The 57671-nt window shown below is 72.7% G+C and carries 44 protein-coding genes and 1 tRNA gene (1 of these 45 running past the window's edge); 24 read left to right on the top strand and 21 right to left on the bottom strand.

Going from position 1 to position 57671, the window contains the following annotated elements:
• Window positions 1-205, top strand: partial view of a DUF4184 family protein gene (locus ACFWZH_RS29330; protein ID WP_384437733.1) — the 3' end only. Its footprint begins 689 nt before the window's first position; 205 of the gene's 894 nt are visible here — the last part of the coding sequence; its start codon lies off the left edge, out of view; its stop codon occupies window positions 203-205.
• 65 nt (window positions 206-270) lie between these two features.
• On the opposite strand, the gene polA is transcribed toward ACFWZH_RS29330, so the two are convergent.
• The gene (polA, locus tag ACFWZH_RS29325; protein ID WP_384437730.1) at window positions 271-3009 is read right to left on the bottom strand and encodes a DNA polymerase I; all 2739 of its coding nucleotides are present in this window, start codon (window positions 3007-3009) and stop codon (window positions 271-273) included.
• A 215-nt stretch (window positions 3010-3224) separates the two neighbouring features.
• Here polA and ACFWZH_RS29320 point away from each other — a divergent pair, with 215 nt between their 5' ends.
• The 7 genes from ACFWZH_RS29320 (at window position 3225) to ACFWZH_RS29290 (ending at window position 12244) form a co-directional block, all read left to right on the top strand.
• Window positions 3225-5510 carry an FdhF/YdeP family oxidoreductase gene (locus ACFWZH_RS29320; protein WP_384437728.1) on the top strand — a complete coding sequence of 762 codons (2286 nt, stop codon included), beginning with the start codon at window positions 3225-3227 and terminating at the stop codon, window positions 5508-5510.
• Between the two features lie 116 nt (window positions 5511-5626).
• Complete coding sequence (locus ACFWZH_RS29315; protein ID WP_384437725.1) at window positions 5627-6100, top strand: PaaI family thioesterase; 474 nt, start codon at window positions 5627-5629, stop codon at window positions 6098-6100.
• 481 nt (window positions 6101-6581) lie between these two features.
• On the top strand, window positions 6582-7802 hold the full coding sequence (locus tag ACFWZH_RS29310) for a branched-chain amino acid ABC transporter substrate-binding protein (RefSeq protein WP_384437796.1): 1221 nt from the start codon (window positions 6582-6584) through the stop codon (window positions 7800-7802).
• 120 nt (window positions 7803-7922) lie between these two features.
• Entirely contained in the window at window positions 7923-8852 is a 930-nt protein-coding gene (locus ACFWZH_RS29305) for a branched-chain amino acid ABC transporter permease (protein WP_384437722.1), read from the top strand.
• Window positions 8853-8857: 5 nt separating this feature from the next.
• Window positions 8858-10666, top strand: a complete 1809-nt coding sequence (locus ACFWZH_RS29300; protein WP_384437719.1) for a branched-chain amino acid ABC transporter permease — start codon at window positions 8858-8860, stop codon at window positions 10664-10666.
• A 7-nt stretch (window positions 10667-10673) separates the two neighbouring features.
• Entirely contained in the window at window positions 10674-11531 is an 858-nt protein-coding gene (locus tag ACFWZH_RS29295; protein ID WP_384437716.1) for an ABC transporter ATP-binding protein, read from the top strand.
• A complete protein-coding gene (locus tag ACFWZH_RS29290; RefSeq protein ID WP_384437713.1) occupies window positions 11528-12244 on the top strand; it encodes an ABC transporter ATP-binding protein in 717 nt (238 codons plus the stop codon). Before ACFWZH_RS29295 ends, ACFWZH_RS29290 begins: the two co-directional genes overlap by 4 nt.
• Window positions 12245-12321: 77 nt before the next feature.
• On the opposite strand, the gene ACFWZH_RS29285 is transcribed toward ACFWZH_RS29290, so the two are convergent.
• Window positions 12322-12975, bottom strand: a complete 654-nt coding sequence (locus tag ACFWZH_RS29285; RefSeq protein WP_384437711.1) for an ANTAR domain-containing response regulator — start codon at window positions 12973-12975, stop codon at window positions 12322-12324.
• A 94-nt stretch (window positions 12976-13069) separates the two neighbouring features.
• On the opposite strand from ACFWZH_RS29285, the gene ACFWZH_RS29280 reads away from it, so the two are divergent.
• Both ACFWZH_RS29280 and ACFWZH_RS29275 read left to right on the top strand, forming a co-directional pair.
• Window positions 13070-13144 (top strand) — tRNA-Leu (locus ACFWZH_RS29280).
• Between the two features lie 108 nt (window positions 13145-13252).
• Window positions 13253-14026 carry a transcriptional regulator gene (locus tag ACFWZH_RS29275; protein WP_384437708.1) on the top strand — a complete coding sequence of 258 codons (774 nt, stop codon included), beginning with the start codon at window positions 13253-13255 and terminating at the stop codon, window positions 14024-14026.
• Window positions 14027-14081: 55 nt separating this feature from the next.
• On the opposite strand, the gene pyk is transcribed toward ACFWZH_RS29275, so the two are convergent.
• The 6 genes from pyk to ACFWZH_RS29245 form a co-directional block, all read right to left on the bottom strand.
• Window positions 14082-15518: a pyruvate kinase gene (pyk, locus tag ACFWZH_RS29270; RefSeq protein ID WP_384437705.1), complete on the bottom strand. Its 1437-nt coding sequence runs from the start codon at window positions 15516-15518 to the stop codon at window positions 14082-14084.
• Window positions 15519-15674: 156 nt separating this feature from the next.
• The gene (locus ACFWZH_RS29265) at window positions 15675-16421 is read right to left on the bottom strand and encodes an SIMPL domain-containing protein (protein WP_384437702.1); all 747 of its coding nucleotides are present in this window, start codon (window positions 16419-16421) and stop codon (window positions 15675-15677) included.
• A gap of 180 nt (window positions 16422-16601) precedes the next feature.
• A complete protein-coding gene (locus ACFWZH_RS29260; protein WP_384437699.1) occupies window positions 16602-18032 on the bottom strand; it encodes a lysine N(6)-hydroxylase/L-ornithine N(5)-oxygenase family protein in 1431 nt (476 codons plus the stop codon).
• On the bottom strand, window positions 18029-19432 hold the full coding sequence (locus ACFWZH_RS29255; RefSeq protein ID WP_384437697.1) for a pyridoxal phosphate-dependent decarboxylase family protein: 1404 nt from the start codon (window positions 19430-19432) through the stop codon (window positions 18029-18031). The genes ACFWZH_RS29260 and ACFWZH_RS29255 overlap by 4 nt, the downstream gene beginning before the upstream one ends.
• 205 nt (window positions 19433-19637) lie before the next feature.
• Window positions 19638-22187, bottom strand: a complete 2550-nt coding sequence (gene pepN / locus ACFWZH_RS29250) for an aminopeptidase N (RefSeq protein WP_384437694.1) — start codon at window positions 22185-22187, stop codon at window positions 19638-19640.
• Between the two features lie 511 nt (window positions 22188-22698).
• A complete protein-coding gene (locus ACFWZH_RS29245; RefSeq protein ID WP_384437691.1) occupies window positions 22699-23574 on the bottom strand; it encodes a helix-turn-helix domain-containing protein in 876 nt (291 codons plus the stop codon).
• Window positions 23575-23735: 161 nt separating this feature from the next.
• Here ACFWZH_RS29245 and ACFWZH_RS29240 point away from each other — a divergent pair, with 161 nt between their 5' ends.
• Window positions 23736-25547, top strand: coding sequence for a beta-galactosidase (locus ACFWZH_RS29240; protein WP_384437688.1), 1812 nt, complete (start codon window positions 23736-23738; stop codon window positions 25545-25547).
• Window positions 25548-25583: 36 nt separating this feature from the next.
• Here the strand turns inward: ACFWZH_RS29240 and ACFWZH_RS29235 are convergent, their stop codons facing one another.
• The 5 genes from ACFWZH_RS29235 to ACFWZH_RS29215 all read right to left on the bottom strand — a co-directional run bounded on the left by ACFWZH_RS29235 (window position 25584) and on the right by ACFWZH_RS29215 (window position 32089).
• The gene (locus ACFWZH_RS29235; protein WP_384437685.1) at window positions 25584-28664 is read right to left on the bottom strand and encodes an endo-alpha-N-acetylgalactosaminidase family protein; all 3081 of its coding nucleotides are present in this window, start codon (window positions 28662-28664) and stop codon (window positions 25584-25586) included.
• Window positions 28665-28783: 119 nt separating this feature from the next.
• A complete protein-coding gene (locus ACFWZH_RS29230) occupies window positions 28784-29932 on the bottom strand; it encodes a sensor histidine kinase (RefSeq protein WP_384437793.1) in 1149 nt (382 codons plus the stop codon).
• A 31-nt stretch (window positions 29933-29963) separates the two neighbouring features.
• Window positions 29964-30644, bottom strand: coding sequence for a response regulator (locus ACFWZH_RS29225; protein ID WP_384437682.1), 681 nt, complete (start codon window positions 30642-30644; stop codon window positions 29964-29966).
• Between the two features lie 195 nt (window positions 30645-30839).
• On the bottom strand, window positions 30840-31061 hold the full coding sequence (locus ACFWZH_RS29220) for a hypothetical protein (RefSeq protein ID WP_384437679.1): 222 nt from the start codon (window positions 31059-31061) through the stop codon (window positions 30840-30842).
• 221 nt (window positions 31062-31282) lie between these two features.
• Window positions 31283-32089 carry a S1 family peptidase gene (locus ACFWZH_RS29215; protein WP_384437676.1) on the bottom strand — a complete coding sequence of 269 codons (807 nt, stop codon included), beginning with the start codon at window positions 32087-32089 and terminating at the stop codon, window positions 31283-31285.
• A gap of 266 nt (window positions 32090-32355) precedes the next feature.
• Between ACFWZH_RS29215 and ACFWZH_RS29210 the strand changes: the two genes are divergently transcribed.
• On the top strand, window positions 32356-33255 hold the full coding sequence (locus ACFWZH_RS29210) for a hypothetical protein (protein WP_384437673.1): 900 nt from the start codon (window positions 32356-32358) through the stop codon (window positions 33253-33255).
• A gap of 31 nt (window positions 33256-33286) precedes the next feature.
• Here ACFWZH_RS29210 and ACFWZH_RS29205 read toward each other — a convergent pair whose 3' ends face one another.
• Window positions 33287-34540, bottom strand: a complete 1254-nt coding sequence (locus ACFWZH_RS29205; RefSeq protein WP_384437670.1) for an alpha/beta hydrolase family protein — start codon at window positions 34538-34540, stop codon at window positions 33287-33289.
• A gap of 85 nt (window positions 34541-34625) precedes the next feature.
• Between ACFWZH_RS29205 and ACFWZH_RS29200 the strand changes: the two genes are divergently transcribed.
• Window positions 34626-35597 carry an ArsR/SmtB family transcription factor gene (locus ACFWZH_RS29200; RefSeq protein ID WP_384437667.1) on the top strand — a complete coding sequence of 324 codons (972 nt, stop codon included), beginning with the start codon at window positions 34626-34628 and terminating at the stop codon, window positions 35595-35597.
• Between the two features lie 49 nt (window positions 35598-35646).
• On the opposite strand, the gene ACFWZH_RS29195 is transcribed toward ACFWZH_RS29200, so the two are convergent.
• A complete protein-coding gene (locus ACFWZH_RS29195) occupies window positions 35647-36348 on the bottom strand; it encodes an alpha/beta fold hydrolase (protein WP_384437664.1) in 702 nt (233 codons plus the stop codon).
• 169 nt (window positions 36349-36517) lie between these two features.
• Here ACFWZH_RS29195 and ACFWZH_RS29190 point away from each other — a divergent pair, with 169 nt between their 5' ends.
• A complete protein-coding gene (locus ACFWZH_RS29190; protein ID WP_384437662.1) occupies window positions 36518-37564 on the top strand; it encodes a LacI family DNA-binding transcriptional regulator in 1047 nt (348 codons plus the stop codon).
• Between the two features lie 47 nt (window positions 37565-37611).
• Here the strand turns inward: ACFWZH_RS29190 and ACFWZH_RS29185 are convergent, their stop codons facing one another.
• On the bottom strand, window positions 37612-38376 hold the full coding sequence (locus tag ACFWZH_RS29185) for an MBL fold metallo-hydrolase (protein WP_384437659.1): 765 nt from the start codon (window positions 38374-38376) through the stop codon (window positions 37612-37614).
• Window positions 38377-38517: 141 nt separating this feature from the next.
• On the opposite strand from ACFWZH_RS29185, the gene ACFWZH_RS29180 reads away from it, so the two are divergent.
• Together ACFWZH_RS29180 and ACFWZH_RS29175 are read left to right on the top strand one after the other, a co-directional pair.
• Entirely contained in the window at window positions 38518-39015 is a 498-nt protein-coding gene (locus tag ACFWZH_RS29180) for a hypothetical protein (RefSeq protein ID WP_384437656.1), read from the top strand.
• A gap of 82 nt (window positions 39016-39097) precedes the next feature.
• The gene (locus ACFWZH_RS29175) at window positions 39098-39577 is read left to right on the top strand and encodes a PPOX class F420-dependent oxidoreductase (RefSeq protein ID WP_384437653.1); all 480 of its coding nucleotides are present in this window, start codon (window positions 39098-39100) and stop codon (window positions 39575-39577) included.
• A 4-nt stretch (window positions 39578-39581) separates the two neighbouring features.
• Here the strand turns inward: ACFWZH_RS29175 and ACFWZH_RS29170 are convergent, their stop codons facing one another.
• Window positions 39582-40310, bottom strand: coding sequence for an SDR family NAD(P)-dependent oxidoreductase (locus ACFWZH_RS29170; protein ID WP_384437650.1), 729 nt, complete (start codon window positions 40308-40310; stop codon window positions 39582-39584).
• A gap of 115 nt (window positions 40311-40425) precedes the next feature.
• Here ACFWZH_RS29170 and ACFWZH_RS29165 point away from each other — a divergent pair, with 115 nt between their 5' ends.
• Entirely contained in the window at window positions 40426-41007 is a 582-nt protein-coding gene (locus ACFWZH_RS29165; RefSeq protein WP_384437646.1) for a MarR family winged helix-turn-helix transcriptional regulator, read from the top strand.
• Window positions 41008-41032: 25 nt separating this feature from the next.
• Here the strand turns inward: ACFWZH_RS29165 and ACFWZH_RS29160 are convergent, their stop codons facing one another.
• Window positions 41033-41794, bottom strand: a complete 762-nt coding sequence (locus ACFWZH_RS29160) for an ArsR/SmtB family transcription factor (protein WP_384437643.1) — start codon at window positions 41792-41794, stop codon at window positions 41033-41035.
• Between the two features lie 67 nt (window positions 41795-41861).
• Between ACFWZH_RS29160 and ACFWZH_RS29155 the strand changes: the two genes are divergently transcribed.
• On the top strand, window positions 41862-42434 hold the full coding sequence (locus ACFWZH_RS29155) for a hypothetical protein (RefSeq protein WP_384437640.1): 573 nt from the start codon (window positions 41862-41864) through the stop codon (window positions 42432-42434).
• A 217-nt stretch (window positions 42435-42651) separates the two neighbouring features.
• Here the strand turns inward: ACFWZH_RS29155 and ACFWZH_RS29150 are convergent, their stop codons facing one another.
• The 3 genes from ACFWZH_RS29150 to ACFWZH_RS29140 all read right to left on the bottom strand — a co-directional run bounded on the left by ACFWZH_RS29150 (window position 42652) and on the right by ACFWZH_RS29140 (window position 49770).
• Entirely contained in the window at window positions 42652-44112 is a 1461-nt protein-coding gene (locus ACFWZH_RS29150) for a glutamate synthase subunit beta (protein WP_384437637.1), read from the bottom strand.
• The gene (gene gltB / locus ACFWZH_RS29145; protein WP_384437634.1) at window positions 44105-48736 is read right to left on the bottom strand and encodes a glutamate synthase large subunit; all 4632 of its coding nucleotides are present in this window, start codon (window positions 48734-48736) and stop codon (window positions 44105-44107) included. Before gltB ends, ACFWZH_RS29150 begins: the two co-directional genes overlap by 8 nt.
• A gap of 302 nt (window positions 48737-49038) precedes the next feature.
• Window positions 49039-49770, bottom strand: a complete 732-nt coding sequence (locus ACFWZH_RS29140) for a VIT1/CCC1 transporter family protein (RefSeq protein ID WP_384437790.1) — start codon at window positions 49768-49770, stop codon at window positions 49039-49041.
• Window positions 49771-50165: 395 nt separating this feature from the next.
• Between ACFWZH_RS29140 and ACFWZH_RS29135 the strand changes: the two genes are divergently transcribed.
• The 6 genes from ACFWZH_RS29135 to ACFWZH_RS29110 are packed head-to-tail and all read left to right on the top strand — an operon-like array spanning window position 50166 to window position 57613.
• On the top strand, window positions 50166-51311 hold the full coding sequence (locus ACFWZH_RS29135; RefSeq protein WP_384437787.1) for an ADP-ribosylglycohydrolase family protein: 1146 nt from the start codon (window positions 50166-50168) through the stop codon (window positions 51309-51311).
• Window positions 51308-52612: an ADP-ribosylglycohydrolase family protein gene (locus ACFWZH_RS29130; protein WP_384437631.1), complete on the top strand. Its 1305-nt coding sequence runs from the start codon at window positions 51308-51310 to the stop codon at window positions 52610-52612. Before ACFWZH_RS29135 ends, ACFWZH_RS29130 begins: the two co-directional genes overlap by 4 nt.
• Window positions 52609-53877, top strand: a complete 1269-nt coding sequence (locus ACFWZH_RS29125; RefSeq protein ID WP_384437628.1) for an ADP-ribosylglycohydrolase family protein — start codon at window positions 52609-52611, stop codon at window positions 53875-53877. Before ACFWZH_RS29130 ends, ACFWZH_RS29125 begins: the two co-directional genes overlap by 4 nt.
• A complete protein-coding gene (locus tag ACFWZH_RS29120) occupies window positions 53874-55328 on the top strand; it encodes an ADP-ribosylglycohydrolase family protein (RefSeq protein WP_384437625.1) in 1455 nt (484 codons plus the stop codon). The genes ACFWZH_RS29125 and ACFWZH_RS29120 overlap by 4 nt, the downstream gene beginning before the upstream one ends.
• Before the next feature lie 6 nt (window positions 55329-55334).
• The gene (locus tag ACFWZH_RS29115; RefSeq protein ID WP_384437622.1) at window positions 55335-56591 is read left to right on the top strand and encodes a CaiB/BaiF CoA transferase family protein; all 1257 of its coding nucleotides are present in this window, start codon (window positions 55335-55337) and stop codon (window positions 56589-56591) included.
• The gene (locus tag ACFWZH_RS29110; RefSeq protein ID WP_384437619.1) at window positions 56588-57613 is read left to right on the top strand and encodes an HpcH/HpaI aldolase/citrate lyase family protein; all 1026 of its coding nucleotides are present in this window, start codon (window positions 56588-56590) and stop codon (window positions 57611-57613) included. Before ACFWZH_RS29115 ends, ACFWZH_RS29110 begins: the two co-directional genes overlap by 4 nt.
• Window positions 57614-57671 lie beyond the last annotated feature (58 nt).

Here is a 57671-nt window from a genome sequence, read left to right as displayed (position 1 = left end):
GACCCTACGGGCGCACGCCGTCTACGACGACGCCGTGAGCTGGCCGAACTACATTCCGACGGTGCTCTTCGGCGCAGGCGCGGGCCTCGTTGTGGGGCTGGCGCTGTACGCCGTGGCCGTACGGCTGCTGCAGCGGCGGGCACGCCGGGCACGGCCGACCGGGGGCGAGGGTGTGTCCGGCCGGTCCGTGCAGGTCCGCGGCTGAGCCGTGGGCCCGGACCGGGGGCGGACCGGAACGGGGGCCGGAGCCGGCCCGGCCCCCGCGGTCGGTCAGTGCGCCGCCGATTCCCAGTCCTTGCCCGAGCCGACCGAGACGTCCAGCGGGGCGCGCAGCTCGACGGCCGCGGCCATCTCCCGGCGGAGGAGCTCCTCGACCTTCTCGCGTTCGCCGGGGGCCACCTCGACGACGATTTCGTCATGGACCTGGAGCAGCATCCGGGACCGCAGCTGCGCTGCCCGCAGCGCCGCGTCGACCCGCAGCATCGCGATCTTGACGATGTCCGCGGCGGTGCCCTGGATCGGGGCGTTCAGCGCCATCCGCTCGGCCATTTCGCGGCGCTGGCGGTTGTCGCTGTTGAGGTCGGGCAGATAGCGGCGGCGGCCCAGCATCGTCTCCGTGTAGCCGGTGGCGCGGGCCTCCTCCACGACGCGCCGGAGGTAGTCGCGCACTCCGCCGAACCGCTCGAAGTAGTTGTCCATCAGCTTGCGGGCCTCATCGGGCTGGATGCCCAGCTGCTGGGCGAGGCCGAAGGCCGACAGGCCGTACGCCAGGCCGTAGGACATCGCCTTGATCTTGCGGCGCATCTCCGCGTCGACCTGCTCCGTGGCGACCGAGAAGACATGGGAGGCGACCGTGGTGTGCAGGTCCTCGCCGGAGGTGAACGCCTCGATCAGGCCCTCGTCCTCGGAGAGGTGGGCCATCACCCGCAGCTCGATCTGGCTGTAGTCGGCCGTCAGCAGGGACTCGAAGCCCTCGCCGACGACGAAGCCGCGGCGGATCGCCCGGCCCTCGTCCGTACGCACCGGGATGTTCTGCAGATTGGGGTCCGTGGACGACAGCCGGCCGGTCGCGGCCACGGTCTGGTTGAAGGTGGTGTGGATCCGGCCGTCCGCGGCGATGGTCTTGATCAGCCCCTCGACCGTCGTGCGCAGCTTGGCCTGCTCACGGTGGCGGAGCATGATCACCGGGAGGTCGTTCTCGGTCTGCGCGGCCAGCCAGGCCAGGGCGTCGGCGTCGGTGGTGTAGCCGGTCTTGGTCTTCTTGGTCTTGGGCAGGCCCAGCTCGCCGAAGAGGACCTCCTGCAGCTGCTTGGGCGAGCCGAGGTTGAACTCGTGGCCCGCGGCGTCGTGCGCCTCCTTCACGGCCTGCTGCACGGCACCGGCGAACTGCTGCTCCATGCGCTCCAGCCAGCCCCGGTCCGCGGCGATACCGGCCCGCTCCAACCGGGCCAGCAGTTCGCTGGTCGGCAGCTCCACGTCACGCAGCAGCTCGGCCGCACCGACCTCCGCCAGCTTCGTCTCGAACGCCACGCCAAGGTCGAGGACCGTACGGGCCTGGCCCATCAGGGCGTCCGCCTCTGCCTCCTCGTCCGCGCCGAACGCCAGCTGCCCGTCGCCGGCGGCCGCCGGGGCGAGATCGCGTCCCAGATACTCGATGGACAGCGCGTCCAGGGCGAAGGAGCGACGGCCGGGCTTGACCAGATAGGCGGCCAGCGCGGTGTCCATCGTGACGCCGTCGATGCGCCAGCCGTGCTCGCCGAAGACCCGCATCAGGCCCTTGGCGTTGTGCATCACCTTGGGGCGGGCCGCGTCCGCGCTCCAGGCGGCGAAGGCCCGCTCGTCGGCCTCGTCCAGCTGGGCGGGGTCGAACCACGCGGCCGGGCCGTCGGGGGTGGCCAGCGCCACCTCGGCGACGCTGCCGCTGCCGAGGCTCCAGACGTCGACGGTGGCCACGCCCAGCGGGCCGGCGGCGTGCTCGGCCAGCCACGGAGCGAGTTCGCCGGTGCCCAGGACCGTGCCGTCCACCTCGACGCCCGCGGCCGGGGCGACCTCTTCGGCGGCCTCGGCGGCACCGGGGTCGACGGCGTGCAGCCGGTCGCGCAGGCCCTGGTTGCGGATCTCCAGGGCGTTGAGGAAGACCGTGAGCGCCTCGCGGTCGTAGGCCTCGCGGACCAGCGCCTGCGGACCGCAGGGCAGCTCGACGTCGCGCACCATCTCGGTCAGCCGGCGGTTGAGCTTGACCGCCTCCAGATGCTCACGGAGGTTGGCGCCCGCCTTGCCCTTGACCTCCTCGGCGCGCTCCACCAGCTCCGCGAACGAACCGAACTGGTTGATCCACTTCGTGGCGGTCTTCTCGCCGACGCCCGGGATGCCGGGGAGGTTGTCGGACGGGTCTCCGCGCAGCGCGGCGAAGTCCGGGTACTGGGCGGGGGTCAGGCCGTACTTCTCGAAGACCTTCTCCGGGGTGAAGCGGGTCAGCTCCGAGACGCCCTTGGTGGGGTAGAGGACCGTGACGTCATCGGAGACCAGCTGGAAGGCGTCGCGGTCGCCGGTGACGATCGAGACCTCGAAGCCCTGCGCGGTGGCCTGCTCCGTGAGCGTGGCGATCACGTCGTCGGCCTCGAAGCCCTCCACGGCGAAGCGCTTGACGTGCATCGCGTCGAGCAGCTCGCCGATCAGCTCGACCTGGCCCTTGAACTCGTCGGGGGTCTTGGAACGGTTCGCCTTGTAGTCCGCGAACTCCGCCGACCGCCAGGTCTTGCGCGAGACGTCGAACGCCACCGCGAAGTGCGTGGGCGCCTCGTCGCGCAGAGTGTTCGCGAGCATCGACGCGAAGCCGTAGATCGCATTGGTCGGTTGTCCGGTGACGGTCGTGAAATTCTCCACGGGCAGGGCGAAGAACGCCCGATATGCCATGGAATGCCCGTCCATCAGAAGCAGGCGGGGACGACCGCCCGCCGCCGCCTCGGTGCCGGTCGCTTCGCTCTTCTTCGCTGCCTTTGCTGCCACGCCCCCGATCCTGCCACGCCCCACTGACAATCCCCGCCGCCACGGCCCGGCCCCCGCCGCACCCCGCCCGGCCCGCACCGCGAAAACGCCGCCCCGCACCGCCCGCGACCGCCCCTACAACGCCCGGCCCGGTCCGTGACAGGATCTGATGCGCACCGCAACGATCCGCCGCCAGGGCGGAGCGAGCACCAGCTCACGGCTCAAGGGAGAGCGCCATGGCAGGCAAGCCGCCCGCGTCGGACCCCGTCCAGGACGCACCCCAGGTCAGCGAACCCCAGCACTCCGCCGTCGGCCTGCCCGCCATCACCCACGCCCTGCGGATCTCCCAGCAGCAGATGGGCGTGCGCCGTACCGCCCTGACCCTCCTGCGCGTCAACCAGCCCGACGGCTTCGACTGCCCCGGCTGCGCCTGGCCCGAGCCCGACAAGACCCACACCGCCGAGTTCTGCGAGAACGGCGCCAAGGCCGTCGCCGAAGAGGCCACCCTGCGCCGCGTGACCCCGGACTTCTTCGCCGCGCACCCCGTCACCGACCTCGCCACCCGCAGCGGCTACTGGCTCGGCCAGCAGGGCCGCCTCACCCACCCCATGTACCTGGCCGAGGGCGCCGACCACTACGTCCCCGTCCCCTGGGAGCAGGCCTTCGACCTCATCGGCGAGGAACTGACCGCCCTGGACTCCCCCGACGAGGCCGTCTTCTACACCTCCGGGCGCACCAGCAACGAAGCCGCCTTCCTCTACCAGCTCTTCGCCCGCGAATTCGGCACCAACAACCTCCCGGACTGCTCCAACATGTGCCACGAGTCGTCCGGCTCCGCCCTGACGGAGACCATCGGCATCGGCAAGGGCAGCGTCCTGCTGGAGGACCTCTACAAGGCCGACCTGATCATCGTCGCCGGCCAGAACCCGGGCACCAACCACCCCCGGATGCTCACCGCCCTGGAGAAGGCCAAGGCCGGCGGCACAAAGATCATCTCGATCAACCCGCTGCCCGAAGCCGGACTGGAGCGCTTCAAGAACCCCCAGACCCCCCGCGGCCTGGCCGGCGGCGGCACCGCCCTGACCGACCTGTTCCTCCAGGTGCGCCTCGGCGGCGACCAGGCGCTGTTCCGCGCCCTGAACCGCCTGGTCCTCGCCACCGACGGCGCCGTCGACGAGGACTTCGTCCGCGAACACACCCACGGCTTCGAGGAGTTCGCGCGGCTGGCACGGGCCGACGACGACTGGGACGAGACGCTGCGGGCCACCGGCCTGACCCGCGAGGAGATCGACCGCGCCCTGGCCATGGTCCTGGCCTCCCAGCGCACGATCGTGTGCTGGGCGATGGGCCTGACCCAGCACAAGCACTCCGTCCCCACCATCCAGGAGGTCGTCAACTTCCTTCTGCTGCGCGGCAACATCGGCCGCCCCGGAGCGGGCGTGTGCCCCGTACGCGGGCACAGCAACGTCCAGGGCGACCGCACCATGGGCATCTTCGAGCGGCCCGCACCCGCCTTCCTCGACGCCCTGGAGAAGGAGTTCGGCTTCGCGCCGCCCCGGGAGCACGGCCTCGACGTCGTCCGCGCCATCCGCGCCCTGCGCGACGGCCGGGCCAAGGTGTTCTTCGCGATGGGCGGCAACTTCGTCGCCGCGACGCCCGACACCGACGTCACCGAGGCCGCGATGCGCCGCGCCCGGCTGACCGTCCACGTCTCCACCAAGCTCAACCGCTCGCACGTGGTCACCGGCGCCCGCGCACTGATCCTGCCGACCCTGGGCCGCACCGAACGCGATCTGCAGGAGAGCGGCGAGCAGTTCGTGACCGTCGAGGACTCCATGGGCATGGTGCACGCCTCGCGCGGCCGCCTCGCGCCCGCGAGCCCCCACCTGCTGTCCGAGCCGGCCATCGTCGCCCGCCTGGCCCGCCGCGTCCTCGGCGAGACCAGCCGCACCCCGTGGGAGGAGTTCGAGAAGGACTACGCGGCGATCCGCGACCGGATCGCCCATGTCATCCCCGGCTTCGAGGACTTCAACACCAAGGTCGCCCGCCCCGGGGGCTTCGCCCTCCCGCACGCCCCCAGGGACAGCCGCAGCTTCCCCACCGCCACCGGCAAGGCCAACTTCACCGCCGCGCCCGTCACCTACCCCACCGTCCCCGAAGGACGGCTGCTGCTGCAGACGCTGCGCTCCCACGACCAGTACAACACCACCGTCTACGGCCTGAGCGACCGCTACCGCGGCATCAAGAACGGCCGCCGCGTGGTGCTGCTGCACCCCGACGACGCCCGCGAACGCGGCCTGGCCGACGGGGACTACACCGACCTCGTCAGCGAATGGACCGACGGCAGCGAGCGGCGGGCACCCGGCTTCCGCGTCGTGCACTACCCCACCGCCCGTGGCTGCGCGGCCGCCTACTACCCCGAGACCAACGTCCTCATCCCGCTCGACCACACCGCCGACACCAGCAACACCCCCGCCGCCAAGTCCGTGGTGATCCGCCTGGAGTCCCCCCACCGGCACTGACCGCCGCCGGACCGCCGACCGCAGCGGACAACCCCCGCGCTGAGCGCCCGCTCAGCGGCCTGATAGGAACAGGCACGGATCGACGACGATCAGGGCGAGCGAACGGAGCCGTAAGCATGGGCGAGCAGAACACCACGAAGTTTCCGCAGCAGATCCTCGACCAGTGGGCGGGCCTCGGCCTCGACCTGCCCGCCCTCTTCTCCGCCGGACACCTCGGCGAGCGGATGAGCGTGCAGGTCACCGAGGCGGCGCCGGAGCGCGTCGTGGGCACCATGCCCGTCGAGGGCAACACCCAGCCCTACGGCCTGCTGCACGGCGGCGCCTCCGCCGTCCTGGCCGAGACCCTCGGCTCCGTCGGCTCGATGCTGCACGGCGGCCCCACCAAACTCGCCGTCGGCGTCGACCTCAACTGCACCCACCACCGCGGAGCCCGCTCCGGACTGGTCACCGGCGTCGCCACCCCCGTACACCGCGGCCGCTCCACCGCCACCTACGAGATCGTGATCACCGACGAACACGACAAGCGGGTCTGCACCGCCCGTCTGACCTGCATGCTGCGCGACGTCGACACCGACGCCTACCGCGGCTGACCAAAATCGGACGGCACCCCGCCGCCGGCGACCACGGCCCCGCCCCCACTTCGGGAGCGGGGCCGTCCGCATATCCGTAACGCTGCGTAACATCCGCGCGCTGTCGCCCCAAGCCGCGCACCGGGCGACGCGCCGGCCGGGGCACCGCCGCGCCCACCACGTCCGATAGCCGGACGCGATACCGACACCCCGGTTCAGATTCACCCACGGAAGTGCAAGTTCATCCTCCGCGCCGCGTCCGTCCCACCTGTAAGGAGCATGACGGGGAAACGCTCGTAGCCGGTCATAACAAGAGCGTCACATCCTGGTCAGCGCCTCTGCCGACGCGACGAACACCGCTCTAGAGTCACCGCCAGTCACCGCGCCGCCGGGCTCCCTGTGAGGACGGACATCCCTGTACCACGTACAGCCCGGCGGGCGAATCGGCCACGCGACAGCCATGGCCGCGCCAGGGAAAGGACTGATCGTGCGTCACCGTTCCTTGCTCATCCTCACCACCGCAGTCACCGCAGGCGCCCTCACGCTCTCCGCGTGCGGCTCCCGCGGCGACAACAAGAGCGGCGACGGCTCCAAGACAACCGTCGTCATCGGCCTCGATGCCCCCACCACGGGCGAGCTCTCCGCGCTCGGCCTGGGCATACGCAACTCCGCCCAGCTCGCCGTCGACAACGCCAACAAGGCGGGCGAGGTCAAGGGCGTCACCTTCAAACTCGAAGCCCTCGACGACAAGGCCCTGCCCAACGTCGGCCAGCAGAACACCACCAAGCTCGCCGGCGACAAGGACGTCCTCGGCATCGTCGGCCCGCTCAATTCCGGCGTCGCCCAGTCCATGCAGCAGGTCTCCAAGCAGAACGACCTCACCCTGATATCCCCGGCGAACACCACGCCCGACCTCACCCAGGGCCCCGACTGGCGCAAGGACAAGCGCGCCCGCCAGTTCCCCACGTACTTCCGCACCGCCACCACCGACGAGGTGCAGGGCGCCTTCGACGGCCAGTACGCCTACGAGAAGATGAAGGTCAAGAAGGCCTACATCATCGACGACCAGAAGACCTACGGCGTCGGCCTGGCCTCCTCCTTCAAGGACCAGTTCACCAAGCTCGGCGGCAAGATCGTCGGCACCGAGCACGTCAGCCCCGAGGACCGCGACTTCAAGGCCGTCGTCTCCAAGGTCAAGTCCGCCAAGCCCGACCTGGTCTTCTACGGCGGCGAATACCCCGCCTCCGGCCCCCTCAGCCAGCAGCTCAAGGACGGCGGCGTCACCGTCCCCCTCATGGGCGGCGACGGCATGTACAGCGCCGACTACATCAAGCTCAACAAGAAGGCGCAGGGCGACTACGCCTCCTCCGTCGGCAAGCCCGTCGAAGAACTCCCCTCCGCCAAGAAGTTCATCGCCGACTACAAGGCAGCCGGCTTCAAGGAGGCCTACGAGGCCTACGGCGGCTCCACCTACGACGCCACCTGGGCCCTCATCCAGGCCGTCAAGGCCGTCGTCGACGGCAACGACGGCAAGCTGCCCGACGACGCCCGCAAGAAGGTGTCCGAAGCCATGAACAAGGTCAGCTTCGACGGCGTCACCGGCCCCGTCGCCTTCGACAAGTACGGCGACACCACCAACACCATGATCACCGCCTACCAGGTCGACAAGGGCAAGTGGGCCTCCCGCTTCAGCGCCGAATTCAAGAAGTTCGACAAGAGCTGACCGACCTGACACACCGCTCCACCCCGGGCCGCGCCAGGACGCCACGAACGACCCTGGCGCGGCCCGTGGCACACCGGGACACCCCGGAATCCCCTCACTCCCACACAACGGAGGCCTGCGGTGAGCGAACTGCCGCAACAGCTGGCCAACGGACTCATCCTCGGCGCGATGTACGGACTCATCGCGATCGGCTACACGATGGTCTACGGAATCGTCCAGCTCATCAACTTCGCCCACGGCGAGATCTTCATGGTCGGCGGCTTCGGCGCACTCAGCGTCTACCTCGCACTGCCCGCCGGCACCTCACTCGCCCTCGCCCTGCCGATCATGCTCCTCGGCGGCATCGCCGTGTCCGTCCTCGTCGGCATCGCGGCCGAACGGTTCGCCTACCGACCACTGCGCGGCGCACCCCGCCTCGCACCCCTCATCACCGCCATCGGCCTTTCCATAGCCCTCCAGCAAGCCATCTGGAAGTGGTACCCCGACGGCAAGCAGGCCCGCGTCTTCCCCCAGTTCAAGGGCCACTCCTTCGAGATCCTGGGCGCCACCGTCCAACGCGGCGACCTCTTCGTCCTCACCGCCGCCCCCGCCTGCATGATCGCCCTCGGCTTCTTCGTCGCCAAAACCCGCAGCGGCCGCGCCATGCAGGCCACCGCCCAGGACCCCGACACCGCCAAGCTCATGGGCATCAACACCGACCGGATCATCGTCCTCGCCTTCGCCATCGGCGCCGCCTTCGCCGGCGTCGCCGCCGTCGCCTACGGGCTGCGCACCGGCGAGGTCCAGTTCCGCATGGGCTTCATCATGGGCCTCAAGGCCTTCACCGCCGCCGTCCTCGGCGGCATCGGCAACATCTACGGAGCCATGCTCGGCGGCGTCGTCCTCGGCATCGCCGAAGCCCTCGCCACCGCCTACATCGAAGAGATCCCCGGCATGCAGCAATTCGGCGGCGGAGCCTGGAAGGACGTCTGGGCCTTCGTCCTCCTCATCCTCGTACTCCTCCTGAGACCACAAGGTCTTCTGGGCGAACGCGTCGCGGATCGGGCGTGATAGCGATGACCACGGACCTCACCAAGACCACCGCACCCGGCACCCCGGGCGTACTCCCGCTCCCCGAGCGCCCCGCCCGCATCGCCACCGCGGCGGCCGCCCTGGCCACCGCCGTCACCACCGGTCTCGCCTGGACCTGGAGCAACGACTTCCCGGGCGAACTCACCTACTACGGATCCCCCGCCGGACTGCAGCTCCTCACCCTCGTCGGCGGCGTCCTCACCCTCCTCCTCGCGGCGGCGGGACTCGGCATCCGCGGCCTGCAATGGCTCATCCCCGGCGGCCGCAACGCCCCCGTGCTCCTCGCCGCCCTCGCCACCTTCGCCGCCACCTGGTTCACCCTCATCGCCATCGCCGTCCAACTCGGCGGCCTGGTCAACCTCGAACCAGGCGGCTTCCTCGCCGGCGTCACCTCCCTGGTCACCCTCCTCGCCGCGCTCGGCCTCCCCGCCGACCGCAGCCCGGAGACACCGCCCAAGGACGCCTGGCAGCGGTTCACCGCGGCCCTGGCCGCCTCCCCCGTCACACGCCGCACCCGCGAGCTGCCCGGCTGGGGCGAAATCCTCATCATCGCCGCCGCCTTCGCCGCCGGACTCCTCGCCTTCACCTACGGCATCGACACCGACGACGGCGCGCCCTTCGTCGGATACCTCCTCTTCATGGTGATCGCCATCCCCGCCCTCAACCGGGCAGGACTGATCAAACGACTCACCGAACTCACCCACGCACACCGCGGCCCCGCCCTGTGCGCCGCCTTCCTCGCCGCCGCCAGCTTCCCCTTCACCCAGGACACCGACCAGTACACGATCATCGGGGCCAACATCCTGATCTTCGCCACCGTCGCCCTGGGCCTCAACGTCGTCGTCGGCCTCGCCGGCCTCCTCGACCTCGGATACGTCGCCTTCCTCGGCGTCGGCGCCTACGCCGCGGCCCTGGTCTCCGGCTCCGCCGAATCCGCCCTCGGCATCCGCTTCCCCTTCTGGGCGGCCCTGCTGACCGGCGCCGCCGCCTCCCTGATCTTCGGCGTCCTCATCGGTGCCCCCACCCTCCGCCTACGCGGCGACTACCTCGCCATCGTCACCCTCGGCTTCGGTGAGATCTTCCGCATCGCCATGCTCAACCTCAACGGCACCACGGGCCCCGACGTCACCAACGGCGCCATGGGCATCCCCAACATCCCCAACCTCGAAATCTTCGGCTTCAACTTCGGCGAACCCCACGACATCCTCGGCATCCCCATCGCCACCTACGGCAACTACTACCTGCTGATGATCCTCGTGACCGCCTTCGTCGTCATGGTCTTCCGACGCGCCGCGGCCTCCCGCATCGGCCGCGCCTGGATCGCCATCCGCGAAGACGAGACCGCCGCCATCGCCATGGGCATCAACAGCTTCCGGCTCCGGCTCCTCGCCTTCGCCCTCGGCGCCGCCCTCGCCGGACTCGCCGGCACCGTCCACGCACACGTGGTCACCACGGCGACGCCCGAACAGTTCCAGTTCGCCGGCCCCCAACCGCCCAACTCCGCCTTCCTCCTCGCCGCCGTCATCCTCGGCGGCATGGGAACCCTCAGCGGACCCCTCGTCGGCGCCGCCCTGCTCTTCCTCATCCCGGCCAAGCTCGACTTCCTCCAGGACTACCAGCTGCTGCTCTTCGGCATCGCGCTCGTCCTGCTGATGCGCTTCCGCCCCGAAGGCCTCATCGCCGACCGCAGGAAGCAGCTCGAATTCCACGAGACCGGCCAGCTCGACGTGCCCGATCAACAGCGCCTGCCCGACGCGGACGCGACCATCGGCGTCACCAAGGCAAAGGCGTGACGACACCATGACCACACCCACCATCACCGCCACCGACACCATCCTCGAAGCCTCCGGTGTCACCATGCGCTTCGGCGGACTCACCGCCGTACGAGGCGTCGACCTCACCGTCAACAGCGGCGAGATCGTCGGCCTCATCGGCCCCAACGGCGCCGGCAAGACCACCTTCTTCAACTGCCTCACCGGCCTCTACACCCCCACCGAGGGCGCGGTCAGCTACCGAGGCACCCGCCTCTCCCGCAAACCCCACCTCGTCACCCAGGCCGGCATAGCCCGCACCTTCCAGAACATCCGCCTCTTCGCCAACATGACCGTCCTGGAGAACGTCCTCGTAGGCCGGCATACGCGCACAAAAGAAGGCCTCTGGTCGGCACTGCTCCGAGGCCCCGGCTTCAAGAAGGCCGAACTCGGCAGCGAAGAACGCGCCATGGAACTCCTGGAATTCACCGGCCTCGCCCACAAACGCGACCACCTCGCGCGCAACCTCCCCTACGGCGAACAACGCAAGCTCGAAATCGCCCGCGCCCTCGCCAGCGAGCCCGGACTCCTCCTGCTCGACGAGCCCACCGCGGGCATGAACCCGCAAGAGACCCGCGCCACCCAGGAGCTCGTCTTCGCCATCCGCGACCAGGGCACCGCCGTACTCGTCATCGAGCACGACATGCGGTTCATCTTCAACCTCTGCGACCGCGTCGCCGTGCTCGTCCAAGGCCAGAAACTCATCGAAGGAACCGCGGACGTCGTCCAGGCCGACGAACGCGTCATCGCCGCATACCTCGGGGAACCCGTGGCACCGGACACCACCAGCGACACCGCGGAGCCGGCCCACCAGCCGGCCGAGGAGCAGACCGGAGACACCCCATGACCGCACTTCTCGAGGTCGAGGACCTCCGCGTCGCCTACGGCAAGATCGAAGCCGTCAAGGGCATCTCGTTCTCCGTCGAAGCAGGTCAGGCGGTCACCCTCATCGGCACCAACGGCGCCGGGAAGACCACCACCCTGCGCACCCTCTCCGGCCTCCTCAAGCCGCTCGCCGGAAAGATCACCTTCGACGGACAACCGCTCAACGGCGTGCCCGCCCACAAGATCGTCGAACTCGGCCTCGCCCATTCCCCCGAAGGCCGCCGACTCTTCCCCCGCCTGACCATCGCCGAGAACCTCCAGCTCGGCGCCTTCCTCCGCAAAGACGCCGACGGCATCGAATCCGACATCCAGCGGATCTACGACCTCTTCCCCATCCTCGGGGAACGCCGCAGACAGGCCTCCGGAACCCTCTCCGGCGGCGAACAGCAGATGCTCGCCATGGGCCGCGCCCTCATGTCCCGCCCCAAACTCCTCATGCTCGACGAACCCTCCATGGGCCTCTCGCCGATCATGATGCAGAAAATCATGGAGACCATCCGCGAACTCCGCTCCCAAGGCACCACCATCCTCCTGGTGGAACAGAACGCCCAGGCCGCCCTCTCCCTCGCCGACCACGCCCACGTCATGGAAATCGGCCGCATCGCCCTCTCCGGCACCGGCGAATCGCTCCTCCACGACGAATCCGTGCGCAAGGCGTACCTGGGCGAGGACTGACCACCCCACTCCCCCAACCAAGCGGCCCCGTACCGGTATCCACCGGTACGGGGCCGCCCACGCGCAACGCGCGCCTCCTACTGGTCCTTCTTCTGCTTCTTCTCCTCGGCGTCCTCGATGACCGCCTCGGCGACCTGCTGCATCGACAGCCGGCGATCCATCGACGTCTTCTGGATCCACCGGAAGGCGGCCGGCTCCGTCAGCCCGTACTGCGTCTGCAGAATGCTCTTCGCCCGGTCCACCAGCTTGCGCGTCTCCAGCCGCTGCGTGAGGTCGGCGACCTCCTTCTCCAGCGTCTTCAGCTCGGTGAACCGGCTCACCGCCATCTCGATCGCCGGCACCACGTCGCTCTTGGAGAACGGCTTCACCAGATACGCCATCGCACCGGCGTCCCGCGCCCGCTCCACCAGCTCACGCTGCGAGAACGCGGTCAGCATCAGCACCGGCGCGATGCTCTCCTCGGCGATCTTCTCGGCCGCCGAGATACCGTCCAGAACCGGCATCTTCACGTCCAGGATCACCAGGTCGGGGCGGTGCTCCCGGGCCAGGTCCACGGCGGTCTGACCGTCCCCGGCCTCGCCGACGACGGTGTAGCCCTCCTCTTCCAGCATCTCTTTGAGATCGAGACGGATGAGGGCCTCGTCCTCGGCGATCACGACGCGCGTGGTCAGCGGCGGGACATGCGACTGATCGTCATCGGCGACGGGCTGCTCGGGCTCGGCGGCGCTCACGGGACTCCTCTTGCTGGCAGGTGGTGCCCCATGAGCCTACCTAGCTCCTGTAGGGTAGGAGCACGCAGGGCCGCAGGTGCCCTCCCTTTCTAAGGCCCCAGTACTCCAACTGGTTAGAGAGGCGGCTCTCAAACAGCCGAAAGTGTGGGTTCGAATCCCACCTGGGGCACTTTACCTTCGTTTCGAAGGTCGCGATTTTCGCGATACCCGTCACCCTTTCCGGTGACGCCCTCCCGAACTTCCACAAGTCGACACCCCGGACGCCAGTCTCGTATGCGTGTACGACATCGCAACGCGACAGCGGGCTCTCGCCCTTGTAGTCCAGGGCCGCAGCCTCAACGCCGTAAGCAAGCAGACCGGCATTTCCCGGTACGCGATCCGCTCCTGGCAGACCCGGATCGAGCCGATCTCCCGTAAGACGGAATGCCCGAGGTGCGATCCGGTACCACGACCGCCCGAAGCGGCCGAGGCATACGCGTACTTACTCGGCCTCTACCTCGGCGACGGCTGCATCAGCAGACAGCCACGACGGCGGGGGTATGCGCTCCGCATCGCGTGCGCCGACGCCTGGCCGGGGCTCATCGCGGCGTGCCGCGAGGCGATCAAGACGGTCCGCCCCATGAACAGCGTGTGCATCATCCAGCGCGAGGGCTGCGTCATGGTGACGAGCTACAGCCACCACTGGCCGTGCCTCTTCCCTCAGCACGGCCCCGGCAAGAAGCACGATCGGTCGATCGTTCTCGAGCCCTGGCAACAGCAGATCGTGGACGAGCACCCCTGGGAGTTCATCCGCGGACTGATCCACTCCGACGGATGCCGGATCACCAACTGGACGACCCGCATCGTCGGCGGCGAGCGCAAGCGCTACGAGTACCCGCGGTACTTCTTCACGAACATGTCCGCCGACATCCTGCGGCTCTACACGGACACCCTCGACAAGGTCGGCGTCGAATGGAAGCCCGCGCGGCAATCCCGTAAGGCGGAGAACATCTCCGTCGCCCGGCGCGCCTCCGTCGCCCTCATGGACCAACACATCGGGCCGAAGTACTGACAGGGACGGCAGTCAGTTCCTCGGCCCAGCGGGTTCAAGTGTGGTGCGGGTGGGGCTACTTCGGGGCGTCGTCCTCGCCGATGTGGTGGACGCGGACGAGGTTGGTGGAGCCGGGGACGCCGGGCGGGGAGCCGGCGGTGATGATGACGACGTCGCCCTTCTGGCAGCGGCCGATCTTCAGCAGCTGCTCGTCGACCTGGGCGACCATCTCGTCGGTGGAGTTGACGGTCGGGCCGAGGAAGGTCTCCACGCCCCAGCTGACGTTGAGCTGGGAGCGGGTGGCCGGGTCGGGGGTGAAGGCCAGGAGCGGGATCGGCGAGCGGTAGCGGGAGAGGCGGCGGACGGTGTCGCCGGACTGGGTGAAGGCGACGAGGAACTTGGCGCCGAGGAAGTCGCCCATGTCGGCGGCGGCGCGGGCGACGGCGCCGCCCTGGGTGCGGGGCTTGTTGGCCTCGGTGAGCGGCGGGAGGCCCTTGGCGAGGAGGTCTTCCTCGGCGGCCTCGACGATGCGGCTCATCGTCTTGACCGTTTCGGTGGGGTATTTGCCGACGCTGGTTTCGCCGGAGAGCATGACCGCGTCGGTGCCGTCGATCACGGCGTTGGCGACGTCGGAGGCTTCGGCGCGGGTGGGGCGGGAGTTGTCGATCATCGAGTCGAGCATCTGGGTGGCGACGATGACCGGCTTGGCGTTGCGCTTGGCGAGTTTGATGGCGCGCTTCTGGACGATCGGCACGGTTTCGAGGGGCATTTCGACGCCGAGGTCGCCGCGGGCGACCATGATGCCGTCGAAGGCGGCGACGATGTCGTCGATGTTGTCGACGGCCTGGGGCTTTTCGACCTTGGCGATGACGGGGAGGAAGCGCTCTTCTTCGCGCATGATGCGGTGGACGTCTTCGATGTCGCGGCCGCTGCGGACGAAGGAGAGGGCGATGATGTCGGCGCCGTAGCGCAGGGCCCAGCGGAGGTCGTCCTCGTCCTTTTCGGACAGGGCGGGGACGGAGACGGCGACGCCGGGGAGGTTGAGGCCCTTGTGGTCGGAGACCATGCCGCCTTCGATGACCTTGGTGTGGACGCGGGGGCCGGTGACTCCCGTGACCTCCAGGGTCACCTTGCCGTCGTCGACGAGGATGCGTTCGCCGGTGGTGACGTCGGCGGCGAGGCCGGGGTAGGTGGTCCCGCAGATGTGGCGGTCGCCTTCGGTGGACGGTTCGACGGTGATGACGAACTCGTCGTCGCGTTCGAGAAGTACGGGGCCTTCACGGAATCGGCCCAGGCGAATCTTCGGACCTTGAAGGTCGGCGAGGATGCCGACGCTGCGGCGGGTTTCTTCGGACGCTTTGCGGACCCGGTCGAATCGCGCCTCGTGGTCGGCGTAGGTGCCGTGGCTGAGGTTGAAGCGGGCGATGTCCATTCCGGCCTCGACGAGGGCTTTGATCTGCTCGTACGAGTCGGTGGCGGGTCCCAGTGTGCAGACGATCTTTGCTCGGCGCATGTTTCGACTCTATGACTTACCGGGCGGTAGGGAACTGTGAAGAAGTGACTGCTCAACGAGCGCTGAGTGAAAGGCTGTTGACAAGTATTGGAATGCGCGCGATGGCGCTCCGATGAGCAGATTTCCGCCCTCGCGCGGGGGCGTCTCACAGTGTGGTCACAGCGCGGGGCGGGTCATCGTGAAGCGCGCGTTGACATGGGCGTAGACGGTTTGGCGCTGGGGTTCGAGGTCGAGGGCGGGGGCGGATTCCTGGACGGGGGCGCCGCCGTAGCCGGCGAAGGCGCGCATGGCGGGGGCGGCGGGTGTGGAGTTCTCGGCGCCGAGGTCGGCGAGTTCGACGATGGCGTCGAGGCGGGCGCCGAGGGCTTCGGCGTATTCGCGGGCGCGCTGGACGGCTTCGCGTACGGCTTGGGTGCGGGCGTCGCGGTGGGCGGGTGAGTCGTGGCGCAGGGCCCACCAGGGGCCGTCGACGCGGGTGAGGTCGAGGTCGGCGAGGCGGGTGGTGAGTTCGCCGAGGGTGGTGAAGTCGTTGAGGGTGGCGGTGTGGGTGACGCGTCCGTGGTAGGCGCGGATGCGTTCGTGGCGGCCCTTTTCGGTGAGTTGGGGGGTGAGGCTGAAGGCGCCGGTTTCCAGCCTCTCGATGGCGTCGCCGTAGCTCTTGATGAGGGTGAGGGCCTGTTCGTTGCGGCGGGTGAGGTCGGCGAGGGCGGCGGTGCGGTCAGTGCCGCGGGCACTGACGGTGACGGTGATGCGGGCGATCTCGGGGTCGACTTCGAGGCGGGCTTCGCCGCGTACGGCGAGGCGGGGGGTGTCGGGGGTGCCGTAGGGCAGGGCGGTGGGGGTGGCGGGGGTGGTGTCGATGGGGGTGTCTTCGATGGGGGCGTCGTGCGTGGGGTCGGTCATGGGGGCTCCTTGGGGTGCGGGTGGGCGAAGGGTTGCATATCGCGGAGGGGTGGGGTGGGAGTTTGGGCCGGTGGGGGTACGGCGGCCGGGCGACGCGGACCACCATCCAAAGCCATGGGCATGACAATCCCTGCGGCTGAAGGGCGGCGGCGGTGCCGGGGAGGCACCCGCCGCCGTGGGTCAGTGGCGTGGGACGAGGGTGGAGCCCTGACGGGGGACGGTGCCGGCCCGGCCCGTGGCGGGCTGGGGAAGGCCGAAGGTGGTGAAGGCGGTGCGGGTGGGGAGGGGGTAGGGGGTGGCCTGAGTGAGGGAGTTGAGGATGGTGGCGCTGCGCCAGGCGGCGAGGCCCAGGTCGGGGGCGCCGACGCCGTGCGTGTGGGTTTCGGCGTTCTGGACGTAGAGGGAGCCGGTGACGCCGGGGTCGAGGACCAGGCGGTGGTCGGCGTCGATGCGGGGGCGCTCGCCGGCGTCGCGGCGTACGTAGGGGTCGAGGGCGGCGAGGAGGGTGTCCATGCGGCGTTCGCGGTAGCCGGTGGCGAGGACGACGGCGTCGGTGGTGAGGCGGGAGCGGGTGCCCTGCTGGGTGTGGTCGAGGTGGAGTTCGACCTTGGTGGTGCCGACGCGGCCGGCGGTGCGTACGGAGACGCCGGGGGTGAGGGTGGCGTCGGGCCATCCGCCGTCGAGGGTGCGGCGGTAGAGCTCGTCATGGATGGCGGCGAGGGTGTCGTGGTCGATGCCCTTGTGGAGCTGCCACTGGCGCGGGACGAGGTCGTCGCGGACGCGTTCGGGGAGGGCGTGGAAGTAGCGGGTGTAGTCGGGGGTGAAGTGTTCGAGGCCGAGTTTGCTGTATTCCATGGGGGCGAAGGCGGCGGTGCGGGCGAGCCAGTGGATGCCTTCGCGGCCGGTGGGGCGGGCGCGGAGCTGGTCGAGGAAGATTTCGGCGCCTGACTGGCCGGCGCCGATGACGGTGATGTGGTCGGCGGCGAGCAGTTGCTCGCGGTGGTCGAGGTAGTCGGCGGAGTGGATGACGGGGACGGCGGGGGCGTCGGCGAGCGGGCGGAGCGGGACGGGGATGTGGGGGGTGGTGCCGATGCCGAGGACGAGGTTGCGGGCGTAGGTGCGGCCGAGTGCTTCGGCTTCGCCTTCGGTGCCGAGTTGGGTGAAGTCGACCTCGAAGGCCTCGTGTTCGGGGTTCCAGCGCACGGCGTCGATCTGGTGGCCGAAGTGGAGGCTGGGGAGGTTCTCGCTGACCCAGCGGCAGTAGGCGTCGTATTCGGCGCGGTGGATGTGGAAGCGCTCGGCGAAGTAGAAGGGGAAGAGGCGTTGGCGGGTCTTGAGGTAGTTGAGGAAGCTCCAGGGGCTGGCGGGGTCGGCGAGGGTGACGAGGTCGGCGAGGAAGGGGACTTGGAGGGTGGCTCCGTCGATGAGCAGGCCGGGGTGCCAGCGGAAGGTGGGGCGCTGGTCGTAGAAGGCGGTGCGCAGTTGGGTGAGGGGGTGGGCGAGGGCGGCGAGCGAGAGGTTGAAGGGGCCGATGCCGATGCCGGCGAGGTCGAGGGGTTCCTCGGGGCTCGCGGTGTGGGTGGTGATGGGGGTTTCGGGAGCGGTGCTCATCGGGGGATGTGGCCTTCCACGAGTTTGAGGAGGGTGGTGAGGTCTCCGGTTTGGGTGTGGGGGTTGAGGAGGGTGGCCTTGAGCCAGAGGCCGGTGGGGGTGGTGGCTCGGCCCAGGACGGCTTGTCCGTCGGTGAGGAGGGTGCGGCGGATGGTGGCGAGGGTGGTGTCGTCGGCGTTGGTGGGGCGGAAGAGGACGGTGCTGAGGGTGGGGCGGGAGTGGAGTTCGTAGTGGGGGTGGGCCTCGATGAGGTCGGCGAGGGCCTGGGCGGCGGCGAGGGTGCGGTCGACGAGTTCGCCGAGGCCGTGGCGGCCGAGGGCTTTGAGGGTGACGGCGATTTTGAGGATGTCGGGGCGGCGGGTGGTGCGCAGTGAGCGGCTGAGGAGGTCGGGGAGGCCGGCTTCGGTGTCGTCGTCGGCGTTGAGGTAGTCGGCCTGGTGGGTGAGGGGGGCGAGGGTGGCGGGGTCGGGGACGGCCAGGAGACCGGCCGCGACGGGTTGCCAGCCGAGTTTGTGCAGGTCGAGGGCGACGGTGTGGGCGCGGGTGAGGCCTTCGAGGGCGGTGTGGTGGGTGTCGCTGAAGAGGAGGGGGCCGCCGTAGGCGGCGTCGATGTGGAAGCGGGCGCCGTGGTGTTCGGCGAGGTCGGCGAGGGCGGGGAGGGGGTCGATGGCGCCGGAGTCGGTGGTGCCCGCGGTGGCGGTGAGGAGGACCGGGCCGGTGTGTCCGGTGAGGTTGGCCAGGCAGGTGTGGACGGTGTCGGGGGCGAGGGTGCCGTCGGGGGTGGGGAGCGTGAGGGGCTGCGGCAGGCCGAGGAGCCAGGCGGAGCGGTGGATGGAGTGGTGGGCGTTGGCGCCGCAGACGATCTGGAGGGGGGCGTGGCCGGCGGCGGTCTCCCGGGCGAGGAGGATGCCGAGCTGGTTGGATTCGGTGCCGCCGGTGGTGACCAGGGCGTCGGGGGCGGTGGCCTGGGGGTAGACGAGCCGGGCGAGGGCGCGGCTGGTGAGGGCTTCGAGTGCGGAGGCGGCGGGGGCCTGGTCCCAGGAGTCCATCGAGGGGTTGAGGGCGCCGGCGGCGAGGTCCGCCGCGGTGGCGAGGGCCAGTGGCGGGCAGTGCAGATGGGCGGCGCAGTGGGGGTCGGCGGGGTCGGCGGCGCCGGCGGCGAGGGTGTGGACGAGGGTGCGCAGGGCGGCGTGCGGTCCGGTGCCGTGCTCGGGCAGCAGGGGGTGGCAGGCGTCGTGTACGGCGCGGGCGACGGCGTCGGGGCCGCCGGCCGGGAGGGGGCCGGCGCGGTCCTCGGCGCCGGTGGTGAGGGCGTCGAGGACGGTGTCGAGGAGGGGGCGCAGTGCGCGGGGGCCGTTGGTGCCGCCTGCGAGGGCGGTGCCGGCAGGGGGCACGGACATGGAGGCGCTCTTCCGTGAGGGGCGTTCGGGCTGCGCCGCGAAGGCCATCCGTTCGGACAGTCGTGAGGCGGCCCTAAGTTACTGCTCCGGTACGCTGCGCATCCAGCGCTTGCGGTCATACCACCCGAAAGTGGTACGGGTGTACCGCAGTGTTCGGGTGCCGCCGGCTGCCGGTCCGGCGGCACCCGCTGTGCGGGGGTGTGCGCTATGCGCCGCTGCCCGTCGCGGCGGCCCGTACCGCCAATGCGCGCCGCAGGTCGTCGAGTTGGTCGATGAGCTTGCGGCGGAGGGCGGGGGTCGGGTCGCCGTCGGCGAGGCAGCTCGAGCCGAGGCGGAGGGTGTCCTCCTCGACGACGACGGCGGGGAAGGCGTCGCGGCCGGCGGCGGCGGCGAGGGCCGGGCCGCGGGCGGCGGCGAGGGCGGGTACGTCGGCGAAGTAGCGGGCGACGTAGGGGCGGAGCAGGTCGTGGTGCTCGGGTGCCCAGAAGCCGGTGGCGGTGGCGGTGAAGAGGTAGTTGGACAGAACTGGTTTCCCGCCGGTCTCGTCGGTGGTGAACAGGGCGTCCCAGGCGGCCTGTTTGGCGGCGGGGTCGGGGAGGGCGGCGTGGCAGCGGGCGGCGCCCTCGCGGCCGGTGGCGCTGGGGTCGCGGGTGAGTTCGGCGTCGATGAGCGCGGGGGTGGTGGCGCCGAGGGTGGCGAGCCGGCCGAGGATGCGCCAGCGCAGTTCGGGGTCGAGGTGCGGGCCGCCGGGGACGCTGCCGTCGTCGAGCCAGTCCTGTATGCCTTCGGGGGTGGTGGCGCTGGAGATCAGGGCGCGGACGGCGACCAGCCGCAGTCCGGTGGCGGCGCCGTTCTCGGGGCCTTCGGTGCGGCGGAGTATGTCGCGGCTGAGGGCGGTGAGGGTGGTCAGGGCGGTGTGGCGCTCCTGGGCGGTCAGGTAGCGGTCGGCGATCTGGGTGCGGGCGAAGGCCAGGACGCCCTGGACGATGGCGAGGTCGGTCTCGTGCGGGAGGTGGGCGCGGGCGGCGTCGAGGTAGGCGGTGGGCGGCAGTTCGCCGTCGCGGACCATGTCGCGGGCGGCGTTCCACACGACGGCGCGGGTCAGCGGGTCGGGGAGGCCGGACAGGGCGGCGAGGGCGGTGTCCCAGGAGCGGGGGTCGAGCCGGACCTTGGCGTAGGTGAGGTCCTGGTCGTTGAGCAGGAGCAGGGCGGGGCGGCCGCCGGTGGCGCTGTGGTCGCCGGCGTGGGGCAGGTCCCAGGAGAGCGGGGCGCGCGGGAGGAGGCGGCCGGGGGTGTGCGGGTCGTGGTCGTAGAGGCCGACGGTGAGGTGGTGGGGGCGGGTGCCGTCGGCGCTTCCGGCTTGGTGGACGGTCAGGCTCCAGTGGCCGTCGGCGCCTTCGCGGACCTCGGGGGTGAGGGTGTCGACTCCGGTCGTGCGCAGCCAGCGCGCGGCCCAGGCGTGGACGTCGCGGTCGGTGGCACGGGCGAGGGAGTCGATGAAGTCGGCGAGGGTGGCGTTGCCGAAGCGGTGCCGGGCGAAGTGGTCGTTGATGCCGGTGAGGAAGTCCTTGTTGCCCATCCAGGCGACGAGCTGGCGCAGGGCGGAGGCGCCCTTGGCGTAGGAGATGCCGTCGAAGTTGAGGAGGGCGGAGGCGGTGTCGGGGACGTCCTCGGGGGTGGGGGCGACGGGGTGGGTGGAGGGGCGCTGGTCGGCGTCGTAGCCCCAGCCCTTGCGGGCGACGGCGAAGTCGGTCCAGGTGTCGGTGAAACGGGTCGCTTCGGCCAGGACCTGGTAGCCCATGTACTCGGCGAAGGACTCGTTGAGCCAGATGTCGTCCCACCACTGGAGGGTGACCAGGTCGCCGAACCACATGTGGGCCATCTCGTGGGAGATGACCATGCCGCGGGTCTGGCGCTCGGTGTCGGTGACGGCGGAGCGGAAGACGAACTCGTCGCGGAAGGTGACCAGGCCCGGGTTCTCCATGGCGCCGGCGTTGAATTCGGGGACGAAGGCCTGGTCGTAGGAGTCGAAGGGGTAGGGCTCCTCGAAGATCTCGTGGTAGCGGTCGAAGCAACGGCGGGTGAGGTCGAGGAGTTCCTCGGCGTCGGCGTCCAGGTGGGGCGCGAGGGAGCGGCGGCAGTGGATGCCGAAGGGCAGTCCGGCGTGTTCGGTGCGGACGGAGTGCCAGGGGCCGGCGGCGACGGCGACGAGGTAGGTGGAGATCAGCGGGGTGGGGGCGGCCTTCCAGCGGCCCTGGCCGAGGTGCTCGGTGATGCCGTTGGCCAGGACGCTCCAGCCTTCGGGTGCGGTGACGGTCAGCTCGAAGACGGCTTTGAGGTCGGGCTGGTCGAAGGCGGCGAAGACGCGCTGGACGTCGTCCATGAACAGCTGGGTGTAGACGTAGGCCTCGCCGTCGGCGGGGTCGGTGAAGCGGTGCATGCCCTCGCCGGTGCGGGAGTAGCGCATGGTGGCGTCCAGGCGCAGTTCGTGGTCCCCGGGGGTCAGGCCGGTGAGCGGGAGGCGGTTGTCGTCGAGGGCCTCGGGGTCGAGCGGGTGGCCGTCGAGGGTGGCGGAGCGCAGCTCGACGGGCTTGAGCTCGACGAAGGTGTCGCCGGCCGCTCGCGCGGTGAACTGGATCACCGTACGGGAGCCGAACCGCTCCTCACCGTGGGTGAGGTCGAGTTCGACGGCGTAGCGGTGGACGTCGATGAGTCGGGCTCGGGTCTGCGCCTCGTCGCGCTGCAGTGCGGGCATGGGGACATGCTGCCGTACGGCCGGTGGGCGGTGCACGGGGGTTTGGCGGGCTCTGGGCGGGGCTGAAGTGGTCGTGTCGCGCTGCGCTCGGTGGGGTCGCGTCGGGCGGGGTGTGTCGGTGTCGCGGGGGCCGGAGGGGCCGCACGGGGGTCCGTCCTCGGCGCGGGCGCATCTGGTACGCGGTGAAGTCACCCCGGCGTTCGCTCCGGTCCTGCGGGCGGACCCCCGTACGTCCCCTCCGGCCTACGTGTGTCCCGTCTGCGGCCCGGTGGCACGGTCCGACACCACACGCACCTGGCCGCAATCGTCACGTCGTCGCCGTGGTGAGCATCATCGGTACGGTCGGTCAGCCGCCCACGTGGACGGTCGGAGGGGATGCCCCGTGCCCCGCCCGCAGGACCGGAGCGGACGCCGGGGCGGGTTCTGCACGTACCAGAGGCGCCCGCGCCGAGGACGGGGTACGGGGTGTCCCCTCCGGCCCCCGCACAGCCATGCGAGCGCGCACCCGGGTTCAGCGCACCAGCGGCGGATCGTCGGGGTCGGGGATCTGCGTGGACCAGCCGCCGGGGACGGAGCGGACCTGGCGGTCGCGGAAGCGGACCGGGGCGGTGCCCACGCGGCGGGTGAACAGGCGGCTGAAGTAGGCGGGGTCGTCGTAGCCGATCCGGCGGGCCACCGCGGCGACGGGGAGGTCGGTGCCGATGAGGAGTTCCTTGGCCCGGCCGAGCCGGATGCCGAGGAGGTAGTCCTTGGGGCTGCAGCCGGCGCCGCGCCGTACGGCGGTGCGCAGTTCGGCGGGGGTCATACCGTGCCGGGCGGCGTGCTCGGCGACGGTGAGCGGCAGGAAGGCGTCCCGGGCCAGGGCGCCCAGGACGGGGTCGCCGTCGGCGTCGGTGTCGGCGCGGGCGCGGCGCAGGGCGACCAGGAGTTCGTGGACGGCGGCGGCGGTCTCCACCTCCAGCAGGGGGTTGCCGCGTCGCGCCGCGCGGGCGATGCGGCCGACCGCGGTCCGGGCCGGGCCGGTGTCGGCGAGTGGTACGAGGGGCCGGTCCGGCTCGATGTAGCCGAGTTCGGTGTAGGTCGCGGCGGCCGGTCCGGTGAAGTCGACGAAGCTCTCGTCCCAGCCGGTTTCGGCGTCGGCCCCGTAGTGGTGCGGTACGCCGGGGATGAGCCACAGCAGGGCGGGGGCGGTGACCGGCCGGCGGCGGCCGTCGGGGGCGGTGTACCAGCCGCGGCCGGCGCTGATGACGAGGGCGACGTGGTGGTCGAGGGTGCGCGGGCCGACCGTGGGCAGCGTGCCGTGCTGCAGGCCGACGCCCAGGCACACCAGGCCGAGCCGGTGGTGGACCGGGCTCGGGGTGAAGTACCGCATCCAGGTGTGGTACATGCCCGGACCTCCCGTCGTCTGGCACCTCTGCCGTGGTGGCGGAGTCCGCCGCCGCTCCGTCGAACCGTCCAACGAGGGCCGATCTTTGTCCATGGACCGCCGCGCCGCCAGAGGGTGAGGCTGACCGATGACGCGGCAGGACGACACAGGGGCGGGGTGGCGTGGCGCAATTCGCGGTGGGTGAGCGGGACTTCACGCTGGACGGGCGGCCGGTGCGGCTGCTGTCCGGGGCGTTGCACTACTTCCGGGTGCACGAGGGGCAGTGGGGCCATCGGCTGGCGATGCTGAGGGCGATGGGTCTGAACTGCGTGGAGACGTATGTGCCGTGGAACCTGCACGAGCCGCGGCCCGGTGAGTTCGCCGACCCCGAGGCGCTGGGCCGGTTCCTGGACGCGGCGCGGGCGGCGGGGCTGTGGGCGATCGTCCGCCCGGGGCCGTACATTTGCGCGGAGTGGGAGAACGGCGGGCTGCCGCACTGGCTGACCGGGTCGCTGGGCCGGCGGGTGCGGACGCGGGACGCGGCGTTTCTGCGGGCCGTGGACGCCTGGTTCGCGCGGCTGCTGCCGCAGGTCGTGGCGCGGCAGTGCACGGCGGCCCCGGGGGACGGCGGGCCGGGCGGCGGTCCGGTGGTCATGGTGCAGGTGGAGAACGAGTACGGCTCGTACGGCAGCGACGCCCGCTATCTGGCGCACCTTGTGGGGCGGCTGCGTGCGCTGGGGGTGCGGGTGCCGCTGTTCACCTCGGACGGGCCCGAGGAGCACATGCTCAGCGGCGGGTCGGTGCCCGGGGTGCTCGCCACCGTCAACTTCGGTTCGGGGGCGCGGGAGGCGTTCGCGGCGCTGCGGCGCCGTCAGCCGGACGGGCCGCTGATGTGCATGGAGTTCTGGTGCGGATGGTTCGCGCACTGGGGGCGGGCGGAGGTCCCGCGCGCTCCCAAGGACGCGGCGGCGGCGCTGCGCGAGGTCCTGGAGTGCGGTGCCTCGGTCAACATCTACATGGCGCACGGCGGCACCAGCTTCGGCGGGTGGGCGGGGGCCAACCGCGCGGGTGAGCTGCACGACGGGGAGCTGCGGGCGACCGTCACGTCGTACGACTACGGGGCGCCGGTCGATGAACGGGGGCGTCCGACGGAGAAGTTCTGGCGCTTTCGGGAGGTGCTCGCCCAGTGGGCGGACGGGCCGCTGCCCGAGGTGCCCCAGCCGCCGCCGGGGCTGGCGGCTCCGGCGGAGGTGGTGGTGGAGCGGTGGGCGCCGGCCGAGGAGGTGATGGCGGCGCTGGGCGGCGACGAGGTCGAGGGGGCCGTCCCGGCGACGTTCGAGGAGCTGGGTGTGGACCGGGGGCTGGTCCGCTACCGGGTGGCGGTGCCGGGGCCGCGGGGCCGCTGGCCGCTGCGGGTGAGCGGGCTGCGGGACCGGGCGGTGGTGTACGTCGACGGTGAGCGCCGGGCGGTGGTGGACACCGAGGACGCGGTGGTCGGGGAGGTGGCGGGGCCGGCGTCGGTGGAGTTGTGGGTGGCGTCGCTGGGGCGGGTCAATTACGGGCCGCGGCTGGCCGAGTCCAAGGGGATCGTGGGCGGGGTGCTGCACGAGCGGCAGTATCTGCACGGCGTACGGTCGCGGGGGCTGCGGCTGGACGCGCTGGAGGAGGCCGGGGCGCTGGCGAGGGTCCCGTTCCGGGGGGTGGCGGGGGCCGGCGGGGATCCGGGGCTGTACCGGGGGACGGTGACGGTGGCCGGGCGGGCCGGGGACGCCGATCTGGTGCTGCCGGGCTGGAGCCACGGGATCGCCTGGATCAACGGGTTCTGCCTGGGCCGCTACCGTTCCGTGGGGCCGCAGCGCGCCCTGTTCGTGCCGGGCCCGGTGCTGCGCGAGGGCCGCAACGAGCTGCTGCTGTGGGAGTGGGAGGGCGCCCCGGCCCTCGTGGGGGAAGGGGCGGGGGCGCCCGGTCTGGGGCCCTGCGCGGCGCAGGGCTGAGGGGGCCGTGGGGGCGCACCGACCCGCCCCCACGGCCTACACCTCGCGCACCTCGAACGCGTCGAGGACGAACTCCGCCGTGCCGTCGTCGCCGGTCTTGCGCAGTCCGACCCAGGCCTCGCCGCGGTCGGGTGCGGTGAACTCGTAGGTGTGGGTGGTGGGTCGGGTGGCGACGGGCAGGGGGCTGCGGGTCAGTTCGCGGGGTGCGGGCTCGTCGACGGCGGTGATCCAGGCGTACTGGCCGGCGGTCTCGTTCGCGTAGCGGAAGGTGACCCGGTAGCGGCGGCCGGCGGTGAAGCGGACGGTGTGCGGGACGGTCCGGTAGACCAGGCCGGTGTTCTCGCCGCGCGACTTGAGCGACTGGTGGCCGTCGACGACGTCGTCGACCGCCTTGCCGTTCCAGCCGCGCTGGGTGAACGGGGCGTGCCGCTGGGCGATATGGGTGCGGGGGTCGGTGCTGCCGCCCGCGTCGCCCTTGACGAAGACTCCCCAGCCCTGGGGGACGTGCTCGAAGTCCTCGTGGACCAGGGCGTCTGTCTGGGCGGTGGGTTCGGCGGGGACGACGCGGACGTTGTCGAACCGGACCCGGGCCCGGCCCGCCGCGGCGGTGAGGGCGAGGGTGACCGGGCCGCCGCCCTCGGGGACGGTGAAGCGGGTGAAGAGGCGCTGGAAGCGGGTGCCGGACTTGCGGTCGGCCGCCACGTGGTTGCCGGCGGTGGAGGTGTCGGTCCAGTTGGTGGCGGTGACGCCGTCGGCGGTGCGGACCTCCAGGGCGGCCCGCCGCCGCTCCCCCGGCTTCGCGCCGACCTCGATCTGCACGGAGGCGGCGTAGGTGCCGGGGGCGAGCCGGGTGAGTTTCTGGGCGACGGTGGCGGCGCCGCCCGCGTCGACGACCAGCTCGTAGTCGCCCAGGTCGGTGCGCCGCACCGAGGCCGGGCCGGTGGTCTGCCAGGCGTCGAGGTTTCCGGAGTGGAAGCCGGGGTCGGTCAGCGCGGTGCCCTCGCCCCAGTCGGGGCCGCCCTGGGCGGGGGCCCGGTCGCGGTGGACGACGTAGGCGACGCCGGGCTGCGCGGTGAGGGTGATCCGGCCGCCGGTGACGGGGATCGGGGTCTCCTGGGTGCGGCCCTGGTCGGTGAGCCGGTAGGCGTACACGGTGGTGGCCGACGACCAGCCGCGGGGCAGGGCCCAACTGGTGGTGCCGCCGCGGGGGTTGTAGTGGTAGAGCTTGCCGGGGTCGGTGGCGCGGCGGGGCTCCCAGGGCAGCAGGTAGGTGCCGCCGTCGTAGACCAGGCGGCCGTCGGTGGTGATCTTGCGGGTGCCTGCGGCGTCGCTGACCGAGGTCCGGGTGGGGCCCTCGAAGGTGATCTCGTGGGCTCCCCAGGTCTTGATGGGGTACGCCTGGAGGTACTTGGCGGGCAGCGCCTCGGTCCAGATGATCGTGTGGAAGGCGTGCCAGTCGGTCTTGCCGACCCAGCCCTCGAAGTTGCCCATCCGGCCGATGCCCAGCAGTGTGGGCCACTTGTCGGCGAAGACGTCCTTGTGGTGGTTGCGCAGGAAGCGGATCAGCTGGGAGTTGATGCCGCGGGAGGTGTCGGGGCCGTAGTCGGTCTCGGTGGCCCAGTGCGACCACAGGGCGGAGCGTTCCAGGCCGTGGCCCCATTCGGTGGTGACGTGCCATCCCTGGTCGCGCAGATGGCGCTGGAGGCGGTCGGAGTTCCAGCCGGATTCGCGGAAGACGTCGAGGTAGAGGGTGTTGAGCGCCGGGTCGGTCTCCTGGCGCAGTTGCGCGAAGCGCCGGGCGATGTCGCCGGAGACCAGGTCGCGGCGGGCGTCGATGCGGTAGGACTGGTCGAGCCAGTCCCACTGTTTGTCGTCCTTGTCCACCAGCGTCTCGGAGAAGGCGTGCGCGACGGGGTAGGACTCGGTGGCGTTGACGTGCACCGCGAAGTCGCTGTTCCACTTCTTGCCGGCGCGGACCAGGGCGTTGAGGTCGGCGAGGCCGCCGGCCCGCTCGTTGTAGTTGCCGCCGTAGTCGGGGTGCGCGGAGTCGTGGCCTTCGGACTGGTAGCCCTTGAGGAGGGTGAACTGCCGCAGTCCGTCGGTGGCCAGCGCGATCCGTTTGACGTTGTCGAGGGTGGCGAGGAACGGGTTGGTGGCCTGGCTGGCGAAGTTGAACGGGATGTGCGCGACCACCCGCAGGTGCTGTTCGTCGGCGCCCAGCGGCACGACCATGATGTCGCGCAGCGCGATGGCGGCGTCCTGCCAGTCGGTGCGGCCGTCGCCGTTGCGGTCGCGGGTGACGATGACGGTGGCCTGCGGCAGCGGATCGGTGGCGGCCACGGCCTGCCCGGCCGCCCGGTGGGTCCACTGGCCGGGGACCAGTTGCGCCTTGACGAAGCCGTCGCCCTTGAGGGTCTGCCGCGTCAGCCGGCCGTTCTCCCAGGCGGTGGCGCCGGTGGGGGTGTCGTGGACGGTGTTGGTCTCGACGGCGGCGGCCAGCTGGTCGGTGGCGACGACGGCGTAGGCGCAGCCGGTGGGTGCGGCCTCGGCGGGGGTGGTGTCGGAGACCTGGATCAGGGTGTCGCCGCTCTTGGCCTTGTCCAGTTCGATGCGGGCGGCCAGCAGGGCGGCTCCGGGCTGGTCGCTGCGGACGCTGAGCAGGGCGAGGCCAGGGATCTCCAGGGTGCCGACGCGCAGCGCGGGGGTGTCGGTGACCTCGGTGACGCGCCAGGTGGTCCGCCATCCCTGGACGGCGATCTCGACGGTGATCTCGGTGCCGCCGTCGAAGGTGAGGGTGTAGGTGGCGCGGTCGGCGCGGGCCTGGTGGGTGACGTGGGGGGTGCGGGCGGTGCCGTCGACGAGGACCTGGGTGAGGGCGGTCTCCTGGCCGTGCAGCACGGCGCCGGTGCCGCGGTCGGTGTAGGAGACGATGCGCGGGAAGGCGGTGTCGACCCGGACCTCCAGTGCGTCGGACCGCAGCACCCGCTCGCCCGCGCGGGGTGCGGCCGCGGCGGGGGACGCGCCGAGCGGCAGGGCGCCGGCGACCGAGGCGAGCGCGGTGGCGGCGACGAGCTTTCTGCGGCTGGGCCCGCGCGGGGCACCTGTCTGTGGGTTCACGCGCGCTGTCCTCCCCTTCGGGCGTGCACTGGCTGTCGGCGGACAGCGTGCTGCCGGGGCGGGGGGTGCGCCTATGGACAAAGGAGGGGCAGGTGTTGGACAGATGTCGCCGCCGGGGGTCAGGCGGGCCGGTCGCCGTCCAGGGGCAGTGCGGCGATCAGCTCCCAGCCGCCCTCCGCGGCGGGGCCCGCGGCGAGCCGGCCGCCCATCGCCTCGGCCCGTTCGGTCAGTCCGGCCAGCCCGAAGCCTCCGCCGCGGGCCTGTTCGCAGAGCCGGGCCGGGGTGCCGCCGTCGTTGGCGACGCGCAGTTCCACGCCGCCGGCGACCGGCCGCAGCCCGATCCGTACCGCCGTGGCGTCCGCCGCGTGCTTGCGGACGTTGGTCAGTGCCTCGCGCACGATGCGGTGGACCGCCGCGGCCACGTCGGCGGGCAGGGCGTCGGCGGCGCGCCGGTCCACGCAGAGCACGACCGGCGGGCCGGTGCGGGCGAAGGCGTCGGTCAGCGCGCGGACCTCGGCGAGCCCGGCGACGGGCCGGGTCTGCGCGCCGGGCTCGCGCAGCACCCGCACCAGCCGGCGCATCGCGCCCAGCGCCTCGCCGCCGGAGGTCTCGATCCGTTCGAAGGCGGCGCCCGCCGGCGTCCCGTCGAGGGCGGTGAAGCGGGCGGCGCGGGCCTGGACGACGATGCCGGTGACGTGGTGGGCGACCAGGTCGTGCAGTTCCCGGGCCAGTTCCAGGCGCTCGGCGGCCCGTACGGCCGCCAGGTCGCGCAGCCGCTGGGCGTCCTGGAGGCGCAGGATCATCGAGTAGGCGGCGACGACCACGGTGAGCACGCCGTAGACGACGGTGAAGACGCCCAGCCGGATGTCGCGCATCGGGGCGAGGACGCAGGACAGGCCGAGCATCGGGCCGAGGAGGGCGGCGGTGCGGCCGGGGGCGCGGTGGACCACGGCGGTCAGCAGGACCAGCAGCGCGATCCCCTCCCCCAGGCCCCACGCCTTCAGGGCGTGCTGCCCGGCGATCAGCACCGCCGAGGCGGTCAGCGAGACGGCGGCCGCCGTCCAGGCCCGTACTGTCGGCGGGATCCGGGCGAACGGCACCGCGCACAGGCAGACGACGACGGCGGTGGCCACGACGATGGCGTGCGGGCGGGTGGGCTGGCGGGCCAGCACCACGGTCTCCACACCGACCAGGAACAGCAGTACCGCCGCCAGGACGGCCTTGGCGGCGACGGCGCGCCCGGGGTGGCTGCGGGCCCAGCCCGACATCGGGCTCATCTGCGTCTCCCGCGGTGCTCGCTCATGTGCTCCCCGCGGTCAGCCCGCTCTCCCAGGCCCACGCGGCGATCTCCACGCGGTTGCGGGCGGCCAGCTTCGTCTGTACGTGCGCCAGGTGGGATTTGACCGTGGACAGCGAGACGTACAGCCGGTCGGCGATCTCGGCGTTGGTCCGGCCGCGTGCCAGTTCCCGTACGACGTCCACTTCGCGCTCGGTGAGTGGTTCGGCGGGGGTGCGGGCCGGCGCGCCGCGGCCGGTGGCGGGGGCCAGTTCGCGCAGCAGCCGGACGGTGATCGCGGGCGAGACGAGACAGTCGCCGACGGCGGTGGCCCGTACGGCCTCCACGAGCAGGGCGGGGCTGGCGTCCTTGAGCAGGAAGCCGGAGGCGCCGCCGTGCAGCGCGGTGTGCACGTAGGCGTCCAGGTCGAAGGTGGTGACGATGACGATCCGGGGCCGCCCGCCGTACTCGGGGTGGGCGGCGGCGCGCTCGGTGAGCCGGCGGGTGACCTCCAGGCCGTCGGTCCCGGGCATCCGGATGTCCAGCAGCAGTACGTCGGGGCGCAGCCGGTCGACGGCTTCGAGGGCGGCCTCGCCGTCGACGACGTCGTCGAGGACCTCGATGTCGTCCCGGCTCTCCAGGATCATCCGGAACCCGGTGCGGACCATCTCCTGGTCGTCCGCGACGACCACGCTGATCGGCATCGCTCGCCTCCTCCTTCCCTCCTCGGCGGCCTAGGGTCTGTCCGGTGGGTCAGGGTCGGATGGGCCGCGGCGTCTGGTGCGGTGCATCGCAAGGCGCCGGAGCGTCTCGATAGCGGAGCTCTCGGGACGTTTCGGCAACGCCGCGAGGTGCCGTGCCAGACGCCGCGGACCCGGCCATGACCCACCGGACAGACCCTAGGGGGCGTCCGCCCCTGATCCGTCGGACGGGCCCTGGTCCAGGACGGTGCGGGCGGGGCCGTCGGCGGTCGACTCCGATGCGACGGGGCCGTGGCGGTGGCCGCCCAGCAGGACGTAGGCCAGGGCCGCGGCGCAGGCGGCGAGGAGCAGGACGGCGGCGACCGTCACGCGGTGGTCGCGGTCGCGCGCCGGGGGCCGGGTGCGGGGCTCGGTGGACATGCCGTCCACGCTAGGGAGGGGCACGCGGGTGCGGCCATGGGCCCTAGGACCGTCGCCGGCGCCACAGGGCCCGGCCGGAGGGGTGAGTTTGGTCCCCGGCGCGGGCGGACCAAGGTCCCGCGGGCGCGGGACCAAAGTCCCGGACCGGGGTCGGGCACGCGGACACACCACGGCCCGGGGAGCCGCTGCTCCCCGGGCCGTGGTGTGCGTGGGTGGTGCGGTCAGCCGCCGAGCTCGCCCGCGGCCTTCTTGATGTCCGCGGCGAAGGTGCTCACCTCGCTGTAGACACCGGGCTTGCCGGGCCGTGCGCAGCCCTCGCCCCAGGAGACGATGCCGACCTGGAGCCACTCGCCGGCGTCGTCCTTGCGGAACATCGGGCCGCCGGAGTCGCCCTGGCAGGTGTCGATGCCGCCGGTGTCCAGCTTGCCGGCACAGATCTCGTCGCCGGGCGTGAGCTGGTCGCCGTAGGCCTTCTGGCAGGTGGCGTCGTCCACGAACGGCACGGTCGCCTTGAGGAGGTAGCGCTGCTGGTCGCCGCCCTCCTTGTCGGCGCCCCAGCCGGCGATCTCGAAGTCGCCGTTGTTGAGCTTGTCGTTCTCGGCGATCTTCAGGGTCGGCAGGTCGATCGGCTTGGCGAGCTTGATCAGTGCCCAGTCCTTGCCCTTGCCGTTGTAGCCGGGGGCCTGGAGGACCTTGGTGGAGTTCACCTTGACGGCGCTGGAGTCCTCCAGGTCGACCACACCCGCGGTGGCGGTGATGGAGGTGTTGTCGCCGCTGCCGTCGACGCAGTGCGCCGCGGTGAGCACGATGTCCTTGGCGTAGAGGGCGCCGCCGCAGCCCATCGACAGCCGGACCATGAAGGGGTATTCACCCTGTTCGGCCTTGGTGCCGCCGACGACCTTGGTGTGGGACCCGGACGGGTCGGGGGCGGGGGCCGCGGAGGCCGAGCCGGGCTGGAGGCTGAAGGCGGCCAGGGCGATCGCGCCGACGGCGGTGGTTCTCTTGAGGAGCTTCCGGTAGCTGCGCAACGGGCTTCCTTTCGTGGGGGGTTGCACGTCGCTGACGAGCCCATGCCAACACCGGAGCCGGAACGTACCCGCCGAAAAGGTGCGTGGAGGACGGCGGCACGCCGTAAGGCGTCCGGACCCAGTGGGGGATGAGTCCGTGAAGCGCCCTTGGATTATGTGGAGTGGGCGATCAGGGTGACAAGGGTGCGCATCCAGCCAACTCCCTTACTACCCACGCCCCGTACGGTCCATACCGGACGAACCAGGACAGTCGTAGAGTGGGCCGGGTGACCACGGGTGGCAGCGGTATCGAGCACGGATTCCCTCATCTCGACACGGTGCGTGCGGCCGTCCACGCCGTGTTCAAACGCCTGTCGTACGACACGGTGAGCACCTTCGCCACCAGCGTGCTTCCGGTCGACGTCGCCTTCGACGACACCGAGGACCTGTACCTGGGCGCACAGCGCGTCGCGCACGCCCTGGTGCGGCAGCTGCGGCTGCCGGACGCGCGGATGGTGGTCGGCTTCCGCGAGATGGAACACGCCGCGAACGTCGAACTCACCGCGGGACCCGAGTACTTCATCGAGCTGAACGACCGCTTCAAGAAGCACCGCCGGGACATCGGCGCCGCGCTGGCCCATGAGGTGATGCATGTCTACCTGCACCGCCTGGACCTGTCGTTCCCCGGCACCCGCGACAACGAGATCCTCACCGACACCGCGGCCGCCTACCTCGGCACCGGCTGGCTGCTGCTGGACGCCTACCGCGAGCACGGCCCGTTCTCCCAGAAGCTCGGCTATCTGACGCCGGAGGAGTTCGGCTATGTCCTCGCCAAGCGGGCGGAGTTCTTCGGTGAGGACCCGGCACCGTGGTTCACCAGCCCGCAGGCCTGCGACGCGTACGCGGCGGGCGCGGCGCGGGCCCGCCAGGACGCGCGCCGGCCGCCGCTCGCCGGCGCCGGATGGGCCGCCCGGCTCCGCTACGCCAAGGACCGCCGGGCGGCGCGGGATCCGCGGCGCGCCGACCGCCCGCCGGGCCCGGACGACGGCTACGCCTTCGAGGGGCCGACGCCGCTGCGGGTGTCGTTCCGCTGCCCGGTGTGCGATCAACGGATCCGGGTCCCGGTGCGCGGACGGCTCCAGGCGCGCTGCGGACTGTGCAAGTCCCTGCTGGACTGCGACACATGAGCGGGCGCCGGCCCGTGGCGGGGCCGGCGGGTCAGTGTCCGGGCAGGTGCCGGGCGAAGAACGACCGTATGTGGTGGCGCACCAGGGGCACCGAGACGGCCGGATCGATCGCGCCGACCAGCGCGACCCGGTCCTCGGGCGGCATCAGTCCGGCGGCCTGCAACTGGGGCGCCAGCGCGGCGTAGTCGGTGAACACCGCGTGCGCGGCGTGGTCGATCTGCCGCCGGCGGGTGTGTCCGCGCGGGTGGGCGAGCATCGCCGACCAGGACCGCGCCATCTCCGCGCGGCCGGGGAAGCCGTCGGTTCCCAGCAGGAGCAGCGGACGGTCCACCCCGTGGCGGGCGACCGGAAACAGCTCCCCCTCCCGGCCGGGGCCGGGCGCCGGGTGGTCGAGATGGCCCTCCAGGTTGACCGCCGCGCCGATGCGGCGGTCCTCGTACATCGCCTCGGTCACGGCGGTGCCGCCGGCCGAGTGCCCGTAGGCGCCCACCCGCCGCAGATCCAGCGCCCGGCCGAGGTCCGGCGGCAGCGGGCGGCCGGCCGCGTCGGGGTTGCCGCCGGCCGCCAGGACCTCCAACTGGTCCAGCACGAAGCGGAGGTCCGCGATCCGGGTGTCGATCGCGGTGCGGAAGATCTCCGGGGAGGTCCGGGGATCGCCCCGGAAGACGGTCGGGCGGACCCGCTCGCGGCCCGCCCGCGCGGTGGGGAAGGCGACCTCGCCGGCGTCGCCGGGGTGGTCGACGGCCACCACCACCCAGCCGTGGCCGGCCAGTTCCTCGGCGACCCCGGTGCCCATGGTGCGCGGGTCACCGCCTCCCGGGCTGTAGAGCAGCACCGGGCGCCGTACGGGCTGGGCGGGGGCGCCCCTGTGCGCGTGCGTCATGGTGGCCGCCCAGTCCACACCGGACGTGGGGAGGTGGTGGATCTCGGCGTCGATCCGCGCGAACAGCGCCGCGGCGTCCGCGGTCATCTGCGGCGCGACCGGGTGGCCGTGCACGGCGCGGGCCGGATACCAGACCGTGGCCATCACCTCCCGTACGGCGAGGGCCGGTTCCCACGGATCGCGCCGGGTGGGGTCGGCCAGATACAGCGTGGTGTGGCCGATGCGGTGCGGACCGGTCGGCGCGGGCAGCCGCAGGGTGCGGCCGCCGGCGGGCGCCGCCGCCGCGGGCCGGGCCGGTGCGCGGCCGCCACCGGTGAGCAGCAGCGCGGCGGCCAGTGCGGCCGAGGTGGTGACGGTCCGCCGGGTCAGCGCGCCGGCGCCATGAGTGAATGAGGAGGACATGACTTGAATGCTGGCGTCCGGCCGCGGCACGGGCGAACGTTGAGGGCCAGGCCGAAACGATGGCGCGGTGCCGCTGAGGAGAGTATTGATCCGGATCCGTTTCACGGCCGCCGACTTCGCCCGGGTCCGCCTCGCGCCCCGGCCGGCACCGCTGCAGGAGCTGAACGTGGCACTGCTGCGGATGTGCCGACCCGACGACGCGGTGCTCTTCGGCCGCTGGCGGCAACGACTGCTCCGGTCGCTGCCGGCCGCCGCCGAGCCGCTGGCAGACCTGGTCCCCGCCGGCCAGGCTCCCCGATTCCTCGATGTGTTCAGCGACAGCCTGACCGAGGGGCTGGAGGCGGTGCGGGCCGGCCGCCCGGAAGGGGTCCGCGCCGAGATCGAGCGGGTCTACGCCCGGCATCCGGCCCCGGTTCCGCCGTGGGTCCGCGCTCTGCACCGGGGCGACGCCGAGGCCTTCCAGCTCCTGCGCCGCGCACAGCTCGCGGCCTTCGAAACGGCCGTGCGCCCCGTGTGGCCGGTGGTGCAGGACCTGCACCGGGCGGAGTTCACCCGTTACGCGCTGACGGTGGCCGAGGACGGTGTCGGCGCCGCGCTCGACCGGCTCGTGCCCGGCGGCCGACTCCGCGGGGACGTCTGGGAGTTCACAGCGCCCGGGGAGTCGGACCGCGCGCTGCGCGGCCGCGGCCTGGTGCTCCAGCCCACGTTCCACTGGAGTGGCCCGCCCCTGATCGCCGACCTGCCCGGCCGCCCCCTGTACCTGACCTACCCGGCCGGTCCGGGCCTGCCGCTCACCCCGGCCGGGGCGGACGGCACGGCCGAGGCGCTGGCGGAGGTGCTGGGACGCACCCGCCTGGAGATCCTGCTGCTGCTCGCGGCGGAGCACTCCACCACCGGGCTCGCCCGGCGACTGGGCGTCAGCAACGCCACGGCCTCCGCCCACACCGCCGCGCTGCGCGGCGCGGGCCTGATCACCACGGTCCGCGCGGGCCGGTCCGTACTGCACCGGCGCACCGCGCTGGGAACGCTGCTGGTCCGGCGGCACGGCGCGGAATGAAGCAGGACCGGTGGCCATGGCCCATCGGACGGGCCCTGAGTGCTGCCCCCTACACCCACCCCTCCAGCCCCGCCAGGAAGCCGTCGAAGTCGTCGCGGTGGATGGTGTGGCCCGCGCCGGGCACCGTGCGGACCTCGAAGCCCCGGTCGGTCAGGTCGGCGGCGGCCGCCGCCGCGTCCGGGAAGAGGAAGCCCTCCCCCGCGATCTGGACCAGCGAGGGGACGACCGGCTTCTCGGGTGTCCGGTCCTGGAGCCGCTCGGCGGACAGCGCCAGCGCGGTCCCGGTGTCCCAGTCCGCGACCGTGGCGAGTTCGAGGTCGACGTCGCTGTCGTCCCAGCGCGGGTTGAAGCTGCGCACCATCGTGCGGTCAGCGGTCTTGAAAGTGGCGAACACTGCCGGGTCCACGGGCTGTTCGAGCCTGCCGAGCGACCACGCCGGTTCGCTGTAGACCGCGCGCCGCGGCTGCAGCCGCTCCACCGCCAGGGAGAGCGCCAGACCGCCCAGGGAGTGCCCGAGGGCGACTTCGGGGGCGGCCGGCAGGGTCTCGACCAGGTCGTCGGCGTACGACTCGGCGCCGTAGTCGCCGCGCGGGCTGCGGCCGTGGCCGCGCAGATCGACGGCGATGACCCGGTAGCCCCGCTCGGCGAGCGCCGGACCGACCCGGCGCCAGGTGCGGTGGTCGGACATCATTCCGTGGACCAGCACCGCGATCCGTTCGCCCGCGCCCCATTCATGGGTGTGCAGCTGCATGCCCGTGCCCTCTCTCCCGCCAGGTCCGCTCCGGTCTCCCGGTGGTCCCGGACCCGGAGTTGCCCGGGGCCGGACCGCACCCGCCGACGTTACACGTGTCATTAGCCGTACGGAATGTGCCGCGCCCCGGCCCTCCGGGCAAAACCCCTGTGCGAGGATGCGCAGCAGCATGACTGACCCAGCCGGCCCACGGGCCATCCCAACGCCCCCGACCAGCGCGGCCGTTGCCCGGCGCGCCGGGGTTTCCCGCGCGACGGTCTCGTACGTGCTGAACGGGCAGGCCGCCGGTCGGGTCGGCGAGCGCACCCAGGCGAGGGTGCGGGCGGCCGCCGAGGAGCTGGGGTATGTGCCGCACGCCGCGGCCCGGAGTCTGCGGGCCGGCCGGGGCAGCATCGTGCTGCTGGCCGCGCACGCCGACACGGTGCCGGTCTTCGGCCCCCTCTTCACCCGGTTCCTCGCCGGCTTCCAGACCGCGCTGCACGGCCTCGGCTACACCGGCGTGCTGCACGGCGCGCCCGCCGCCTCCCCGGTGGCGGCGGCCCGTGCCTGGGCCGAGCTGCGGCCGGCCGCCGTGCTGACGCTGCACGGCCCGCCGCTGGACGCGGCCGCCGTCGAGCTGCTGCACCGCTCCGGTACGGCCGCGGTCCTCACCCACGGGCCGTCGGCGCCTCCCGGCGCCCACACTCTGCTGCTCGACCAGCGGGAGGCCGGCCTGCGGGCCGGTGAGCATCTGCTGGCCGGCGGCCGGCGCCGGATCGGGGTGGTGCGGCCCGCCGAGCCGGAGCTCGCCGCCTTCGCGGAGCCCCGGCTGGCCGGCGTACGGGCCGCGGCCGCCGCCCTCCCCGGCACCCAGGTGCGGCCGCTGGACCTCGCGCTCACCGAGGAGTCCGCGGCGCGGCTCGCCGCCGACTGGCCGCGGTGGGGCCTGGACGCGGTGTTCGCCTACAACGACGAGTACGCGATGCTGCTGATGCGCGCCCTCCAGGACGCCGGCCACACGATCGGCGCCGGCTCCCCCGACCACATCGCGGTGGTCGGCGCGGACGATCTGCTGCTGGCCCGGCTGCTGCGCCCCCGGCTGACCAGCGTCCGCGCCGAGATCACCGCACCGGACCGGATCGCGGAGCTGGTCGACGCCCTCATCCGCGCGCCCGGCACCGCGCCCACGACCCACCGGCTGGGCACCTTCCACGTCCAGGCCCGCGACTCCGGCTGAGCCGCCCGGCTGCCCGGCCGTCCGGCCCGCCGGGCCGGGCGCGCGGGTCAGAGCCAGTCCGCCTCCGGGCGCGCCGCCGCGAGCACCTCCCGGGCGCCGGTGCGGAGCGGCGCGCCGTGCGCCACGCACACCGTGTCGACGTCGTCGAGGGCGGCCAGCCGCCGGAAGGACGCGACGGCCGCCTCACGCGCGACGTTGAACGGGCCGAGGACCGCACGGCCGCCGTCGGGGTCGGTGCCGATGACGTCGCCGGGGAACAGCAGCCTGCTCCCGGGCAGGTGCAGCGCGATCCCGCCCGGCGTGTGGCCGGGGACATGGAGTACCCGGACCGGTTCCGGCCAGCCGTCGAGAGTGTCGCCGTCGTGCAGTTCGACATCGACCGCGGTGTGGCGCAGCGGCGGGACCTCGGCGGCCGCGAGGCCCGCCATGACCCCTTCGTGCAGCGCGAGTTCGGCGGCGGTGAGGGCGGGCACGGGCTCCGGGGCGGTCCCGCGGATGTACGGGGCGTCCAGCGCGCCGGCCAGGACGCGGGCGCCGGTGGCGGCGACGAGGTCGGCGGCGGAGCCCATGTGGTCCAGGTGGGAGTGGGTGAGCACGATCTGCCGCAGCTGCTCGGGCCGGCCGCCGATCCGGGCCAGCGCGTCGAGGATGGCGGGGGCCGAGCCCGGAACACCGGTGTCGACCAGCGCGTATCCGTCGCCGGGGAGGGCGACGGCGTACACGTGCCCCACGGGGAAGGGGAGTTGCCAGACGGTGGCGGTGATCCGGGTAGGGGTGATCGGGGTGGGGGTGATCGGGGTGAGTGCGTCCATGGTGCGGACGCTAACGGGCGGCGGGGCCGCTGCGGACGGCTTGCGCCGTGGGCGGATTGAGCGCACCGCGAACACGCCCGGATCCGGCCGGAACCCGTCTTGCCTCCGGCACGTCACACAGCCGAACCAAGGAGGCATGTCATGCGAGGATCCCACCTCTCCCGCACCCGTTCGCTCGCCGCCGTGCTCGTGCTGGCAGCGTCCGGCGCCGTCGCCCTGTCCGGCTGCGGCCAGAAGCAGCAGACCGTGGGCAGCGCGCCCCCGCCGAAGAAGCCGGACGCCTTCGAGCGCCGGGCGGATCAGATAGTCCGGGACTGGCCGAAGGTCTCGCCGGTGCCGGGGCGGCAGGAGGCGCTGCTGCCGCTGGTCGACGCGCGGGGCCCCAAGGGCTCCGGGGGCAAGGACATACGGGAGATCACGGTGACCGTCGGGCACAGCGCCTGCGACGCCCGCTTCGGTGCGCGCAGCCACGAGTCCAAGGGACTGGTGGTGGTGACCGGCTGGGGCAAGAAGAAGAGCGCCAAGGGGATGTGCACCGAGATGCTGGCCACCGACAAGGTGAAGATCAAGCTCAAGGGCGCGCTGGGCGACCGCAAGGTCGTGGACGCGGCCACCGGCAAGGAGCTGCTCAAGGGCTGACGCCGCCGGCCGGGCGCGACGCGGCGGGACCGGCGCCCGCGGGTTCGCCTGCGAGCGCGGTCCACGCCCTACGCTCGGCCGTATGAGCCCTTCCATCGCCACCACGCACCGCGTCGAGCTGCCCGAGCTGCTGGAGTTCGTCCGCCCCCGTCACCGTGCGATCCTGCTCACCCGCCGCAGCGACGGCACCCCGCAGGGCTCGCCGCTGACCTGCGGGGTGGACGACTCCGGGCGGCTGGTGATGTCGACGTATCCGGAGCGGGCCAAGGTCCGCAACGCCCGGCGGGTCTCGTCGGTCAGCGTCATCGTGCTGTCCGACGAGTGGAACGGACCGTGGGTGCAGATCGACGGCGAGGCCGAGGTGATCGACGCTCCGGATTCGATCGAGCCGCTCGTCGAGTACTACCGCAACATCGCCGGTGAGCACCCGGACTGGGACGAGTACCGGGCGGCGATGCGCAAGCAGGGCAAGTCGCTGATCCGGGTGGTTCCGCGGCGCTGGGGCCCGGTCGCGACCGGCGGCTTCCCGGCCCGTCTGGTGGAGGGCGGAGGCACCCCCTAGGTGATCAACGGGTCGTGCGGGTACCGCCGTTGACGTTGAGCACCTGGCCGGTGAGGTGCCGGGCCGCCGGTGAGGCCAGGAAGGCGACGGTCCCCGCGATGTCGTCCGGGGAGCCCGCGCGGCCCACGGCCGAGGCGGTCACCAGGCTCTCGCGGCGCTCGGCGGTGAGCCGGTCGCGGAAGAAGTCGGTGTCGGCGATATAGCCGGGCGCGACGACGTTCGCGGTGATACCGCGGGGACCGAGCGTCCGCGACAGCTCGACGTTCCAGGAGGCGAGTCCGGCCTTGGCCGCTCCGTAGGAGCCCGACCCCTGGTCGGCGGCGATCGACCCGATGTGGACGACGGCGCCGCCGGCCGCCAGCCGGTCCTGCACCGCCCTGGTCGTCAGCGCGGCGCTGAGCAGGTTCGCGTCGAGGTTGGCGCGGAAGTCGCGGGCGTAGGCGGCGAGGTCGCCGGCGCCGTCGTGCGCGGTGTCGAAGTCGGTGTTGCCGCCGGCGTTGTTGACCAGGACGTCGATCCGGTCGGGGAGTCGGTCCAGCAGCGCGAGGAGCGCCTGGGGGTCGGTGTGGTCGCAGACCTGGGGGCGGATGCCCGGGTGGCCGGCGGCCGTCTCCTGGAGGGGGCCGGGACGGCGGCCGGTGACGACGACCTCGTCGCCCTGGGCCGCGAAGTGGCGGGCGACGGCGCGGCCGATGCCGGTTCCGCCGCCGGTGACCAGGATGGTGCGTGACATACGCTGAGCTCCGTCCTCATGTGCAGCCCTCGGTCCGGATCACGGACCGGATCACGGACCAGGACTTCGTTTAGGTCTATATTTAGAGCTGAACATAACATCACCGGGAGGGTCAGTGACAAGGGATTTTGAGGCGAGGGGCGGCGACGACCGCCCCGCGGCGCACGCCGCCCCGTACCCCGTCGAGGAGATCGCCGCCGCCTGGCAGCGCGAACGCCCGGGCACCCCGGTGTCCTCCATCGGGATCGTGACGCCCATCTGGCAGCTGGCCAAGCTCCTGGGCGACGACCGGCGGCGGGTGCTGGCCGCCGCCGGGGTGGACACCGCCACCCTCGACCTGCTCAGCGTGCTGCGCCGCAGCGGCGAGCCGTACACCCTGACGACCCGTGAGCTGAGCCGGCGCTCGATGGTCACCGCGGGGGCGATCTCCCAGCGGGTGGCGCGCGCCGAGCGCGAGGGGCTGGTGACCCGGCGGCCGGGCGAGGGCCGGACGCGTACGGTCCTGGTCGCACTCACCCCGGCCGGCCATGAGCTGGTCGAGGCCACCGTCGACCGAGTGCTGTGCCGCGAGGCCGAGTTGGTCGGCGGGCTGACGCCCGACCAGCAGGAGCAGCTCGCCGGGCTGCTGCGGATCCTGCTCCAGGACACCCAGCACAAGCTCGGCGACGACCGGATCCGCCACGTCGGCGAGGACTGAAGGGCCCGCCGCCTTCCCGCGGCGGTCAGGTGCGGGGGGACGTGAGCGGGAGGGACGGCAGGAGCGCCTCGTCGGGCAGGCCGAGCAGTTCGCGGAAGGCCGTACGGCCCGTTTCGGTGACGCCGAGGATGCGGGTGGTGGGCGACTTGACGATCCACGTCCGGTCCACGGCGTGGCGGTAGAGGGCGGCGCCGACCGCGCCGGAGAGGTGCTGGCGGCGCACCGTCCAGTCGAAGCAGGTGCGCACATGGGCGCGGTGGGCGGCGGAGGGGCCGGTGTCGGGGATGCCCAGGGCGGTCAGCCACTGGGCGCCGGCGGCGGTTAACACCAGGCCGTACTCCCGGGCGAGCAGGCCGCGTTCGGTCATCGCCTCGGCGAGGGCGACGCCGAGGGCGCCGGCGATGTGGTCGTAGCACGTACGGGCGTGGTGCAGGGCTCTGCGCTGGTTGGCCTCGGCCAGGGAGCGGATGGGGACATGGCGGTAGGGGGCCAGGCCGGCGAGGTTCTCCAGGATCTCCGCGGTGCCCGGTCCGGCCAGGCGCACATAGCGCCGCCGGCCCCGGCGCTCCTCGGCGAGGAGGCCGCCGGAGACCAGGAGGTTGAGGTGTTCGGTGGTCGTGGAGGGCGCCACACCGGCGTATTCGGCGAGTTCACCGGCGGTCCAGGTGCCGCCGTCGAGCAGGGCCATGCAGATGGCGGCGCGGGTGCGGTCCGCGAGCAGCGCCGCGAGAGCGGCGAGGTCGGGCGTCTCCGCGAGGCTTTCCTGATCGGCGTCCCATCGGTTCATGTACACAGAGTAACCTCTGATAACATTTCGGTGAGTACCGAATCATCTGGCTTCTATCCTCAACGGCATGAAAGGCGCGCTGGAGAAGAGCAGTTCGGTCACCCCGGCGCTGCTGTCCACGGAGAACGACGACGGAACATTCGTGCTGGTCGAGCTGCGGATCCGGTGGGAGCTCGGCCCGGTCGTGAGCCTCTGGCTGCCGACCCGCGGGCGCACCGCCAGGAACCTCGCGGTACGCCCGGACGTGGTGTTCAATCTGCCGCCGGACGCGACGGGGACCGAGGAAGGCACGGGCGCCGCGGCGCCGTCGACGGACGCACCCTGGACGGAGCCGTCCGAGCTGGTACGGCCGCCCCGACTGGTGCACTGTCCGGTGCAGTTGGAGGCGCGCCGGGTCGGTGAGCGCACGGTGACCGACGGGGCGTGGACGCAGATCGAGGCGCAGGTGCTGCGGGTGCACGCCGACCCGCGGTGGGTGCTGCCGCTGAGCGACCGCCGGATCGACCTGGGGGCGTGGCATCCGCCGGTGCACGACTTCCGGCCGCCGGCCGCTCCCCCCGCACAGGCCGTACCCGCCCCGGCCCAGGAGCTGGCGCGGCAGTTGGGGCGGCGTTTCCCCGCGGAGCGCAGCGGCTCGTAGGGGGCGGGCGAACGGATTCCCTAGGGGGTGCGAGCGCCCCCTGCGGGGCCACAACAGGGGCGGGGCGGGGGGTATTCCCGGAGAAAAGACCCGCGGCGCCTGCCCTCCGGTCGGGGAAGGAGACAGGCGCCGCGGTCGGGATCGGGGTCTCCCCCGGTCCCCATGCCTCCGTACGACGTTGTACGGGACACTCAGGGACGGTCGCTCACACTGCCGGTCACACGGTCAGTGCGCGGTCCGTCGGCTTGATGGGAGCCGGCAGGGCGCTGGCTCCGGTCAGGAAGCGGTCCACACCGCGGGCGGCGGAGCGGCCCTCGGCGATGGCCCACACGATCAGCGACTGGCCGCGGCCGGCGTCACCGGCGACGAACACACCGGGGACGTTGGTGGCGAAGTCACCGTCACGGGCGACGTTGCCGCGCTGGTCGAGCTCCAGGCCGAACTGCTCGACCAGGCCGTTGTCCTGGTCGGTGCCGGTGAAGCCCATCGCGAGGGTGACCAGCTGGGCCGGGATCTTCCGCTCGGTGCCCGGCTTCTGCTCCAGCTTGCCGTCCTTGAACTCCACCTCGACCAGGTGCAGCCACTGGACGTTGCCGTCCTCGTCGCCCTCGAAGTGGGTGGTGGAGACGGAGTAGACCCGCTCACCGCCCTCCTCGTGCGCGGAGGTGACCTTGTAGAGCATCGGGAAGGTCGGCCAGGGCTGGCCGGCGCTGCGCTCCTCGCCCGGCTTGGGCATGATCTCCAGCTGGGTAACGGAGGCCGCGCCCTGGCGGTGGGCGGTGCCGACGCAGTCCGCGCCGGTGTCGCCGCCGCCGATGACCACGACGTGCTTGCCCTCGGCGGTGATCGGGGCGACCGTCAGATCGCCCTCCTGCACCTTGTTGGCGAGCGGGAGGTACTCCATCGCGAAGTGGACGCCGTTCAGCTCGCGGCCGGGCACCGGCAGATCGCGGGAGGTGGTGGCGCCGGCGGCGATGACGACGGCGTCGTAGCGCTTGCGCAGCTTCTTGGCGTCGATGTCGCGGCCGATCTCCACCTCCGTACGGAACTTGGTGCCCTCCGCGCGCATCTGCTCGATGCGGCGGTTGATGTGGCGCTTCTCCATCTTGAACTCGGGGATGCCGTAGCGGAGGAGACCACCGATACGGTCCGCGCGCTCGTAGACGGCGACGGTGTGGCCGGCCCGGGTCAGCTGCTGGGCGGCGGCCAGACCGGCCGGGCCGGAGCCGATGACGGCGACGGTCTTGCCGGAGAGGCGCTCGGGCGGCTGCGGGGTGACGTCGCCGCTGTCCCACGCCTTGTCGATGATGGAGACCTCGACGTTCTTGATGGTCACCGGCGGCTGGTTGATGCCCAGCACACAGGCGGCCTCACAGGGGGCGGGACAGAGGCGACCGGTGAACTCCGGGAAGTTGTTGGTCGCGTGCAGCCGCTCGCTGGCCTCGGTCCAGTCCTCGCGGTAGGCGTAGTCGTTCCACTCGGGGATGAGGTTTCCGAGCGGGCAGCCGTTGTGGCAGAAGGGGATGCCACAGTCCATGCAGCGCGAGGCCTGCTTGCTGATGATCGGCAGCAGGGATCCGGGCTGGTAGACCTCGTTCCAGTCCTTGACACGCTCCTCGACGGGGCGGGTCTTGGCGATCTCGCGCTCGTGGGTCAGGAAGCCCTTGGGGTCAGCCATTGGTCGCCGCCTCCATCATCTTCTCGTGGGTCTCGGACTCGGAGAGTCCGGCCTGCTCAGCGGCGTCCTTGGCGGCGAGCACTGCCTTGTACGTGGGCGGGATGACCTTGCTGAAGCGGGCAGCGGCGGCATCCCAGTCGGCGAGGAGCTTGGCGGCCACGGTGGAGCCGGTCTCCTCCTGGTGGCGGCGCACGACCTCGTGCAGCCACTGCTTGTCGGTGTCGTCCAGCGCGTGGACCGCCTCGACAAGCTCCTTGTTGACGTTGTCCTTGTCCAGGTCGATGACGTACGCGAAACCGCCGGACATACCGGCCGCGAAGTTACGGCCGGTCTCCCCGAGCACGACCGCGTTGCCGCCGGTCATGTACTCGCAGCCGTGGTCGCCGACGCCCTCGGAGACCACCGTGGCACCGGAGTTGCGGACGCAGAAGCGCTCGCCGACCCGGCCCCGCAGGAACAGCTCGCCGCCGGTGGCGCCGTAGGCGAGGGTGTTGCCCGCGATGGTGGAGTACTCCGCGAGGTGGTCGGCGCCGCGGTCCGGGCGGACGACGACCCGGCCGCCGGAGAGGCCCTTGCCGACGTAGTCGTTGGCGTCGCCCTCCAGGCGCAGCGTGATGCCGCGCGGCAGGAACGCGCCGAAGGACTGGCCGGCCGAGCCGGTGAAGGTGATGTCGATGGTGTCGTCGGGCAGGCCCGCGCCACCGAACTTCTTGGTCACCTCGTGACCGAGCATGGTGCCGACCGTGCGGTTGATGTTGCGGACGGCGACCTGGGCGCGCACGGGCTGCGCGGCCTCGGCGGTGTCGGCGGCCAGCGCGTCGGCGGCGAGCTTGATCAGCTCGTTGTCGAGCGCCTTCTCCAGACCGTGGTCCTGGACGGTGACCTGGTGGCGGACCGCGCCTTCGGGCAGCTCGGGGACGTGCAGCAGCGGGGCCAGGTCCAGGCCCTGCGCCTTCCAGTGGTCCACGGCCTTGGTGGTGTCCAGCAGCTCGGCGTGGCCGACGGCCTCTTCGAGGGTCCTGAAGCCCAGCTCGGCGAGGAGCTCGCGGACCTCTTCGGCGATGAACTCGAAGAAGTTGACGACGTACTCGGCCTTGCCGCTGAACCGCTCGCGCAGCGTCGGGTTCTGGGTGGCGATGCCGACCGGGCAGGTGTCCAGGTGGCAGACGCGCATCATGACGCAGCCGGAGACGACCAGCGGGGCGGTCGCGAAGCCGTACTCCTCGGCGCCCAGCAGGGCGGCGATGACGACGTCGCGGCCGGTCTTGAGCTGGCCGTCGGTCTGCACGACGATCCGGTCGCGCAGCCCGTTGAGCAGCAGGGTCTGCTGGGTCTCGGCCAGGCCCAGCTCCCAGGGGCCGCCCGCGTGCTTGAGCGAGGTGAGCGGGGAGGCGCCCGTGCCGCCGTCGTGGCCGGAGATCAGGACCACGTCCGCGTGCGCCTTGGAGACACCCGCGGCGACGGTGCCGACGCCGACCTCCGACACCAGCTTCACGTGGATACGTGCCGCCGGGTTGGCGTTCTTGAGGTCGTGGATCAGCTGGGCCAGGTCCTCGATGGAGTAGATGTCGTGGTGCGGCGGCGGGGAGATCAGGCCCACGCCCGGCGTCGAGTGACGCGTCTTCGCGACCCACGGGTAGACCTTGTGGCCGGGCAGCTGGCCGCCCTCGCCGGGCTTGGCGCCCTGCGCCATCTTGATCTGGATGTCGTCGGAGTTGACCAGGTACTCGCTGGTCACACCGAAGCGGCCGGAGGCGACCTGCTTGATGGACGAGCGGCGCGCCGGGTCGTAGAGGCGCTCGGGGTCCTCGCCGCCCTCACCGGTGTTGGACTTGCCGCCCAGCTGGTTCATGGCGATGGCGAGGGTCTCGTGCGCCTCCTGGGAGATGGAGCCGTACGACATGGCGCCGGTGGAGAAGCGCTTGACGATCTCGGACGCCGACTCGACCTCGTCGAGGGGGATCGGCTGCCGGTCGGACTTGAAGCCGAACAGGCCGCGCAGCGTCATCAGCCGCTCGGACTGCTCGTTCACCCGCTCGGTGTACTGCTTGAAGATGTCGTAGCGGCGCGAGCGGGTGGAGTGCTGGAGCCGGAAGACGGTGTCCGGGTCGAAGAGGTGCGGTTCGCCCTCGCGACGCCACTGGTACTCGCCGCCGATCTCCAGCGCGCGGTGCGTGGCGGCGATGCCGGTGGCCGGGTACGCCTTGGCGTGCCGGGCCGCGACCTCCTGGGCGATGACGTCCAGGCCGGCGCCGCCGATCTTGGTGGCGGTGCCGTGGAAGTACTGCGCGACGAACTCGTCGTCCAGGCCGACGGCCTCGAAGACCTGCGCGCCCCGGTAGGAGGCGACGGTGGAGATGCCCATCTTGGACATGACCTTCAACACGCCCTTGCCGAGCGCCTTGATGAGGTTCTTGATGGCCTGCTCGGGCTCGATGCCGGGCAGGAAGGTGCCGGCCCGGACCAGGTCCTCGACGGACTCCATCGCCAGGTAGGGGTTGACCGCGGCCGCGCCGTAGCCGATGAGCAGCGCGACGTGGTGCACCTCGCGCACATCGCCGGCCTCGACGAGCAGACCGACCTGGGTGCGCTCCTTGGTGGCGATGAGGTGGTGGTGGACCGCGGCGGTCAGCAGCAGCGAGGGGATCGGCGCGTGCTCGGCGTCGGAGTGGCGGTCGGAGAGCACGATCAGCCGGGCGCCGTCGTCGATGGCGGCGTCGGCCTCGGCGCAGATCTGCTCGATCCGGGCGGCCAGCGACTCGCCGCCGCCGGAGACCCGGTAGAGGCCGGAGAGCGTCACGGCCTTCATGCCGGGCATGTCGCCGTCGGCGTTGATGTGGATGAGCTTGGCCAGCTCGTCGTTGTCGATGACCGGGAAGGGCAGGGTCACGCTGCGGCAGGAGGCCGCGGTGGGCTCCAGGAGGTTGCCCTGCGGGCCGAGCGAGGAGATCAGCGAGGTGACCAGTTCCTCGCGGATGGCGTCCAGCGGCGGGTTGGTGACCTGCGCGAAGAGCTGGGTGAAGTAGTCGAAGAGCAGCCGGGGGCGCTCGGAGAGCGCGGCGATCGGCGAGTCGGTGCCCATCGAGCCGATGGGCTCGGCGCCGGCCTTGGCCATCGGGGCGAGGAGGACCCGCAGCTCCTCCTCGGTGTAGCCGAAGGTCTGCTGGCGGCGGGTGACCGAGGCGTGGGTGTGCACGATGTGCTCACGCTCGGGCAGGTCGGCGAGCTCGATCAGGCCGGAGTCCAGCCAGTCCTGGTAGGGGTGCTCGGCGGCGAGCTGCGCCTTGATCTCGTCGTCCTCGATGATGCGGTGCTCGGCGGTGTCGACGAGGAACATCCGGCCGGGCTGCAGGCGGCCCTTGCGGACGACCTTGGCCGGGTCGATGTCCAGGACGCCGACCTCGGAGGAGAGCACGACCAGGCCGTCGTCGGTGACCCAGTAGCGACCGGGGCGCAGGCCGTTGCGGTCGAGGACCGCGCCGACCTGGGTGCCGTCGGTGAAGGTGACGCAGGCCGGGCCGTCCCAGGGCTCCATCATCGTGGAGTGGTACTGGTAGAAGGCGCGCCGGGCCGGGTCCATGGAGGTGGAGTTCTCCCAGGCCTCCGGGACCATCATCAGCACGGAGTGCGGCAGCGAGCGGCCGCCGAGGTGGAGCAGCTCCAGGACCTCGTCGAAGGAGGCGGAGTCGGAGGCGTCCGGGGTGCAGACCGGGAACAGCCGGTCGAGCTGCTCGGCGTTGTCCGCACCGAAGAGCTTCGACGCCAGCTGGGACTCGCGGGCGCGCATCCAGTTGCGGTTGCCCTTGACCGTGTTGATCTCGCCGTTGTGCGCGACGAAGCGGTAGGGGTGGGCCAGCGGCCAGCTCGGGAAGGTGTTGGTGGAGAACCGCGAGTGGACCAGGGCGATGGCCGTGGCGAAGCGGCGGTCGGACAGGTCCGGGAAGAAGGGCTCCAGCTGGCCGGTGGTCAGCATGCCCTTGTAGACGATGGTCCGGGCGGACAGCGAGGGGAAGTAGACCCCCGCCTCGCGCTCGGCGCGCTTGCGCAGCGCGAAGGCCTTGCGGTCCAGGGCCAGGCCGGTGGCCTTGCCGTCGCCGACGCTGTGCTGGTCTGAAACGAACAGCTGCGAGAAGGCCGGCATGGTGGCGCGGGCGCCGTTGCCGAGCAGCTGCGGGGCGACGGGGACGACCCGCCAGCCGATGACGTCCAGGCCTTCCTCGACGGCGATCGTCTCGATGCGTGAGACGGCCGCGGCCGCTTCCTGGGCATCGGACGGCAGGAAGGCGATACCGACGGCGTAGCCGCCGGCCTCGGGGAGCTCGAAGGTGACGTTCTCGCGGAGGAACGCGTCCGGGACCTGGAGCAGGATGCCGGCGCCGTCGCCCGAGTCGGGCTCCGACCCCGTGGCACCGCGGTGCTCCAGGTTCGTCAGGACGGTGAGCGCCTGCTCGACCAGTGCGTGGCTGGCCTCGCCGGTGAGGGTGGCCACAAAGCCGACGCCGCAGGCGTCGTGCTCGTTGCGCGGGTCGTACATCCCCTGCTGGGCGGGGCGCCCGTCCATGGGCGACCAGGCGGCACCGGTGGCGCTGCCGGGGGTCGCGGAGTGCGTGGACGCGAAGCGCATCGGCTCTCCCATACGTCGTCGTGGCATAGGCATTGCCGAGGGACGACGTTGGCCCTCCGCGAAATTTCGTGCAGGTTACAGGATGACTCCCTTCTCGAAAAGCGAAAAGGGGCTTCCAACATGCGGACACCGCTGTGCGGTGATCTCAGGACGCGGACGGAATCGAGGCCGTCTCACAAGGCGGCGTTCGGCGAGCGACATTGCCCGCGACGCCAGGGCCTTATGCCCGGTCGTCGACAAACCGAAACCGTTGGGTAACAGAGTAATTATGCCGTCACCCGTATGACACATCACTGTTCCCGTCAGCTTACGACGGTTCCGAACGCCGCTCCCAGGACGTACGTCACACCCGCGGCCGCACCGCCGAGGGCGAGTTGCCGCAGTCCGCTGAACCACCAGGAGCGCGCCGTCACCCGCGCCACGACGGCGCCGCAGGCGAAGAGTCCGACCAGCGCCAGCAGCACCGCGGGCCAGATGGCGGAAGCGCCCAACAGGTAAGGAAGGACAGGCAGAAGGGCGCCCAGCGCAAACGATCCAAAGGACGACAGGGCGGCGACGGCGGGCGAAGGAAGGTCGGACGGGTCGATACCCAACTCCTCCCGGGCGTGGATCTCCAGGGCCTGCTCGGGGTCCCGGGAGAGCTGCTCGGCGACCTTGCGGGCGAGCTCCGGCTCGACGCCGCGCGACGTGTACAGGGCCGCCAGCTCCGCCAGCTCGTCCTTGGGGTGCTTGCGCAGCTCGGCCCGCTCGACGTCCAGCTCGGCCTGCACCAGCTCACGCTGCGAGGCGACCGAGGTGTACTCCCCCGCGGCCATGGAGAAGGCTCCGGCGGCCAGGCCCGCCAGTCCGGTGATGATGATCGTCTGCTGCGACAGCGCGCCGCCGGCGACACCGGTCATCAGGGCGAGGTTCGAGACCAGACCGTCCATCGCGCCGAAGACGGCGGGGCGCAGCCAGCCGCCGTTGACATCGCGGTGGGTGTGGTTGTCGCGGTGGGCCGCATGCGTCGGTGCCGCGGCATCCATGATCTCCATGACGGACATATCGGGACCTACTCCCTTCAGCGAGGTGTGGGCCGATGGCGGCGCTTCCCCCTCCAACACCTCGAAGCTATGCGCGAATTGCCCTCCCGCGCTAGCAAGGAAGGCCGAACTTACCGCGCTGACCTGCGGCTTTTCCGCGAGAGGGGCGCTGAGATCCCGCTCACAGGCGGTACGGGCCCCCTCCGCGGGGTGCGTCCGGGGGCGTCGACCGGGTGACCGTGGCGCCGGCGGCAGGAGAGGCGGCCCGCCGCGTGGCACGGATACGGCGTGAGCGAGCGCAGCGAGCGAGCCATGGGAAGGTGCGCGCCGCGCGAATGCGGGGCCGAGCGGAGCGAGGTGTCGGCATGAGCGAGCGCAGCGAGCGAACCGTGGAGAGCGAGCGAGCCATGGAAGGGCACCCCACGCCCCCGGAGGCGGCACCCCACGCCGTCCCCGGTTCCCTGCGCGACCGGGCCCGTGGCGCGCTGCTCGGGCTGGCCGTCGGCGACGCGCTCGGCGCCCCCGCGGAGAACATGAAGCCCTCTCAGATCCGGCGCCGCTGGGGCCGGATCGAGGGCTACGTCGAGGACGACCCGGCCGGCACCGACGACACCGAGTACGCCCTCTTCTCGGGGCTGCTGCTGGCGGCGCACGGTTCGGCGCTGACCGTCGCCCATGTGGAGGCCGCCTGGCACCAGTGGATCGCCGACCGCGACGAGGGGCCCTTCCGCGGCGCGGGCTTCAGCGAACGCGGCACGCTGGAGAACCTGCGCCGGGGACTGGCCGCGCCGATCTCGGCGCAGCACCGGCACGCCTGGAGCGACGGGCTGGCGATGCGCGCCGCGCCGTTCGGGGTGTTCGCCGCCGGCCGGCCCGCCGAGGCGGCCCGGCTGGTCGCCATCGACGGCACGGTCAGCCACGACGGCGAGGGGATCTACGGCGGACGGGCGGTGGCCGCCGGGGTCGCCGCCGCCATGGTCGCCCTCCCCCAAGGTCCTTCGACGCCCGGGGGCGCCCCCCTCGTCCCAGGGGGGACGCCCAGCACCGACGTGGTGATCGCCGCCGCGCTCTCGGTGGTGCCGGAGGACTCCTGGACCGCCCGTTCCCTGCGCCGCGCGGTCGGCGCCGCGCAGCGCTCCCGGCACGACCCGGGCATCACCCAGCTCGGGACCGAGCGCGCGGTGCGCTCCGCCGTCGTGATCGGCGGCTACCCCTGGACGGATCTCGCGCCCGAGGCCGTCGGGCTGGCCTTCGGCGCCTTCGCCGCCGCCCGCGGCGACTTCTCCGCCTCGGTGCTGACCGCGGTGAACATGGGCCGGGACGCCGACACCACGGCGGCGGTGGCGGGCGCGCTGGCCGGTGCGCTGGGCGGGGCCGCGGCGATCCCCGCGGCATGGGCCGGCGCCATCGGCCCGGCGCGCGGCAGCTGTCTGCCGTCGATGGCCGGCTATCACGTCCTGGACGTCGCGGACCTGCTGGCACCGGCCGCGGCGGGTTCGGGGGCCGCCGCGGAACCCGGGGCCAGCTCCCCTGTCGGGGCGGTCGCCGGATGAGCGGGGACAGCGCCTTCACCGCGTCGACCGGGGCCGGCCCCGAGGGTGCCGCCGACGCCGGCAGCCGTATCGAGGGCCTGCTGCTGGGGCTGGCCGCGGGCGACGCCGCCGGGTGGCCGGCGGCCCGCCACCGGGCGGCGCGGATGCCGGAGTGGACCCGGCGGCTGACCCGCGAGCTGGACACCTTCGCCGAGCAGAACGCCACCACCACGCTGCCCGTGCCGATCGCCCTCAACCAGCCGCCGGAGCCGCTGCGGCTCGGCCCCTCCGACGACGCCGAGTGGGCGGCCTTCACCGCCGAGTCGGTGCTCACCGCGGCCGGTGCGCTGCTCAGCGGCCTGGGCCGGGACCGCCGGATGCGCGCGGCCCTCGACCTCGCCTGGAACGCGCTGGCCAACGAGGTCGCCGCGGCCGCCGACCGGGCGCCCGAGGTGGAGTCCGCCGTCCTTCCGCTGCGCGCCCGGATCTCCGTGAGGGCGGGGCTGGGCAACCTCGCCGCCGGACTGCGGCCGCCCGCCACCGGGCACGACAATCCGCACTTCTTCGACGACGCGGCGTGCGTCCGGGCCGCCGTACTGGCCGTGGTGCACCCCGGTGAGCCCGCCGCGGCGGCCGACCTCGCCGAGTACGACGCGCGCTACACCCAGGACGGCGACGGGGTGCACGGCGCCCGCGCGATGGCCGCCGCGATCGCCGCCGCGGTCGGCGGGGCCCCGGCCGGCGACTGTGTGGACACCGCGCTCGGCCAGCTCCCCGAGGGCACCGAGATCCGCCGCAACGCGCTGCACGCGGTCCACCTCGCGCGGTCCTTCGCCGCCGATCGGCCCGGCCGGCCGGGCACCGCCTTCGCGCTGGTCCCCGTGCTGGAGCACGAGATCGTCGACCACGTCTACAGCTACGGCATCGCCGCGGCCGAGACCGTCCCGGTCGCGCTGGCGCTCGCCCTGGCGACGGACGGGCTGGTCGCCGAGGCGGTACCGGCCGCCGCCTGCCTCTCCCGGGTCGCCGACTCCGCGCCCGCCCTCGCCGGCGCGCTGACCGGCGCCCTGGGCGGCGCCCGGGCCCTGCCGCGCACCTGGCGCGACGCCTGCCGGGTGCTGTCCGGCTGCGCGCTGCCGCGGCTGGCCGGTACGGACCTGGTCGAGCTGGCCGGGCGGCTCGCCGGTACGCAGCCGCCCGCCCCGGAAGCCGCCGCCGGGGCCGCCCCGGAGGCCGTCTCCCCCGCCGCCCCCCGAGCCGGGGCGGAGGCCGCCTCGGCCCCGCCCCTCACCCCCACCGTGGAAGGACTCATCCGCAGATGACGTACACCAGCGAGACGACGCCGAGCGCGCCGGGCGTCCCCGCTAACCAGGTCACCCAGGTCCTGCCGGTCGCGCCCGGCGCCCCGGCGGTCCCCGCCCCGCCGTCGTTGGAGGACCGGGCCGTCGGGTGCCTGATCGGCGCCGCGGTCGGCGACGCGCTCGGCGGGGCGGTGGAGGGCCGGACGCCGGAGGAGATCGTCAAGCGGCACGGCGGTCCGGTCGAGGGCATCGTCGGCCCGTTCCACGACGACTGGCGCACCGCCCGCCCGATCGCCCCGTACCACAAGGGAAACGGGCACGTCACCGACGACACCCTGATGACCCATGCGCTGGTGCGGGTCTACGAGTCGGTGCGCGACCACCTCGACGCCTACGACATCGCCGACCACCTCGTCCCGGACCTGATCGGCACCCCGCGCTGGATCCCGGAGCTGGAGACCGAGGCGCTGCCGGTGCAGCGGATCTTCCTCGCCGAGAAGTGGATCGTGGCGCGGCTGCACTACGGGCACGCCGACCCGCGCGAGGCGGGCGTCGGCAACATCGTCAACTGCGGTGCGGCGATGTACATGGCGCCGGTCGGCGTCGTCAACGCCGGTAACCCGGACCGGGCCTACGCCGAGGCGCTGGACATCTCCGGTACCCACCAGTCCTCCTACGGGCGGGAGGCGGCCGGGGTGTTCGCCGCGGCCGTCGCCGCCGCGTTCGCCCCCGAGGCCACCGCCTCCTCGGTCGTCGTCCAGGCGCTGCGGCTCGCCAAGGACGGCACCCGCGCCGCCATCGAAGCGGTCTGCGAGGCCGCGGCGTCGGTGACCGACCGCGCCGCGGCGGCGGGTGCGCTGCGTGCCGCGGTCGCCCCCTTCGACACCGTCGGCCCGGACTACCGCAACCCCTCGCTCGGCGCCCGCCGCCCCTCCCGGCTGCACTCCATCGAGGAACTCCCCGTCGCCCTGGGCATGTTGCTGATCGGCGGCGGCGACTTCCGGACCACCGTCCTGGGTTCGGTCAACTACGGGCGCGACTGCGACTCGATCGCCACGATGAGCGGTGCGCTGGCCGGCGCGCTGCGCGGCGCCTCGGCGGTGCCGGCCGAGTGGGCCGGCGAGGTCGCCCGCGCCAGCCGGTTGGACCTCCAGGCGCCGGGGGCCGCGCTGGCCACCGTCGCCCGCGAGGTCTTCACCCGCGACCGGGCCCGCGCCCGCACCCACGAGCAGGCCTTCACCGCGATCTCGGCCATCCCGGCGATGACGGAGGCGGGCGGACGGTGACGACCACGCCGGTGGCCGCCGCCCACCCGGCGCGCCCCGCACCCGGGGAGCCGCTGCGGGTGACCTGGGTGCAGCCCGAGGACCTGATCGGGCACGAGCTGCGGCAGGCGGCGGAGGACGGCCGGGACGCCGGCGCCGTCGCGCGCCGCTGGCGGGCGGCGGGCGGGGCGCCGGCACCCGGCCGGGCGGGCGCCTCACCCGGACCGGGCGACCCGGCGCTGCGCGCCCTGGCCCGGGAGCTGCTCGACGAACTGGCCGCGCTGCCCTGCCCGTCGGCGGCCGACGAGCCCACGGAGCTGCCCGAGATCCGGGCGGCGTGCCCCCCTCGGCCGGCGGGGGCGGCGACGCGGCCGGGCGGCGCCGTGCCCGCGGCCCGCCTGGAGGCCGCCTGGCTCGGGCGGGCGGTGGGCTGCCTGCTCGGCAAGCCGGTGGAGAAGGTGCCGCTGAGCGGCCTGCGCCGACTCGCCCGCTCGACCGGGAACTGGCCGCTGGCCTCGTACTTCACCGAGATCGGGCTCGACCCGGCGGTGGCCGCGCGCTACCCCTGGAACCGCCGCAGCCGCGCCACCTCGCTCGCCGAGCACATCGACCGGATGCCCGAGGACGACGACCTCAACTTCCCGCTGCTGGGCCTGCTGCTCCTCGAACGCCACGGCCCGGGCTTCCGTACCGGCGACGTGGCACGGCTGTGGCTGGACGAGCTGCCGGCCGGGCGGACGTTCACCGCCGAGCGGGTCGCCTACCGCAACCTGCTGGACGGCATCGAGCCGCCGCACACCGCCCGGCACCACAACCCGTTCCGGGAGTGGATCGGTGCGCTGATCCGCGCGGACGTGCACGGCTGGACGCACCCCGGCGACCCGGCGGCCGCCGCGGCACAGGCCTGGCGGGACGCCGTGCTCAGCCACACCGCGAACGGGGTGTACGGCGCGATGTTCGCGGCCGGCGCGCTCGCCGAGGCGGCCGGCGGCACCGCCGATGTGCACGGCGCGCTGCGGGCCGGGCTCGCCGTGGTCCCCCCGCGCTCCCGGCTCGCGCGGGCCGTCCGCTTCGGCATCACGGCGGCACGCGAGGAGCCGACCGGCACCCCGGACGGCTTCACCGCCGTCGTCGACCGGCTGCACGCCGCCTACGGCCACCACCACTGGGTGCACGCCGTGCCGAACGCCGCGCTGCTGGCCGCCGCGCTCACCCATGCCGACGGCGACTTCACCGGCTCCATCTGCCGTGCGGTGTCCGGCGGCTGGGACACCGACTCCAACGGCGCGACGGCCGGTTCGCTGGCCGGGCTGCTCGCCGGATCGCCCGCCGCCCTGCCCGAGCGCTGGACGCGGCCGCTGCGCAACCGGCTCGCCACCAGCGTCGCGGGGCTGGACGGCATCGGCTTCGACGCCCTCGCCGCGCGCACCGCCGCGCTCGTCGTTCCCACCCCCGACCGACCGGAGGCCTGACGCATCATGACCGACCCGTCCCTGACCGGGAGGACCGAGCCCGGCGGCGGCCCCGCCGCGCCGGAGCCCGGCCCCCGCCCCGGCCCGCTCGCCGGGCTGCGGGTGCTCGATCTCGCCACGCTGTTCGCCGGGCCGCTCGCCGCCACCCTGCTCGGGGACTTCGGCGCCGAGGTGGTCAAGGTCGAGCATCCCCGGCGGCCCGACCCCGCGCGTGGCCACGGGCCCGCCAAGGACGGCGTCGGGCTGTGGTGGAAGCTGCTGGGCCGCAACAAGCGCGCCATGACGCTCGATCTGTCCCACCCCGGCGGCCGGGACGTCCTGCTGCGGCTCGCCGCCGACGCGGACGTCGTCGTCGAGAACTTCCGGCCCGGGACCCTGGAGAAGTGGGGCCTGGGCTGGGAGGAGCTGTCGGCCGCCAACCCCCGCCTGGTGCTGGCCCGGGTCACCGGCTTCGGGCAGTTCGGCCCGTACGCCCGGCGTCCCGGGTTCGGCACCCTCGCCGAGGCCATGAGCGGATTCGCCGCGATCACCGGGGAGCCGGACGGACCGCCGACCCTGCCGCCGTTCGGCCTCGCCGACGCGATCGCCGCGCTGACCACGGCGTACGCGGTGCTGACCGCGCTGCACGGACGGAGTACCACCGGCCGCGGCCAGGTCGTCGACCTGGCGCTGATCGAGCCGATGCTGACCGTCCTCGGCCCGCAGCCCCTCTGGTACGACCAGCTGGGCCACGTCCAGCCGCGGACCGGCAACCGTTCCGCCAACGTCGCGCCGCGCAACACCTACCGCACCGCCGACGGCTCGTGGGTGGCCGTCTCCACCTCCGCGGAGTCCGTCGCCGAGCGGGTGATGCGGCTGGTCGGCCGGCCCGAGGTGATCGACGAGCCCTGGTTCGGCACCGGCGCGGGACGCGCGCGGCACGCCGACGAGCTCGATGCGGCGGTCGGCGACTGGATCGCCCGGCACGACCGGGCCGAGGTCCTGGCCGCCTTCGAGAAGGCCGAGGCGGCCGTCGCTCCGATCTACGACATCCGCGACGTGCTGACGGATCCGCAGTACCAGGCGCTGGGGACGATCACCGAGGTCCCGGACGACGAGCTGGGCACGCTGCGGATGCAGAACGTGCTCTTCCGGCTCTCCGAGACCCCGGGCGCGATCCAGTGGGCCGGCCGCCCGCACGGCGCCGACACCGACCGGGTGCTGGCCGGGCTCGGCATGGCCCCGGAGGAGATCGCCGGACTGCGGGCGGCGGGCGCGCTATGACGCAGACGCCCGGCGAGACCTCTCTCGGCACCCCGCTGACCTGGCTGTACGTGCCCGGCGACCGCCCCGGGGTGGTCGCCAAGGCGCTCGGCTGCGGGGCGGACGTGGTGGTGGTCGACCTGGAGGACGCGGTCGCCCCGGACCGCAAGGGCTACGCGCTGCACGCCACCGCCGAACTGCTCGCCGACCCGGTCCCGGGCCCGTCCCCCGTCCACGTCCGGGTCAACGCGCTGGACGGCCCGCTCGCCGAGACCGAGATCCGCACCCTGGCCGCACTGCCGGGCCTGGCCGGCCTTCGGCTGCCGAAGGTGCAGGGGCCGGCCGACATCCACCGGGCGGCCGGGTGGGCGACGACCGCGGGGCCGCCCGCGTCGCCCGCCCTCGCCGGGCGTCCGGCCGCCAGGCGCAGCTGCGCTCCGGTGGACGGCGCCGCCGCGTCCGGTAGGGCCGCCCCGCAGAGCGCCACCACCGTGCTCACCCCCGTGGCCGCCGGCGCGCTGCCCGCCACCCCGGCCCTCTACGCCCTGCTCGAATCCGCGCTCGGCATCGAGCACGCCTTCGCCATCGCCACCGCGCACCCGGCGCTGCGCGGCATCGCGGTCGGCGAGGCCGATCTGAGCGCGGAGCTGGGCGTACGGGACGATGCGGGGCTGGCCTGGCCGCGCAGCCGGACCGTGGTGGCGGCCCGCGCGGCCGGGCTGCCCCCGCCGCCGCAGTCGGTCTACCCGGACGTACGCGATCTGGAGGGGCTCGCCCGCTCCAGCGCGCGGGGCCGGGCGCTGGGGTTCCTGGGCCGGGCCGCGATCCATCCGCGCCAGCTCCCCGTCATCGAGGCGGCGCATCTGCCGTCGTCGCAGGAGGTCGAGGCGGCGGAGCGGATCGTGCGGGCGGCCGCGGCGCAGGGCGGGGCGCAGGCGCTGCCGGAGGGAGGGTTCGTGGACGCGGCGGTGGTCGCCGGGGCCCGGCGGGTGCTCTCCCTGGCCGGGCGGCGGAGCCGCGCAGGCACGGAGAGGAGCCGCTGAGGCGCGGGGACGAATCGCTCAGGCACGGGGACGAAAAGGGCGCCGGCCGGATCCGCGC

This window comes from Streptomyces sp. NPDC059008, assembly GCF_042749045.1.
Classification (GTDB): Bacteria; Actinomycetota; Actinomycetes; order Streptomycetales; family Streptomycetaceae; genus Streptomyces.
This window is presented reverse-complemented; position numbering and strand designations above follow the sequence as displayed.

Bases quoted from the DNA above. Each gene is read 5' to 3' on its own strand.
- ACFWZH_RS29135 (WP_384437787.1), top strand. From the start codon at position 50,166: ATGGAAGGGCACCCCACGCCCCCGGAGGCGGCACCCCACGCCGTCCCC.
- ACFWZH_RS29205 (WP_384437670.1), bottom strand. From the start codon at position 34,540: ATGTCCTCCTCATTCACTCATGGCGCCGGCGCGCTGACCCGGCGGACC.
- gltB (WP_384437634.1), bottom strand. From the start codon at position 48,736: ATGCGCTTCGCGTCCACGCACTCCGCGACCCCCGGCAGCGCCACCGGT.
- ACFWZH_RS29300 (WP_384437719.1), top strand. From the start codon at position 8,858: ATGACCACGGACCTCACCAAGACCACCGCACCCGGCACCCCGGGCGTA.
- ACFWZH_RS29160 (WP_384437643.1), bottom strand. From the start codon at position 41,794: ATGAACCGATGGGACGCCGATCAGGAAAGCCTCGCGGAGACGCCCGAC.
- ACFWZH_RS29315 (WP_384437725.1), top strand. From the start codon at position 5,627: ATGGGCGAGCAGAACACCACGAAGTTTCCGCAGCAGATCCTCGACCAG.
- ACFWZH_RS29130 (WP_384437631.1), top strand. From the start codon at position 51,308: ATGAGCGGGGACAGCGCCTTCACCGCGTCGACCGGGGCCGGCCCCGAG.
- ACFWZH_RS29255 (WP_384437697.1), bottom strand. From the start codon at position 19,432: ATGTCCGTGCCCCCTGCCGGCACCGCCCTCGCAGGCGGCACCAACGGC.
- ACFWZH_RS29170 (WP_384437650.1), bottom strand. From the start codon at position 40,310: ATGTCACGCACCATCCTGGTCACCGGCGGCGGAACCGGCATCGGCCGC.
- ACFWZH_RS29245 (WP_384437691.1), bottom strand. From the start codon at position 23,574: ATGTACCACACCTGGATGCGGTACTTCACCCCGAGCCCGGTCCACCAC.
- ACFWZH_RS29265 (WP_384437702.1), bottom strand. From the start codon at position 16,421: ATGACCGACCCCACGCACGACGCCCCCATCGAAGACACCCCCATCGAC.
- pepN (WP_384437694.1), bottom strand. From the start codon at position 22,187: ATGCCCGCACTGCAGCGCGACGAGGCGCAGACCCGAGCCCGACTCATC.
- ACFWZH_RS29185 (WP_384437659.1), bottom strand. From the start codon at position 38,376: ATGGACGCACTCACCCCGATCACCCCCACCCCGATCACCCCTACCCGG.
- ACFWZH_RS29260 (WP_384437699.1), bottom strand. From the start codon at position 18,032: ATGAGCACCGCTCCCGAAACCCCCATCACCACCCACACCGCGAGCCCC.
- pyk (WP_384437705.1), bottom strand. From the start codon at position 15,518: ATGCGCCGAGCAAAGATCGTCTGCACACTGGGACCCGCCACCGACTCG.
- ACFWZH_RS29125 (WP_384437628.1), top strand. From the start codon at position 52,609: ATGACGTACACCAGCGAGACGACGCCGAGCGCGCCGGGCGTCCCCGCT.
- ACFWZH_RS29115 (WP_384437622.1), top strand. From the start codon at position 55,335: ATGACCGACCCGTCCCTGACCGGGAGGACCGAGCCCGGCGGCGGCCCC.
- ACFWZH_RS29195 (WP_384437664.1), bottom strand. From the start codon at position 36,348: ATGCAGCTGCACACCCATGAATGGGGCGCGGGCGAACGGATCGCGGTG.
- ACFWZH_RS29220 (WP_384437679.1), bottom strand. From the start codon at position 31,061: ATGTCCACCGAGCCCCGCACCCGGCCCCCGGCGCGCGACCGCGACCAC.
- ACFWZH_RS29225 (WP_384437682.1), bottom strand. From the start codon at position 30,644: ATGCCGATCAGCGTGGTCGTCGCGGACGACCAGGAGATGGTCCGCACC.
- ACFWZH_RS29190 (WP_384437662.1), top strand. From the start codon at position 36,518: ATGACTGACCCAGCCGGCCCACGGGCCATCCCAACGCCCCCGACCAGC.
- ACFWZH_RS29155 (WP_384437640.1), top strand. From the start codon at position 41,862: ATGAAAGGCGCGCTGGAGAAGAGCAGTTCGGTCACCCCGGCGCTGCTG.
- ACFWZH_RS29290 (WP_384437713.1), top strand. From the start codon at position 11,528: ATGACCGCACTTCTCGAGGTCGAGGACCTCCGCGTCGCCTACGGCAAG.
- ACFWZH_RS29320 (WP_384437728.1), top strand. From the start codon at position 3,225: ATGGCAGGCAAGCCGCCCGCGTCGGACCCCGTCCAGGACGCACCCCAG.
- ACFWZH_RS29295 (WP_384437716.1), top strand. From the start codon at position 10,674: ATGACCACACCCACCATCACCGCCACCGACACCATCCTCGAAGCCTCC.
- ACFWZH_RS29180 (WP_384437656.1), top strand. From the start codon at position 38,518: ATGCGAGGATCCCACCTCTCCCGCACCCGTTCGCTCGCCGCCGTGCTC.
- ACFWZH_RS29140 (WP_384437790.1), bottom strand. From the start codon at position 49,770: ATGGAGATCATGGATGCCGCGGCACCGACGCATGCGGCCCACCGCGAC.
- ACFWZH_RS29110 (WP_384437619.1), top strand. From the start codon at position 56,588: ATGACGCAGACGCCCGGCGAGACCTCTCTCGGCACCCCGCTGACCTGG.
- ACFWZH_RS29175 (WP_384437653.1), top strand. From the start codon at position 39,098: ATGAGCCCTTCCATCGCCACCACGCACCGCGTCGAGCTGCCCGAGCTG.
- ACFWZH_RS29150 (WP_384437637.1), bottom strand. From the start codon at position 44,112: ATGGCTGACCCCAAGGGCTTCCTGACCCACGAGCGCGAGATCGCCAAG.
- ACFWZH_RS29230 (WP_384437793.1), bottom strand. From the start codon at position 29,932: ATGTCGGGCTGGGCCCGCAGCCACCCCGGGCGCGCCGTCGCCGCCAAG.